Genomic DNA, 57,671 nt, shown 5'->3' on the forward strand with positions numbered 1-57,671 from the left:
GAGGACTATGCACAGACATATCTATTATCTGAGCTGAATGGAAAATATGATTTAATTTTACCAGAGGAAGATGGAGACTATTTATTAACGATCGCGGTCGTCTCCTCGAATACGCAATTCTCTGGCGCTTCACAATGGAACTTCTCAATCGGCATACTTCCATTTATTGATATTCAAACAAACGACCCTGCATACCTTGCGATTAAAAAGCTGTATGATCGCGGAGTAATGATTGGGACAAGTACAACAAGCTTTTCTCCTAATGAAAGTGTAACACGAGCGACAGCAATTACGACGCTTGGCAGATTATTAGATGTGGAAGAGGTAGAAGACTCTGTTTTTAATGATGTTATTGCTAATAGCTGGTATAGCGGTTATGTTGGCTGGGCAGCCAATAATGGTCTTGTTATTGGCGACGGCAAAGGAAACTTTATGCCGAATCAGGTGCTAACTGCTGCACAGATTAAGTTAATTCTGTCTCGTTACATGGAGTTAAATAATATAGATATTAACGTAGACGAATTGTTGCCGATTGCAGGCAGCGAAAGCGTTACGCGTGCTGAACTGGCTGTCTTGCTTAGTGAGCTGTTGTAATAATTATTAAATAGTGCACCATTTCATTTATATATACACCCCTATGTGATAGACATGTGGTTCAAGCTAATGAGCCGCATGTCTTTTTATGTGTTAATATTAATCAGTGCAGCAGATTACGATTCATTCTGTGCTAACACATGGACGTGAAGGAGCAATTCGTGCGCAAGGTTGGCTAGATGAAGCAAGTGGAAGCAAGCAAATGGAGCTTATGCTGTTTGCAAAATTTACATTAAGCAAAGCTTCGGAAATGAAGGAGATCCATATTTTATATACAATACTATAGTTAATAAAAATACTCTTATAGTCTAGGAGGAGCATGGGATGAAGAAAAATTACTTAGGGAAATCCGAGCTGCAGGTTAGCGAAATTGGCTTGGGCTGTATGTCTCTTGGAGTAGATGAGGCGAATGCAACACGGCTAATTCATGAAGCGCTTGATTCTGGCGTAAATTTTTTAGATACAGCAGATTTATATGATGCAGGTCGCAATGAAGAGATTGTTGGTAAAGCGATTAAAGGTAAACGTCATGAAGTGATTTTAGCAACAAAAGTAGGCAATCGACGAATTGAAGGCCAAGAAGGCTGGGTATGGGATGCCTCGAAGGAATATATTTTAAGTGCGGTAAGAGATAGTTTGCGCAGACTTTGCACGGATTATATTGACCTGTATCAACTGCATGGCGGTATGATCGAGGACAATATTGATGAAACGATAGAAGCATTTGAGCAATTAAAGCAGGAAGGGGTCATTCGTGAATACGGAATTTCTTCGATTCGACCTAATGTCATACGTGAGTATGCTGCGCGTTCTTCGATTGTTAGCGTTATGAATCAATACAGTATCGTTGATCGTCGGGCAGAGGAGGAAGTGCTTGATCTGTTGCACAATAAAGGGATAAGTGTGATTGCCCGTGGACCGCTTGCTAGCGGTGCTTTAGCAAGTGGACGTGAGCCGGAGAAAGCAGTGCTTGATTACGATGTTGCTGCCCTTAAACAATTAAGAGAACAACTGTTGTCAATCTCAAGCGATTTAACTACACTAGCGATTCGATTTTCTCTTAGTCATCCTGCAGTAGCTGTAGCTATTCCAGGAGCGAGAACGAGCGAGCAATTGCGACAAAATATTGCAGCTGCACAAATGCCTCCGTTAACTGAAGAGCAAATTGAAGCAATTCGCAAATTTAGTATTGCAAATCGTTACACACTGCATCGTTAAACAAAGGCGAATCGAACTTATAAAGTAACGATTTATCCAAGATAATAAGCCCCCTAAAAGGTAGAAATTACATAACGATCCGCCTTTCAGGGGGCTTTTTGTTCATACACGAATACACGTCAAACTAATTAATCAATCTTCTTCCTTGGTGCTCACATATTCATTAGGGATATCATCACCAAATGGATTATTATTTTTTATTTGACTAAGTCGACCGTTACGAAATTCCCCACCATGCGTTCTGTTTTTTCGCTGCCCGTTGTTATCTGTTCGTTCATGGATATTATGCACATTATCTTGATTGCTCATCGGCTATTTCACCTCATCTTCTTAGTACATTCACACGTTTATAACTTGTGTCATCTTAAAATCGATTATTCATTATAGAAAATAAAAAATAGCTGTTGATTCTAACGTAACGTCAGCATTTATAATGATTGATAAATAAAGAAGTGATTAGCTAATCAACTGAATTGAAATGTTCAAGGAGGAAGCCATGTATTCAATTGGACAATTTGCTAAAAAAACAGGTGTAACTGTGCGAGCACTGCGTTATTATGATGAGCTTGGTTTACTTAAACCGTCCCATCTTTCAGAATCAGGCAGAAGATATTATAGTGATCACGATTTAATTGTGCTGCAAAATATCGTTACGTTCAAGCTGCTTGGCTATTCACTCGAACATATTCAAGAGGTGATGGCGAGTTCACAAGGTAGCCTTCAAACGTCGCTAGAGCGGCAAAAACGAGAATTGCAGCAAAAAAAGGAGCAGATTGAAAGAACAATTGCCTCTTTGGAACATGCGTTAGCATTAATAGAGAAAAAACAAATGATTGATACAGATATTTTTCTTTCCCTTATTCATAGTGTTATCAAACAAGAAGAACAGAAAGAATTTCTAAAAACTATATTACCTGAGCCGCTTGTGAATGAAATTTATGATATATCATCCGAGGAGTTAATCGAGCAAAATGCGCATTTTATGGATTATATAAAAAAACTGCGTGATGCTTACGCACGTAAGCTAGACGACGATCAAGTCATTCCGATAATTAAGGAAATGTTTTCGATTGTTCCGAAAGACTTGCTGGAGCGAGCAGTCGAAAGCACTTCACAGCTCGGTGATAATGTAGAAATGGACGATGCACTATTTCCAACTCCTTTTACAAAGCAGGAAGAGGAATGGATAATTGCAATTATTGATAAAATGCAAATATTTGAAAGGAAGAATAAAGATGAATGCTAATTTTCAGTTAAATAAATTATTAAAACTGATTAAGGATGCCAATCCGCCGCGTTGGATGATGGTGCTTGCAATCATACTTGGTATCGTTGAAACAGTATTTGGATTAGCGGTACCGTTATTAACGATGAAGGTTATTAACTCCTTTACAGAGGGAGGAATGTCTTGGTTTTCACTTATTCTAGTAGGCTTAGCGCTGTTGCTTCAAGCAGTTATTTCTGGTATTGCATTTTATATGATGACTGCGATTGGTAGCAAAATCGTGGCGGCAATTCGTAAAAAATTATGGAACCACGTACTCTATTTACGTCTAACATATTTTGATAATCACGAGTCAGGCGAAACGATGAGTCGCATTACACAGGATACGAATGTCATTAAAGAGCTTATTACTCAGCATTTCATTTCCTTTTTTACAGGCTTATTGTCTGTAGTCGGATCAGTAGTAATTCTTTTATGGATGGATTGGAAAATGACGCTGATGATGTTAATTTCCGTTCCGTTGGCAATAGCTGTATTACTGCCGCTAGGGCAAAAAATTCATAATATTGCGCTGGCAAATCAAGATGAACTAGCTTCTTTTTCTGGTAATCTGGGAAGAGTGCTCACAAATATTCGTTTAGTTAAAGCTTATCAAGCAGAAAAGATCGAGCAGAAAAAAGGACAGGAACAAATAAATAACCTGTATCGCTATAGCTTGAAGGAAGCAAAAATAATGTCCATGCTTTCCCCAATTATGACGTTTATTATTATGATTGTGTTAACGGTGCTTTTTGGTTATGGTGGTGCGCAAGTAGCTAGAGGCGCATTATCTGCAGGAGAACTTATTGCGATTATGTTTTATTTAGTGCAAATTGTTGTACCGTTTACGCAAATGGCGACGTTCTTTACCTCCTTGCAAAAGGCGATCGGGGCAACGGAGAGATTGCATGAGCTGCTAGAAGAACCAACCGAGGCAGAAGGCCGTGAGGAACTAAAAAAGACAGAAGCAGATATTGTATTAGAGAAAGTTGCTTTCCAGTATGGTGAAAAACGCATTTTTGATGAGCTAAGTTTACGGATTCCTGCAGGGAAAACGACTGCTTTAGTTGGCGGCAGCGGTGGCGGTAAAACAACCATTTTCTCTATTTTAGAGCGTTATTATGATATTGCTGGCGGTGAACTCTACTATGGGGATCAGGATGTAAAAAATATTAAACTTGGCGAGTGGCGCGCGATGTTTGGTTATGTATCGCAGGAAAGCCCGCTAATCAATGGAACGATTCGTGATAATGTTACCTATGGTATGCAGCATGAGGTGGAGGATGAAGCGATTATCGAAGCATTAAAGAAAGCAAATGCTTGGCAGTTTGTAAGAGAGCTGGAATATGGCTTAGATTCCGAAGTGGGTGAAGGCGGCGTTAAGTTATCTGGAGGACAGCGTCAACGAATTGCGATTGCAAGAGCAATACTTAGAAATCCAAAAATATTGTTGCTTGATGAAGCCACCTCTAGTTTGGATACAGAATCAGAAAGCTTAGTGCAACAGGCACTTGAGCATGCGATGAGGGGACGTACGACAATTATTATTGCCCATCGATTATCGACAGTGACGCATGCGGATCAGCTCGTCGTGTTAGAGAACGGTGTTGTTACAGGAGTAGGCAGACATGAGGAGCTTATGCAATATCATGATTACTATCAAAAGCTTGTAGCACGTTCAACTGAGTCAGTATTGCAAGCGTAAGAAGCGATAAATTTCAAATCTTTACTATCTAAATAACCTTTGCTAAAATGAGGATGTTTAATTGTTAACCTATTATTGTTGTTTTAAGGTTAACAATATTCAAAAAAGGTGGGAAAAGATATGAGTACGATAAATGTATCGGTCAACTGGCAGCAGTTATCGCATAAGGCTTTAATGGGGATTGCTTTAAGCAATGAGGAAGCGTTAGCTGTGCTAACAGCGGAAGATGATGAGGTACTGCCAATCATACATGCTGCTTTTGAGGTTCGTAAACATTATTTTGGCAAAAAAGTGAAGTTAAATATGTTAATCAATGCAAAAAGCGGATTATGCCCAGAAGATTGTGGCTATTGCTCACAGTCGCGAATATCATCTGCTCCAGTAGAAAAGTATACATTGCTAGATAAGGAATCATTATTAGCAGGGGCGCGAGAAGCATTGGCACGTAAGGCAGGTACATATTGTATCGTAGCTGCTGGAAGAGGACCAACAGATAGAGAGTTGCAACAGGTTGTTGAAGCGGTTCAAGAAATTCGCAGAACTATGCCTTTAAAAATCTGTGCTTGTCTTGGCTTATTAAAAGAAGGTCAAGCAGAGCAGCTCGCTGCGGCAGGGGTACAGCGCTACAATCATAATATCAATACAAGTTCCCAGCACTATCCTTCAATTACAACGACACATACTTATGAACAGCGAATTGAGACATTGCAGCGGGTTAAAGCTGCAGGCATTTCTCCATGCTCTGGAGTTATTATTGGCATGGGGGAAACTGAACAGGATATTGTCGATATGGCGTTTGCTTTACGAGAGCTTGATGCAGACTCGATTCCGATTAATTTTCTTATGCCGATTCAAGGAACACCGCTTGGTCATCGCAACGTTATCTCTGCTTTACAAGCTCTCAAAGTTATTGCATTGTTTCGTTTTATTTGTCCGAGCAAAGAAATTCGCATATCCGGCGGAAGGGAAATTAGTCTTCGCTCCCTTCAGCCGTTAGCACTTTATGCAGCCAACTCAATATTTGTAGGTGATTATTTAACTACGAAAGGTCAAGCAGCTATAAGCGATCATCAAATGATTGAGGATTTAGGTTTTGAAATTGAACAATTTACTGAAGATTGAGGCAAGCACTTGCTGAAATAACATACCGAGTACGACAGGCATTGCTACTTTCGTTGGAAAGTAACTTGTTGCAATAACGACTCCTAAGGCGATATTGCGCATACCGCCTGTATATACAAATGATGCAGTTAGCCCTATATCTTTAATCGCAAATCGCCCAATCAAGTAGGCAAATAAATAGCCTGTTACAGCTATAATAAATACAAGCAGTAGTACAGTAGCAAGTTGCCAATCGATCGTTTTGAAGTACGGAGCAATAGCACTACTATTAATCGCAACTACAGAAAATAAGCAAAGTTTAGAGAAAGGAGCAAGCTTCTTGCCGATTTTTTGCGGAAGTGCTCCTTTTGTAAGCTCATTAAGTAAAACGCCTGCTAAGGTAGGTAAGACGATCATAAGCAGCAGGTCAAGCATGAGAGATGCTGTATCTAATTGAATATGCTGCCCTGATACAATAAAAAGCAGCAGCGGCATTACTATTGGAGCCAGTAGCGTGTCGATTAGTACAATCGCAATTCCTAAAGGCAAATTCCCTTTACAAATTTGAATCCAAATCATGCTTGTTACACCAGTTGGCACAGCGACAAACATAACAAATCCAACAGTTAGCAAATGATCATGGAAAGTGAAATGCGCTAATACATAAGCCCAAAGCGGCATCAGCAAATGAAGAAAGAGTAATACAAACACGATAATAGCAGGATGCTTCTTAAATACTTGAATATCTCTAAACCGCATATTTAAGCTGCCCGAAAAGGTCATAAAGGCAAACAACCAAACAACTAAAAAAAGCAGTTGATGGCCAAGCTGCTCAAATATTACACCGATAATCAAGCTTAGCGGGGTAAGAATAGGGATATATTTTTGCAGAAATTGATTAAGCCTTTCGAGCATAGTTAGTCCTTCTTTTAGATTTGGTACGTTAAAATAACGATATCATTGTAACACATTTTCACTCATGCAGAAGCAAAAAGTAAACCAGTTGACATTAATGTAGTCGATATGTTAAAGTTATCTCAACTTAAAGATATTTTAATTTAAGATATAATTCGAGTTGGATTAATGATTAGTTAGCTAAAATTTTTTTGTATAATATCTTAAAATTAAGATAAATATGGAGGAATGAATATGAACGAGCTAAAAGGTATTCACCATGTCACTGCAATAACAAGCAGTGCAGAAAAAATCTATCATTTTTTCACCTATGTATTAGGAATGCGACTTGTAAAGAAAACTGTTAATCAGGATGATATTCAAGCCTATCATTTATTTTTTGCTGATGATAAAGGTTCAGCAGGCACAGATATGACATTTTTTGATTTTCCAGGAATTCATAAAGGAAAACATGGAACAAATGAAATTTATAAAACAGCATTTCGTGTTCCCAATGATGAAGCATTAGCTTACTGGATCAAACGATTTAACAAATATGAGGTTAGGCATGAGGGGATTCAAGAGCTATTTGGCAAAAAAATCATTAATTTTGTTGATTTCGACGATCAGCATTACATGCTTATTTCTGATGAGCACAATGTCGGAGTCGGATCTGGAATGCCATGGCAAAATGGACCAGTTCCCTTAGAATATGCAATTACAGGCTTAGGTCCAATTCATATTCGTATTGCACAAATTGATTATTTTAAGGAGATGCTTGAACGGACGATGCTTATGCGTCAGGTCGAGAAGCAAGGTTCACTTTACTTATATGAGGTCGGTGAAGGCGGAAATGGTGCACAGATAATCGTTGAACATAATGAAGTGCTGCCTCCAGCTAGACAGGGCTACGGCACAGTTCATCATGCAGCCTTTCGTGTAGCTGATACGGACATGCTTTATGAGTGGATTGAGCGGATGAAATCTTTTGGCTACCCGACCTCAGGCTATGTCGATCGCTTTTTCTTTGAATCTTTATATGTTCGCGTAGCGCATGGAATTTTGTTTGAATGGGCAACTGATGGACCAGGCTTTATGGGTGATGAACCATACGAAACAGTCGGGGAGAAACTTTCACTTCCTCCATTTTTAGAGAGACAACGAGCGCAAATTGAAGCGTTAGTTAGACCAATTGATACAGTGCGTAGCACATTAAAGCTTGAAAAAGAGTATTTGTAAGGTTTTACTTTACCTTTTGCCTCAAAATAGCAGCAATGCGCTGCGCTATTCTCTTAGTTAACATAAGCTCTCTTAGTAATCCAGTCTTGTGGAATAACATGGACAATCGTAAAGTAGGTAAGCTCTCAAGCGTGCTAGGAGTAGAAATAGAAAAAATATTAGTGGGCGATTTACATCCAAATGAAAAGGATAATGGAAATATGAAACAGTTAAAATTTTATACATGTCAAACCTGCAACAATGTGATAACAGGCACAGGCAATGCTAGTCTATCGTGCTACAGAGAATAAAAAATCTGATTTTGCACAATAATAGTAATACACTTGGCATTTGGCTGCAGTGCTCGCTGCAATTCCCCACAGCGTTGGCACTGCAGCTTTTACATTTTATTTAACGACAGTAAAGCCTGCTATTAACTTCCTGTAAGTAGTCCCCAATACTTTTATTGTTAATAATTAGATCAGCATATGAATCCAGTGGAGTATGATCATAATTAACAATAACAAGTTTAGCTCCTTGTTGTTTTGCCAGCAACGGATAATAATTGGCAGGTGACACCGTTAAAGAGGAACCTAATACAATAAATAAGTCTGCTTTTTTTGCCTCACGTTCAGCCATAGCTAAATGCTGCTCCTGCAAATATTCCCCGAACAAAACTACTGTAGGACGTAGGAAGCCACCACATTGACAATACGGTTTATCCTCTAAGTAATAGTTGACAGAATAGGGAAGTTTGCATCGCTGACAATGCAGCTTGGTAATCGTTCCATGTAAAGGTATTATATTTTTATTCCCTGCTCGTTCATGTAAATCGTCTGTATTTTGCGTAATGATTGTTTTTAGCTGTAAGCTTGATTGCCATTTGTTAAGTACATCATATCCTTTATGCGGTATGACGCTTTCAAGCGCCTTAATTCTGCTTCGATAAAACGCAATAAATTGCTCTCTATTATGCTCCATTGCTTCAACACTAGCAAGCTGTTGTGGGTTATATGTACGCCATAATCCATTGGCAGAACGAAAGTCAGGCACACCGCTTTCAGTGCTCATGCCTGCCCCTGTAAATACAACAATATGTTTTGCTTCAGTAAGCCATTGAGCAAGCATACGATCACCTCGGATACGGAATATTTAGCATGAACAAGATGCAAGTTTTACTTGGACTCCGTCTTTTCGATTTCTTGCTCGGTATTTTCTGTTTCCTGCGGAGTTTCAATAAACACACTATTTTCCAGCTTAAATTGACCATTAACTAGGCGGTAGCTTGTATCGATCGTAGCAATAAAAATGCTAGGTGATACTTGCAATGATTGTGATACAATTAATCGATTATTTTCTATCCGATACTGCGTAATTTTACCTATTGTTGCTTCTTCAAACCACATTGCGGCTTCATCCATGTTGAAGGAGAAGGTATATTTTTTATTATTAAATTTGATCTTATAAATTTGCTTGTCATCGTGCTCGATGACTTCAGTTAACAACAGATTTTTTACATCTTTAGCCGGATTAGGTGCAGTAATTTCTGTAAAATCTGATTTCATAATATGAGCTTCAGAATTAAGAATACCTGTACCAAAGCCTTTTACAAGAAAAATAAATATTTCATTATCATTATCATAATCAAGATCAGTCACGATAACCTCTGGGTAGTAATCAGGGGCAGCAACATTTTCCCACGGATAACTTTTTGAAGTATCTCCAATATGAACGGTTAACGGTGTAACAAGTTCATTATTTTTTTGCTCAATCCCTGTTATAGAAATCATAGCATCAGCCTGTTCAGCCAATACAATTTCATTCTCCTCTTGCATAGCTATTTCGTTGGTATCTGCGACTTCAGATTTACTTGTAGAGTTGTTGCTGGCTTTCTGTGCGCACCCAAACAGCACTGCGCCAGAAACACAAAGGATTAGCGCCCAAAGTGCATATTTTTTCAAGGACAAAAGCCCCTTTCTCTCAATTCAAAAACTGGATTGACGATTGGTATAACGCAAATTGTCAGCATCTAATTGCGAGAATAGCAATAGTAACTCAGAAAACGGTGAAGCTTGCTTATTTATCATTGAGTTAGCATGTCAATTTCGTTAGTAGCATTGTTCTTTCTTTACAGTTTACACAGAATCGGCGCAGCTTGGCAAATCCTTTTGTTATTTTATAAGGAAACTCGTGATAAATAAAATAACAATTTGAATAAAATAGCAAAAGCCGCTCAATTCAAGTAATCGAAGGAGGAGTCTTCTATCTTGAACTGATCGGCTTATTTATTTAAATGAGAATCAACAACCGAGCAAAACCCATCTAGTATGGTTATGAGATAAGAGCAAATTAATTATTTAGAAGCTGCTTCAACTTCACTTAAAGAAATACCTAGAGCATCTGCTACGCCTTTACCATAGGCAGGATCTGCTTTGTAGCAGTTATTAATATGACGTAATTGAACTTCTTTTGTAGTTCCCTGCATATTTTCAGCAGTATTTTTGAACAATCTTTGTTTTTCTTCCGCAGAAAGAAGATTAAACAGTTTACCTGGTTGCTCGTAGTAATTATCGTCATCCTCACGGAAGTTCCAGTGATCCGCTGCACCAAATAAATCTAGAGCTGGTTCTTGATGCTCTTTATTGTCTTGGTTATGACCATAGCTATTTGGCGAGTAAGGAACGCTAGGATTATTTTGATAAACACGACCAGCACCATCACGATGGAATGGGCAGAAGTTAGCCACATTTTTCGGATAGTTAACTGGAATTTGCCAGTAGTTTACACCTAAGCGATAGCGTTGAGTATCCCCATAGGAGAACAAACGACCTTGCAACATTTTATCTGGTGAGAAACCAATACCAGGAACAATGCTTGCTGGAGAGAATGCAGCCTGTTCTACATCAATAAAGTAGTTTTCAGGGTTACGGTTTAATTCAAGCTCACCAACCTCGATAAGAGGGAAGTCCTTTTTGTACCATACTTTAGTTAAATCGAATGGATTATATGGCATATTTCTTGCTTGTTCCTCAGTCATAACTTGAATGCACATTTTCCATTTAGGGAAATTGCCCTGTTCAATGTTTGTGTAAAGGTCACGTTGATGTGATTCACGGTCTTGACCGATGACTTTCGCAGCTTCTTCACTTGTAAGGTTTTTAATACCTTGTTGGGAAATGAAGTGGAATTTCACCCATACACGTTCATTGTTTGCATTATACATACTGAACGTATGACTGCCAAACATATGCATATGACGGTACGAAGCAGGAATACCGCGATCACTCATAACGATGGTTACTTGGTGCAATGCTTCTGGCAAGCTAGTCCAGAAATCCCAGTTTGCTTGCGGATTATGCATATTCGTTTTTGGATCCCGTTTAACAACGTGGTTAAGGTCAGGGAAACGTTTAGGATCACGGAAGAAAAATACAGGCGTATTGTTACCTACAATATCCCAGTTGCCTTCTTCAGTATAAAATTTAATTGCTGTGCCGCGAATATCGCGCTCTGCGTCTGCAGCACCACGTTCACCTGCTACAGTAGAGAAGCGAATAAATACTTCTGTTTTTTTGCCGATTTCAGAGAACAATTTAGCTTTAGTATATTTTGTAATGTCGTTTGTAACAGTGAAAGTACCAAAAGCACCAGAGCCTTTTGCATGCATACGACGTTCAGGGATCACTTCACGATCAAAATGTGCAAGTTTTTCAAGTAACCATACGTCTTGTAAAAGAACAGGACCACGCGGACCTGCAGTTAGTGTATCATCATCATTCGCTACAGGAGCACCAAAAGCAGTTGTTAATTTTCTATTATCATTACTCATGTTGATTCCTCCCAAAAAAGATTTATAACTGAACTTATACTAAGTATTATATTATACTTAGTCTAAAAGTAAAGTGAAGGTTTGATGAAGCAACTAATTTATCATCATTTAAAATAAAAAATGCTTCTGTTTAAGCAAATCAACCGCATCAGGCAATATAAGCCAAAATAAAAGGAATGCTTCACATTAAGAGGCATTCCTTACTTAAGTTTTAGTCGTAAGTCTTGTATTTATTTTTGAAGGGTGATTGAGTTTTATTTTGAAGGTAGATTGCGCTCTGCTTGCGTACGCACAATATTGATAAGCCATTGCTTTAGAGCTACAATTCTTTCGTCTTGAAGCTTGTTGTCGGTTCCAACGGCAATTAACGGAGTAAGTGAATCCTCCTTATAAAGCGAGCCATGGGAGCCGCCTCCAACATGGTTATAGCTAATTCTATCTTGCAACTCGTAGGAAGGCATCAGGTCAACGATGAGAAATTTACCCTGTTGTGCTGTCAGTGCTCCTTGTATGCGAGCTAATGCATCAGGATAATGACTGTATTCCACTTGATTTTGGTCATTTAATCGGAGACCGAGAATTTGCAGTTCACCTTCTAGTGTCCATGATTGATGATAGCGATCGGTATATTTGCCTTGTGGAGCAAAGCGCAATGTGCCTGAATAGTGAGGACTAACGACATTTATCGTAGCTTGCTCCTTCCATGCAATAAAGCCAATCCGCTTATCCTGTTTAAATTTTGCGATAAGCTCATCTATAGATAAATTATGTTCAAGAATATGAATGTAGCCCATTCGTTCATTTAAGGCTAAAGCTAGCTGTCCTTCTGGATTTTTTGTACTCCATAGACTGTAGCCTGCTAATAATTCATTGATATTCAGTAAACTCAGCTGTTTATCGTTCCCTACCGCAGATTGTCCGCTGTCTCCAAGCACTATCCAAATCACTTCTTTTAACGCATTTTCCCAGGAGCCGAATAAATTTAATAGCTGCTGCAGGCTCTGATCTGCATGCTCAATTGCGTCTGTATCATGTGGACCATGTTTATGTAAACTGCCGTCAGCATCTGGGAAATAAGCTAGTGTAAACGCAGGTAGTAGATTTCGTGAAATTAGCAGGCTAAGCTCATTTATCGTGAATTGATTATTAAAGCCATATCTGTCCCAAGCATAATTATGTTGATCATTTGCTTTATTGTATTGTGACAGCACGCCTAATGAGAGAAAATTTGGTCCATATGCTGTAATGTTTTTCGGTAATAGATCAAGCTGGGAGAAAAGATTTGGTACATGCAGCTCATGCGAGGTGTTTCCACGATATACCAAGCCATTAATTGATGCTGCTTCAATTTGTAACTGGGCAAGCTCTTCATAAAGAGTCGACACCTCATGACTTAAATGCGATTGATTCAGATCGATTATGCTATGCTGCAATACGTTTTTTATATTATTTTCATATATTTCATGTGGTCCGCTGCCATAACTGATTATTTGATTATGTTGTTGATCAAACCATATTAGTCCGGGTACATGATGCTGATCAGCATAGCTTCCTGTTAACAGTGAACTGTCTATTGTCACTGACATAGTAGGATAAGAGCTTACAATGTTCGGATAATAATCACCGTGTTTCATTAAAAAGGAGAAAGCAGGGGCTTTCCCTTCCTCTATAGCAAGCTGCAATGTCTTGTCCATTAATGAATCAAAGAGCAGAACAATTACGGGTTTTCCCGCAGTCTGAGCTTTAGTAAACAGTTTGTCGCTAACAGTTTTACCTAGTTTTTGCTCATCAGTGATCGAGGAAGCTAATAGCAGCCATAGTAATACGGCAAGCGGTGCGATTATGCAAGGAATCCATAACAAGCGTTTATATCGTTGACGTTTATATTTTGTACTATTCATAACTACTCCTTCAAATCATTCATTAATTATTGCTATATCAGTATGGATTAATGTTAAGTTTTTCATGCAAATTTTTTACATGAAGTATTGACCTTGGAGTGTACTCCAATGATACGCTTATAACAAGTTAAGGTTGAGAGCAGTGCTAAGAGGAGGCTAGATTATGCGAATCAAACAGTTTACTGATAAGTATGGAATTTCTAATGATACGGCTAGATTTTATGAAGCAGAAGGGCTGCTCCATCCTGTTCGCTTGGAGAACGGTTATCGCAGCTATGATGAAGGTTGTGAACGAGCAATTAAATTTATCACTGTTTTGAAGCATGCTGGGTTTTCATTGCAGGAGATAAAGCTACTGCTGGAGTTGGAGCAAAGACCTGTCTCAGAGCAATGTAACGCAGCCTCCAACGCTATGTTTTTGAGCAAAATCAAAAATATTGAGCGTCAAATTACGTTTTACCAAGCAGCATTACGAGCGCTGCAATTAACGGTGGATATTATGCGTGACGGTAAATATGCACAAAATCAAGATGTTATATACCAGTTAGTCGATGATATGTACGCAAGTTTAAGAGAAGGAATCGGTCTAGATCAAGTTAGTTTAGAGGTTTTATCTAAGGAATCATAAAACGAGCGCAGAAACAAATGTCTGAATAACGAGTGTTCCGCCTTTAAAGTCTGTTGCCTCCATAATCATTATCTCCTGCAACAGGCTTTAAAAAGTGGAAGGAAGTCATTTTGTTCCGGAGCGACATAAAGCGTTTGGAAGAGCTTTAATATTTCAAAGCGACTAAGCCCATTAGGAGGAAAATATTATGAAAATTCAAAAAATTTCACCACACATTACGAAGCTTGAAGCATGGTGCTTTTTTAAAATTAGTGCATGGTTAGTTGAAACCGAACAAGGAGTTTATATTATCGATACTGGGATGTCATTTATGGGTCAAAAGATTTTGCGGATAGCAGAAAAACTAGGCGATGTAAAAGGTGTTCTGCTCACACATGGACATTCCGATCATGTTGCTGGCTTAAAGGAAATGATAAAGCGTAAAAAGCTTCCTGTTTATGCTCATTCACTTGATATTCCGTACATGGAAGGAATACAGCCATTTCCGGGCAGAAAAAAAGCAGAGCAGTTAGTCGAACCAGGTCTTGTTCAAGCTCTGCCGGTCGATGAGCAAGGAGGTCTGTCACCAATAGGAGATTTACTTCCTTATCACACTCCTGGTCACTCCCCAGGTCATGTTGTTTATTATCATCAAAAAGATAATGTACTTATTAGCGGCGATCTATTTACATCGAAGAATGGTAAGCTGCAAAGGCCAATGGCAATGTTCACTGCAAATATGAAGCAGGCGATCGCCAGTGGAAAGATCGTTGCCCAGCTCAAACCTAAGCTTGTTAGTATTGCACATAGTGCAGATGTGCAGAATCCACATACACAAATCGAGCAATATTTAAGCCAAGCGGAGCGATAAAGAAAAGATAAGATACGAATTATATAATGATAATATTGAAAATTTGACATTTATATGAATAAATTTATTTCGCATTTACTAGTTATTAAGAATTAGTAAATGCGTTTTTTGGCTTATATAGTATTTTTGATTTTTGTGAACATTTAATGAAAAATTCATAAAAAAGTAAATAATACATGATAATTAAACTATTATACATGTAAGTCTACTAATTTTTTGACGATATATAGTACATAGGACATACGTGGTTAATCCTGGAGGAGAATTGACATGTGGGAAAAAATGATGAAACCATTTATGGCGGTCATGAGTCGAGCAAAATATAAACAGAAGTTTGTGCTTATCAGTCTATTATTTATGTTACCAATCGTTTTTTTGGATCTTTCATGGAATACAACGAAGCAGAAAGAAATAAGTCAATTAGTTAGCGAGCAGCATGGTTTAGAACAATTAACCGAAATATGGCCGTTAGCGTTGCAAATACAGCAGCATCGTGGGATGGTTAATGGCTATTTGAATGGAAACACATCTTCTGAAGCTCAGCTAGAGACAAAAAAAGAAGAAATCAATCAAATGATTCTAAATATTGGACAATCGTTTGATGAAAGTAAACATCCTGAAGGTTATGCTGCTTGGAACGAAGCAGTTCAAAAATGGAAGGATTTAAGTGCTCAGTATACATCGATGGATGCACCTTCAAGCTTTACAGCTCACTCGGAGCTTGTTGAGGACATTCTTGGCATTGTGAGGATCGTATCCGATGAATCAACGTTAACATTAGATACTAACATAGAATCTTTTTATATGATTGATTTGCTAGTAAACGATCTTCCTCAATTAGTGGAATATACTGCAATTATTCGCGGTAAAGGCAATGGTGTACTTTCTTCAGGAACTTTGAACGCTACCGTAGAAAGTGAGCTTCGAATACTGGAGAAAGTAGCGGAGGAGAATATTAAAGAAATTAATAGTTCATTAGTACGTTTATCAGATTTAGACACAAACCAGCATAATCAGTTAATCGAGCAACTATTTCATATTGGGGAACTGGCGAAAAACTATTTAACCGTGTTAAATGAAGAAGTTTTAGAAGCAGAACAGTTAACGATGAATCCTGATGAATATTTTAATCAGGGTACAGATATGATTACAAAGATGAATGAGTTAATTACACAATTGAAATCAACTGTTGCAGATGATCTGCAAAAACGAGAGTCTTCGCTAAAACTGTATATGACGATTATTAACGGAATTCTAGTTTTAGCAGGAATTTTAATTGTATTAATGTATATTGCCTTTTATCGTAATGTTATTCATGCTGTTAAAGCTCTTAAGCAAAGCGCAGAGGCTATGGCTGCAGGTGATTTCTCACAGCCAGTTCATCTGCAAACTCGCGATGAGTTAAATGAGATTAGTACAGCCTTTAATAAAATGCATGCATCTGTAAGCAAAGTGTTAAATAGTAATCAACATATGGCACTTACAGTATTAGAAGCATCAGATGGGCTAGCTGCTGTTGCGCGAGATTCAGCAGAGGCGATGAAGCAGGTAGCAGAGTCTGTGCAGGTAGTAAGTGAAGGTACAACAAGTCAAAAACGTACAACAAGAGATAGCTCGATCGCAATGAATGAAATGGCACTAGGTGTTAATCGTATTGCCGAGGCTGCATCTGAGGTTGCTCACGTAGCCGTGCTTACTAATGAACAAGCAATGACTGGTAGTGAACAGCTAGAGCAAAGTGTTGAGCAAATGGATAACATTAAACGTTCACAAGAGCGCAGTGCGGACATCGTTTCACGTCTAGATCAGCACTCTGCACAAATTGGGCAAATTATTTCGTTTATTTTGGATTTATCTTCACAAACGAAGTTGTTATCGTTAAATGCTAGTATTGAAGCAGCACGTGCAGGTGAGCACGGTCGTGGCTTTGCTGTTGTCGCTAAAGAAGTTGGTTCTTTAGCAGAGCAATCCGCGCGTTCCTCTGCAGAAATTTCTAAGCTGTTAGAAGAAGTAAGTACGCTTGTAAAAGAAACAGTTGAGTCGATGAAAGCAATGTCGATTGAAACTGATGCAGGAATTCAGTCTATACATCGCTCTAAAGAAACGCTAGATGAAATTATAAATGGTATTCGTCTAGTAAGTGAGCAAATTCAAGAGGTATCGGCAACTTCAGAAGAGATGTCGGCAGAGATGGAAGAAGTTACAGCATCGATTGCTGAGATTGCAGTGATTTCTGAGCAAAGTGCAAATGAAGCTGAAACAATGGCTGCAGCAGCTGAGGAGCAGCTTGCGGCAACCGAGCAAATCCAAGGCTCTGCACAAACATTACAAGAACTATCCGTTAAATTACAATCGGATCTAAGCAAGTTTAAACTACTTTCTGCTAAGTAGGTTGTAAGAATAGCAGAATGGAATACAAGAGGTTAGTAGAAACATCAGTAATAGCTGATTGTTTGACTAACCTCTTTTTTTAGTTTTAATATTTATGCAGTTAATATAACAAGATATAATGATGCAAATAACAGAGGTGTGAACGGAGCTGAAATAGATGAGTGAAATATTATATATCGAGGATGATAGAGAAATTGGTACTTGGCTTAAACGGGAGCTAGAGCAAAGAGGATATGTCGTACATTGGTTAGTTTCTGGAGATGGAGCTGAAAACTTTGCCAAACAGGCAGATTTAGCAATTTTAGATGTAATGCTGCCAGGCTTAGATGGATTTTCAGTAGGAAAACGGTTAAAGAGGGTTAATGCAGAGCTTCCTATTTTAATGCTGTCTGCACGGACTGCAGTAGAAGATAAGCTAGAAGGATTAAGCTTTGCTGATGATTATGTGACAAAGCCGTTTCATCCCGATGAGCTTGTTGCGCGTGTAGAGGTACTGCTTCGCCGTTTCCAAAAGCAGGAGCAAATTTTGCAGCTTGGGCATTTACGAGTGTATACGAAGGAACTGCGTATTATTGATACAAGAACAGAGGAAGAAATTATTCTAACAGGTAAGCAGTATCATTTGTTTCATTGCTTTATTCGTCATCTTAATCAAATTTTGACGAAGGAGCAGCTATACGAGCTTGTATGGGGCGAGGGCTACATTGAGGGAGATAAGACATTAATGGTACATATTCGTTATTTACGTGAAAAAATTGAAATTGATCCGTCTCAGCCGACAATTATAGAAACGATTCGCGGCATCGGTTATCGGGTGAAGCTATGAAAAAAAGGTTATTTAAATCATTACAAGCAAAATATATGCTGCTTATTTGTATCGCTCTTATTTTATTTCAAGTTGTCTATCTAGGATCAGCAGTTATTTTTACGAGTATCGAAAGACAGATGACAGAGCAAACTCCTGATTATACAAAGGTAGAACAGGAGTGGCATAATGCAGTTCAGAAATTGGGCGATAATATTGATCATGCTGTAGAAGATTTATTTGAGTCGTGGTCTAAGCAATATCCCGAGGCAACGATGTTTTGGGTGAATGGTAATGGGGAGTTGACAAAAAGCTGGAATGTTACAGAAGATCTGCCTGCCAATTGGTCTGCAATCTATACAGCACAATATATAAAATCAAGATATGGAAACGATCCGTTTACGGTTATTGCCTTTGCTTCCGAGAACGGGCAAAATGGCTTTGTTTCGCTTGAACTGCCGCGAAATTTATTTAACTCACCAAATAAAAACCTTTATTTTAAGTACGGAAACTTGGTGTTTGCTGCGATCATTATTGTTCTTGCCTCATTTATCGTAATTTCCTATCTATTTTTCCGAAACATTCGCAAGCGTCTACTTACTTTGCAAGATGCAATGACTATTCGTGATGTGGATGCTTTGCCAATCCCGATTGAGGTTAAAAAGCAGGATGAGATTGGTCAGCTAGAGCAATCCTTTAATCAAATGGTTTATGAATTGAAGCTAAGCCGTGCAAGAGAGCAGGAGGAGGAACAGGTTAGACGTCAATTAATTGCTAACTTGTCTCATGACATTCGCACTCCGCTAACGAAGATTCGTGCCAATGCATATACGCTTAGCAAGTTTGAACTGCCAAGCGAGGCGGTAGCTACAGCACGGGCTTTAGAAGGCTCCATTCGACAGCTTGATGAACTTGTCGATAACTTGCTTGCTTATACTTTATTAATTGGCGATCGCTATCGGATGGAGCTGAAACAGGTGGCAATGCCGCGCTTTTTACGGGAGCAGGCTGCGGCTTGGTACGCAGTGTTTGAGCAAAATGGCTTTGAGTTTGAAGTAAAGCTGGATGAAATGAAGCAGCCAAACTGGAACATTGATCGGAGCTGGATGAAGCGGATTATTGATAATCTTTTGCAAAATGTGCTGCGTCATGCGGCGCATGGGAAATATGTCGCAATTGAAACAGCGAGCTGTGAAGGATACGATGTCATTCGCATTATCGATCGCGGCTTTGGTATAGCGGGTGCGGATACTATTGCGGCGCCAAATAAGGGACAAGCTGATCGGAGCGAGCCAAATAAGCATGTATCATCTGAGCTGGAAAGGAATGCTTGGGATGAAGACCGTAAGTCAATCCAAATGAATCATCAAGCAGCAAATCAATCGGCTGGCAGCGGAATTGGTTTATCAATTGTTGATATGATGATTAAAGGAATGGGGTTAACATGGACAAAGGAGTATAAGCATCCTTACTTTATTGTAGAAATTCGCAAGCCCATCAATAAATAGTTTAAGCAATGCTTTAATAGAATTTAACCAAAACTTAAACTTCACCTCGACCGGGGTTTAACCTTCACTCGTTATACTAGGTTTCGAGGTGAGAAAAACAATGAGTAATATAATTGTACAAACAGAGCAATTAACAAAAATCTTTCAGAAAAAACAAGCGGTTGATCATATTAACTTAAGTATTCGTGAAGGTGAAATTTATGGCTTCCTCGGTCCGAATGGATCGGGTAAAACGACAACAATTCGTATGCTGCTCGGATTAATGAGGCCAACTTCGGGGACAATTAAAATTTTTGGCAAATCATTAAATCAATCTCGGATCGAAATTTTGCGCCAGGTTGGTTCATTAGTAGAAAATCCATCCTATTATCCGCATCTAACAGCTTATGAAAATTTGAAAGTCATTGCGCAAATTGTTGGTGTACCATTTAGTAGAATATCTGAGGTGCTAGAAATTGTACGTCTAACTGAGGCGGCGCACCGTAAAGTAAAAGGTTTTTCACTTGGAATGAAGCAGCGACTTGGCATTGCTGCTGCGCTCCTGCATAATCCTAAACTATTAATTCTTGACGAGCCAACGAACGGCTTAGATCCATCAGGGATTATTGAAATTAGGGAGCTTATTAAGTCATTGCCGCAAAAATACGGTATGACCGTATTAATTTCCAGTCATTTATTATCGGAAATTGATCAAATTGCTACATCAGTTGGGGTCGTTTCTAAAGGAAAGCTAATTTATCAGGATAGCATTAGCAATATGCGTAAGCTTGCATCATCAGTTATTTACGTACAGTGCAGCGAACCGCAAGCAGCAGCAAAGGAGCTGCAGCAGCTTAATATGGATGTTCAGTATGAAGCTGGACAGCTTGTATTGCCGCATTGTCCAGAGCGTCTAGTAGCTGAAGCGGTAAGAAAGCTCGTTTATCAAGGGCATGATATTTATCGTGTACAAGAGCATAAGCAATCGCTGGAGAGCATTTTCCTTGAAATGACAGGCGGTGTAAGTCTATGATGCTGCGCATGCTATTACGCTCAGAATGGATAAAATTAAAAGGCAAAGGTTTATGGTTTCTGGCGATACTAGGTCCGCTTGGGGTAATTGGATTGCAGATGGTCAACTACGGTGTACGTAAAGATTATTTATTAGCGCAAAGTGATGATGATTGGACTTATTATCTTCATTGGATGTCACCGTTAACGGCACGTGTCGTTGTTCTTGGGATAGCCATTCTATGCTCACTACTTGCCAGTATTGAATCACAAACGAATGCTTGGAAGCTTTGGCTTGCCTTGCCTGTAAAGCGAAGTACGGTATATCTATCGAAATATATCGTTGCTTCAACCCTATTATTGGTGTCCTGTGTCATTTTAACGATCGGCACTGCAGTTTATGGAATGACATTAGGTTTAGGTGATGAAATTCCATGGCTGTCCATATTAAAATTCAGCTTTTTCCCTTGGCTGGCTTCGCAAGGAATTATCGCTTTGCACCTATGGTTTGCGGTTACTTTTAGCAATCAAGGCTTTACGATTAGTCTAAGTGTAATTGGAGTAGTAAGCTCAATTATGTCGCTATATGTGCCTGATTGGGTTGTATGGAGATGGCCTTCATTATTAACAGAAGCAACATCGCCTTTATCTTGGCTAAGCATTGGAATAGGTGCATGTATTAGTTTAGTACTTTTTATTATTGGAATGCTGCACTTTATGAGAAAGGATGTGGCTTAGATGAAGGCATTGCTTGCAACTGAATGGTTTAAGCTGCGTAAAACAAACATTTTGCCATTTTTAATCATTGGCCCTATTATCGTATTTCTAATTGGAATAGGTGCTGATATGAGTGATCCTGAATATACAGGAATGAAATATATTTATGTTTTTTTAATTGCAAATGCAGTTTACGGAGGCTTGCTCATGCCGTTAATGTTAGGAGTGCTGGCTGCCTTAATTTGTCGCTATGAGCACCAAGCAGGGGGCTGGAAACAACTGTTTTCTTTACCAACAACAAGAGGCAAAGTATATTGTGCAAAGTTTATAGTCGTAAGCTTGGTTGTACTGATTATGCAAATTTTTGTGTTTATCGCTTTATTTGCTGCAGGACTCATTAAGCAATATGGGGAATCGCTACCGTTCGAATTAATATCGCGAGGGCTTATCGGCGGTTGGCTAGCATCACTGCCATTAATTGCATTATTAATTTGGGTATCTATGCTGTTTCAATCTTTAGCTGCACCATTTGCTTTCAATGTCATTTTTACGATCCCGAATATGATGGTGCTAAATTCAAAATATGCTCCTTACTATCCGTGGAGCCAGCCATTTTTAATGATGAATTTATACGATGATCCTGAAAGTAGCGGTTTATTTTATGCATCGTTAAATCATTTAAGCCTAGTACTTGGTGCGAGCTTCTTACTATTTACGATCAGTGGTTATATCTATCTACAGCGCAAGGAAGTATAAAAAGGTTATATAATCTAGCAGTGTCTTTATCCCTTTAACTGTTCTGCTTAGTGGTTAAAGGGATTTTTTATTAGCGCTATTTATGCTCTTTTTTTCGTAAATTCAACCATCAGTTGATTTATTTAATCTAATATTACTTATAATACATAGGAAAATTAGAGGAAACACATTATGATTAAGCTAAGCAAACCGATATCGATTGCTATAGTCTAAGGGGGGAGTAAGATGCAGGGATTAAAATTCGCTCGACATTTTTCAGAGCGCCGTAAGCAGTTAGGGTTTACCCAGGGTGATGTCGCTGCATATGTCGGTGTGTCTAGTGCAGCAGTATCGAAGTGGGAGCAAGGATTAAGTTATCCTGATTTAACCTTGCTGCCCAAGCTGGCAACATTGCTTGATATGACGATTGATGCATTGCTTGGCTATGAGCCGCAGCTAACTAAAAATAAAATTAAAGAACTGTATCAGGAGTTTGCCTGTAGATTGGGAACGGAGAGCTTTGAAGCTGTACAAGCTGATATTGAGGCAAATCTTAAAGAGTATTATTCATGTTATCCATTTCTAAACCGCATGGCGCAACTTTACCTTAACTATCATTCAAAATCATCACAGCCAGAGCTTGTTTTTCAAAGAATTATTGAGCTATGTGAACGGACGATTGCTAATTGTGACGACTATGAGCTGCGACAAGAAGCGCATATGCTGTATGCTCATGTGTTGCTGGTGAATAATAAGCCGCAAGAGCTGTTAGAGCTGCTAGGTGAAGATATTAAGCTTCATTATGGTACCGAGCAAATGATTGCTAAAGCACATGCGATGCTGGGGAATAGGGATAAGGCTAAGACGATGCTGCAAGCAAGCATGTATCAATATTTATTAGGCTTAGTTAGCAGCACAATTGAAAGTATGATGTTTACAGTTGATGATGCGGACTATTTTGATAAATGTGTACAGCGCTTAGAGAAGCTTATTTCAACGTATAACATTTGTGAACTTAATCTTAATCAAGTTCTAGTATTCTACATTAATGCTGCGACTGGTTATGCTCAGCAACAGCGAACTCAAGAGACACTTGCTATGCTTAAGAAATATTACGAAACATGCTGCATGATGAAGATGCCGTATGAATTACGAGGAGATGATTACTTTCACCTCCTTGATGATTGGATGGATAATGAACTGCAAATTGGCATGCAAGTACCGCGAGATGAGCAATCAATAAAAAAAGATATGTTAAATTTAGTACTGCTAAATCCTAGCTTTAGTCTAATACAGGACGATCCTGCCTTTAAAGCTATCGTTACTAATCTTCGACATGTATTAAAGCTGTAGTTTCGACTAGAAGTTAGTTACGATAAGTAGAATTATAATTTTCCGCTGGTCACTTTACATACCCTAGAAGGGTATATTAAAATGATATGATAACGAGGTTGAAAAGGTAGTACGTTTGAGGTGATTAGATGAAGCATAATCATGGGCACGATCAGTCTGCACAGCCTGAGCTGTCATATTATAGTGATCAGCTTCTAAATGAGGCGCAAAGCGATAAGCAAAGCAATTTAGAGCAAGCTGGGCAGCTTAGTGAGGCTTGCCATCTTGAGCAAGATGAGCATTGCCGTAAAAGTCATCATCCTGAAAAGTTGAAAAAGGATATGATTACCCGTTTAAATCGTATCGAGGGGCAAATTCGCGGCATTAAAGGAATGATCGAGAAAGATGTGTATTGTGATGATGTCATTACCCAGCTTGCTGCAACACAATCTGCATTAAATGGCGTAGCTAAAATTTTGCTTGAAGGTCATTTAAAAGGCTGTGTCGTTGATCGGCTGAATGAAGGTGATGAAGCGGTACTAGATGAACTGCTCGTAACGATTCAAAAGCTAATGAAAAAATAGCCCTGGTTAATAATGACAAACAAATTTTAAAAAATTGCAACGAAAATGATGCTGTTACGTAGTACAATAGCATCAACTATTTTTTTATTCACATTTCACATGATGAGGAGGAAGAGCAATGGGAAGGATAAACTTCATTTCGGTAAGCTAGTGCTGGCGAACGTTATTCGCACAACAGGGACGAATAATCATATGCAGACGCTGGCTTACACGGAATAAATGAGGTCCCATAGTTTTTGTATCCACATCGTGGAGGTCAGCTCTGCAATATGATTCAATGACAAAGAACTTATTGAACATATTGTAGGAGGTGAAGTCTTACTTATTTATTTAAGTAAGACATCGATTTGACGATCGTTTATTTAACTATTTTTATTGTATTGCTTATTTTTACTGGTTTTTTCGTGGCAACCGAGTTTGCCATTGTTAAAGTTCGCAGCTCTCGAGTTGATCAGCTTGTCGCTGAAAATGTTAAGGGAGCTAAAGCTGCGAAGGAAGTCACCTCTCATCTGGATGAGTATCTATCTGCCTGTCAGTTAGGTATTACCGTAACATCACTTGGTATTGGTATGGTTGGGGAACGAACATTTGAGGTTATGCTTGATCCGTTGTTCGAATCACTTGGCATGCCACATGGTCTAATCACTGTACTTACATTTATTATTGCCTATTTATTGGCGACATTTTTACATGTTGTTATTGGTGAGCTTGCGCCTAAAACGGTAGCGATTCAAAGAGCAGAAAAAATTACACTGATGTTTTCTCGCCCGATTATGATATTCTATAAGGTGTTGTTTCCGTTTATTTGGTTTTTGAACGGTTCGGCTCGTGTAATTTCTGGGCTATTTGGCTTTAAACCAGTTAGTGAGAATGAAATGACACATACGCAGGAAGAAATTAAGCTTCTTATTGCGGAAAGTAATAAATCAGGGGAAATTAACAACAGTGAAATGAAGTTTGTAAATAATGTATTCGAGTTTGATGATCGTCTTGCACGAGAAATTATGATTCCTCGTACAGAAATGGTCGCATTTAATGTCGATACTAGCTATAAAGAAATTTTGACAAGAATTTCACAAGAGAAATATACACGTTATCCGATCTATGATGGAGATCGTGACAATATTATCGGATTTTTTAACATTAAAGATTTTCTAATTCAAGGCTTAGAAAATCCAGATAAAGCAAGAAGTTTTAATTTGAAGGACTTTATTAAGCCAATTATTAGTGTAATTGAAACGACTCCGATTAAAGAAATTTTACAGCGAATGCAGAAAGAACGTATTCATATGGCAATTCTAGTTGATGAATACGGCGGTACGTCTGGTCTAGTTACCGTTGAGGATATTATCGAGGAGCTTGTCGGTGAAATTCAAGACGAGTTTGACGGCGACGAGGTTGCCCATGTTCGTATGTTAAGTGAAGGTCATTATATTATTGATGCTAAATTATTGCTGCATGAAGTGGAAGAATTGTTGAATATTACATTAGAAAATGACAATGTTGATACGCTTGGCGGCTGGGTGTTTGCCCAAAATACAGATCTTGATGTGAATAAGTTGATTTATCACGAAGGCTATAGCTTTGCAATTAAGCAGAAAAAAGGTCTAGTATTGCAGTTTATTGAGGTTCGTAAGCAACAAGTTTCGCAAGCAGTCAGTTCAACAGAAACTGAAGCAGTTGAAGCATAAAAGAAACAGTCAAAAAAATTGAAAGAATTTAAGTTAAGTTGTTTTATAGCATGAATATCCATCCGTTGTCTGTCTCAGTTTTAACGTACAGATGACGGATTTTTATGTTTAAAACGGATAATTGATTAGTCTCGTTCCTTGCTAGGATAGGTTCATTTGTAGTAAAGTGACACTGTAATCATTAACGAATCAGGAGGGAAGCGGGAATGGCAATAGCAGAGGTAACTATTATTCCAATTGGAACAGGAAGCACCAGTCTAAGCGCATATGTGGCAGATTTACAGCGTGTGCTGCAGAAACAGCCTGGGATTAAATATACGTTAACATCAATGAGCACCATTATTGAAGGTGAGCTAGCAGATATATGGAGTGCGATTGCTGCTTTACATGAAACACCATTTCATTCTGGAGCACAACGTGTCTCCACCTCGATTAAAATCGATGATCGGCGCGATAAAGCAAGCTCCTCTGAACAAAAGCTGCGATCTGTGCAAGAAAAGCTTAATGGTAATAGCAATTAAAGCAAAGAAATCACAAGCTTCGTTGGAGAATCTTGTGATTTCTTTTTTATGAAGATGTTACTTAATAGATTAATCTAGCGGCTGAAGACGTTGCTCGATTGCCGCACGATTCACTTCTAGAAAAGGCGGCAGATCTAGTTTTTTGCCAAGCTCACTTAGCTCTGCATCTATTGTGAAGCCGGGGCCATCCGTGGCCAGTTCAAACAGTATGCCATTCGGATCATGAAAATAAATGCTAGTAAAATAATAGCGTTCTACAATACCTGTTGTTTTATATCCTAGCTTAACAAGACGCTCATTCCATTTTGCAAGTTCCTCTTTATTAGAAACGGTAAGCGCCAAATGATGGACACTGCCTCGCCCTGGACGTTGACGTGGTCCTTTATCCACTGTAACAATTATTTCTCCCCAATGCTCACCTGCTATTGCCTGCAGGACAGTGCTGTCGCTACTTTGCTCTATAATTGTGTAATGAAAGATATCGCTTAGCAGCTTCACTGTCGCCTGTCTATGTTCAACTTTAATGCCGATCGGCCCCATTCCTAAAATGCGATGCTCTAGCGGCACAGGAGAGTCTGTCCAAGGCTGCCAGCGCTGAGGTCTATCCATTCCTTCATTGCTTAATAAAACAAGTGAGAGCTGGTCAGGGTCTTGAAAAAACAGAGCGTCGTATTTTCCGTAAGCTGTAATCTTACTGTGCGTGACACCATAATCCGTTAAGCGTTGCGCCCAATAATACAGACTGCTTTTACTTGGAACAAGCAAGCTGATGAGATCGATAGCGTTTGTTCCTTTAACGGTATGACCTGCTTGTGGAATTTCAAAAAATGTAAGTTCAGTTCCAGGATTTCCGATCTCATCCCCGTAAAATAAATGATACATATTTGGCGAATCCTGATTAACTGTTTTTTTCACAAGGCGTAAACCGAGCACGTCACAGTAAAACTGTTTATTTTGCTTAGCATTTTTTGTAAGCATAGATGTATGATGATGCCCTTGAATTCGCAGCATGACACTTCTCCTCTCGCATTTGGATGATTTATATAATGGTGCTGTAGCATAGTTTACTACTCGGCTACTCTAATAACAAGTTTTCATCATCCGACATTTGCCACCGTTATTTCGCATATTTTGATAAAATGCGATAAAAAAAGTTAATTTTAGGACAACGGTCTCTATTATTTTCCATTCCAATATTTCATAATTATAGATAAATTACCATTTTATTAAGTAAATATAGGAGTGAACGCAGCTTATATGTACAAAGTAGTCGAAAATGAAGTTGAATTAGCTCAATTTAATGGTGTTTGGATGACTGTATGGCTTGAAAGAGGCTATGAGCTTGAGTTTAGCAGTCATGTGTTGGAGAGAAATGTGATTTACTCGGAGAAGGGAGAAGCGATTGGTACCTCTGAATTAAAGCAGTATTATCGGGATGAACGCAGCATTATTAATCAAATTGCACCATTTGCAGATCATCCGTGGGTGCTAAAAGCAAACGACAAAGTCGGAGAAACGGATAAGCTTGCCCTATTAAGCTCATTTCGAGGAAAGGGCAAGTATACCAATTATGTGCTTTCATCTATTTGTGCGAGCGCAGCCAAGTTTGGTATTACATGTATGGTATCGTTACTTGAGCCAGTTTTTTTGCGAGCGCTACGAATCCTTTATAAAGTACCGATGCAAAAACTAGGCGATAAAGTTTTTTACAAAGGTGATTATGTCATTCCTACAGTGATGGATGTAGGTTATATTAATGCATACTCCGAGCAATTCCCATGGTATATCCAGCTAAACAAGACGTTTTAATTGAATTAGAGGAGGCAAAACTAAAATGAAGAAGGAACTAACTGAGCTAGAGCAACGAAATCGCCTTCTGCTATGGATTGTTTGGGGGCTGCTTGCTTTAGGAGTAATAACCGATATTGGGATTGGACTGTCCTGGGATTTAATTCTCTTATTAGTTGCCGTCGGCGGATTGTTTACAGGAACAGCTACATTAATGGCTTATATTGCTAAATTAAAACCTTATGTTAAATATGTTGTACCATTTGGACTAACAAGTATTGTAACAGTTCTTATTGTTTCTGATCCTGAACCTCTTACAAGCACATACTTCTTATTCTATGTGAATTTGGCAATTATCGCTCTTTATTCAGATTATCGACCGATAGTTTTAACAGGTATTCTTGGAGCTGTCGTATCAACGTATATTTACAACGATACTGATATTCGACAACGAATTTTACCGTATGATTCAATTTTTTATTTATATCTTTACTTGCTGTTTGCGACAGTTGCTCTGTCGGTAGCGGCATATTTTACGGGGCGCTTGCAGCGAGAGCTTAAGGCTAGACAGCAGGAGGCTGAAAGGTCGAAAGCATTATCCGATGCATTAATAGATAAGCTTCAGCAGTCCATTCATATTGTTAGCGAATTTAGCAGTAAGCAAAAGGACAAAGTAACCTCGGCTGCAACCATTTCGCGCGAGGTAACGGCAACATTTAGTGAAATGACGGCAGCCGTTGAGCAACAGACGAATCATATTATTGTGATCAATGATTCTATGAAAACGATGAGTGAGCATACAAAGGAAATGGCAGAAAGTGTGCAACAACTTGAAGAAATTGCAGCAAGCAATACGAAGCTAAGTGAGCGCAATGTACAACAGTTGCAGCAAATGAATGATGAGATTGAGAAACTCCGACAATCAACAATGCTCGCTATGGAGGAAATGGAGCAATTAAAAATGAATAACGAGCACGTAAGTAATATCGTTACGACCATTAATGAAATTGCTTCACAAATTCATTTGCTTGCATTAAATGCAGCAATTGAAGCTGCAAGAGCTGGTGAGCATGGCAGAGGCTTTTCTATTGTTGCTAGTGAAATCGGTAAACTAGCAGAACATACGCGCAGCTCAGTAGGGGAAATTGGCGATTTATTAAGCACCATTCATCGCAGCATTAGACAGGCATATCAATTTGTGGAGCAAGGAAATCAATCTGTTGTAAGCAGCATTCCTGTGCTAAAGCAAACCGTTGACTCGATTGAAGCATCAGATAGCAATTTTAAACTTGCTGCTGAGCAAACCTTGCGAGCTACAGCTTCAACTGAAAGCATAAACCAGCAATTTACCCTTTTAGCAGATCAGATGAATGATATTTCTGCTATGACCCAGCAAAATTTGGCTGCTGTTGAGGAAGTTAATGCGAATATGGAGCAGCAGCATGAGCAGATTGAGGTCATGAGTTCGCAATTTGAGCAGTTAGATAAGCTAGTTTCCGAGCTGAACGAGCTAGTGGAAAAACGGTAATCATAGTATAGTTCATGACTACAGGCTAACGATTCATTTTAGTTTTATGAATGGATCGTTAGTTTTTTTGATGTCTAACTATTTTTTTGATTTTAACCCCTATTCTCTGAAAACATAATGCAAAATTTCAGAAATTGTTAAGTTGAATATGTTTTTATTTAAGTAATAAAGAAATTTTGGTTGAGAAAGGGGATATCGGATGCAGCAGTTAATTACTGAACGCTTACTATATAATGAAGATGTTAAGCAAAAATATTTGTCGCGTTATCAAAATCAAGATACAAAGGAGGTTTACGGACGGATTTTTAAAAAGTCTGCTCATTTAGAGAAACAATACAGAAAAGATATATATGATTTTACTGAAGATGAATTAAAGCATTTTGTAAGAGAGATACTTAAGCCTAAAACGAAAGAAAGCTCACGTTCTATCTACTCCACGATTTCCTCTTATATTGAATGGTCATTAGGTGAAGGTCTTTCTAACCATCCTGAAAATCCTTGGAAGAAACGCAATACGCAATATATTTATGAACTAGTCGTTCCTGTAAAAAATTATATGTCGTATGAAGAAAAGCAGTATGTCTTAGACAAGCTGGTAAATGCTCAAGATAAGTTTATTATTGAAGCGTTATGGAATGGGATTCAAGGAGAAAAGTTAAGTGAACTTGTTTCATTAAAAATGGAACATATCGATGCGAAAACAAAACATGTGCTGTTGAATGTTGGAGATATTCAGCATGAACGGAAATTAACAGCTTTTGATGATCAGTTGATTAAACTAGCTACACTTGCAAATGAACAGCGAATTTATATTAAACGAAATGGACAATGCAGCGAAAATACAATTTCTGAAAGTGCGGATTTAGTGGAGTCTGAGTTTATCGTCAAGCATTCGAATACACGTCATCGCGGCAGATTGACGCATACTACACATTATACGATCTACAATCGGATAGAGATGATTCGCAGCTTACCAGAGCTTGAAAAGTTCAATTCTGTGTTAGTTACAAAAAACATTGTGCGCAGTGGTATGATCTATTTTGCCCATCAGTTATATTTGCGCGACGGTGAATTAGGCAGAGCTCAGCTTGAAGAAATTTGCGAACGATTCAATATACGCTTTAAATGGTCCATTAAAGACTTTCTTAATCAAGAAGTCATCGACAGCTTGTACGGAGAAACGCTTGTTCAAGTTAATTAATAAAAGCAACAAGGATGCTAAGGTCGTCAGCAATTTCACTGACTTGCTTAGCATCCTTTTCTTTAAGGTTGCACAAATTTATTCTCCATATACCACATAATGCTCTTTGAGCTTACTCACAATTAAAAAACGTTGCTGCTTATACTCCCACATTTGTTCCATAATCCGATTTTTCTCTTCTTCGGAGTCTTCGATATTTCTTAATTGATCATAAAGCTCAATCATCTTACGGTTGATTCTGTCGAAGGAAATCCATAGCTCCATTCTTACGCGAAGTTCCTGCTCAGTTTGAATATGCTCATCTTTCGCCTTGAGTGTTTGCAGAATTTCTTGCTGCCAATCACTATCCCCAATCGAAATCGCATAATTATATAAATCTAAATGGTCATTAATCCATCTAGCAGCAAATTGTTTACGAGCATTTTTCATACAAACACCCTCCAAACATAGGACGTATTGTAAAAACTTTATATATATAATTGAGGGTTTTCCTTGATATATAAGTCTCGGAAAGCAAAAAACTTGCCACCCCCATAGTTTTAGGTTAAAAGTAAGGTTACCACACCGAACACTTAATCCCAAACAACTAGGAAGTGACAAGTTTGTATCCTCAATTATTAACCTATTTACTTGAATTTATCAAGTACCAAGATCAAATTATTAAAACTTTACTTACTCTTCTTATCGGTAAAAACATGTTTGATAAACCTAAAGAAGAGCCAATCAATAAACCATATCGTAAGCTTCAGGTGGATGATCTTCCGATCAACGAAACTCTTCAGAAGCTTGATTATCGAATCCTTCTAACAGAATACCTAGAGAAAAACGGTAAACATCTAAAGCCTGTTCAAAGGCGTTTGAATGCAAAGACGACTGTACCTAAATCTATGAACTGTCCGAAGTGTGGTGCTCCATCGGATTATCTTTATGCCAATAATGGGGGCAAAGGACAGTATCAATGTAAGGTATGTTCCTGTCTGTTTAATGATAAGAGCCGCTATTTGAAAGAGGCCATTTTAAAGTGTCCTCATTGTTCTAAGACTCTTGAAAAAATCAAAGAGCGAAAAGACTTTAACGTGTTCAAGTGTAAAAATAATGATTGTCCCTATTACCAAAAGAAACTAAATGGTATGTCTTCGAAAGAGAAGAGACAGTTTAAAAAAGATCCTCAATCCTTTAAGTTAAGATACATTTTCCGGCAGTTTCACATCGATTTTCAGCCATTGTCTAAGTCTTCCCCCAAAAAGCCCAAGGTTGATTTATCCAGGCTGTATGCGTCGCCACATACTTTGGGGCTCATTTTAACCTATCATGTCAACTATGGACTTTCGGCCCGTAAAACAGCTGCACTCATGAAAGATGTACATGGGGTAAGCATATCGCATCAAAGTATTTTAAATTATGAGAATGCAGTTGCCCTAATACTTAAGCCTTACGTAGATTATTATCCCTACGAACTTTCTGACCAGTTCTGTGGAGACGAAACCTACATCAAGGTGAATGGGCGTTGGCATTACTTGTTTTTCTTCTTTGATGCGGTAAAAAAGATTATTTTGTCTTACCCAGTATCGCCAAATCGGGATACAGTGTCAGCAATCCGTGCCATTGATGATGTCTTAATGAAACTGAAAGAGATTCCTAAAGATCTTACATTTGTGGTGGATGGCAATCCGATTTATCTCTTAGCTCAGCACTTTTTCGCTCAACACGATATTCAGTTCGACATCAAGCAGGTTATTGGACTTACCAATGAAGATCCTGTGTCAACGGAGTATAGGCATCTCAAACAAGTTATCGAAAGACTAAATCGCACATTTAAAGGCAATTATCGTTCAACACACGGGTTTGGATCCGAACAAGGATCTGTTTCTTTTGTGACCCTGTTTGTAGCTTACTTTAACTTTTTAAGGCCTCATTCTGCATTAGAAGGTAAGGTGCCAGTGCTTAATCCAGAGTTACTGCAGCTCCCGAATATGCCTGCGAGATGGACTAAACTGATCGCTTTAGCACAACAATGGATTAACGAACAACAACCAGCCTAACTTTTTGGTTTAGCAGAGCCCGAAGTAAAAACGAGCAATCGGCGGAGCGAACTCTTGACAAACCGAACTAGCCAATGGTTTAAAATGGAAAAACCAAGGGCTATTTAGCATGCCTTCTTTTTGTCCCCGTCGCCCTTGTTAAAGTAGAGTCAAACCATTGGCGTGTTTGTCAAGAGCGATTGCGTGGCCTTTCCACCCAACAAATGGGAGACGACCCGAACACCTATTGAGTTTTCATAGAACTTTTGACACTACCACATAGGACGTATTGTAAAAACTTTATATATATAATTGAGGGTTTTCCTTGATATATAAGTCTCGGAAAGCAAAAAACTTGCCACCCCCATAGTTTTAGGTTAAAAGTAAGGTTACCACACCGAACACTTAATCCCAAACAACTAGGAAGTGACAAGTTTGTATCCTCAATTATTAACCTATTTACTTGAATTTATCAAGTACCAAGATCAAATTATTAAAACTTTACTTACTCTTCTTATCGGTAAAAACATGTTTGATAAACCTAAAGAAGAGCCAATCAATAAACCATATCGTAAGCTTCAGGTGGATGATCTTCCGATCAACGAAACTCTTCAGAAGCTTGATTATCGAATCCTTCTAACAGAATACCTAGAGAAAAACGGTAAACATCTAAAGCCTGTTCAAAGGCGTTTGAATGCAAAGACGACTGTACCTAAATCTATGAACTGTCCGAAGTGTGGTGCTCCATCGGATTATCTTTATGCCAATAATGGGGGCAAAGGACAGTATCAATGTAAGGTATGTTCCTGTCTGTTTAATGATAAGAGCCGCTATTTGAAAGAGGCCATTTTAAAGTGTCCTCATTGTTCTAAGACTCTTGAAAAAATCAAAGAGCGAAAAGACTTTAACGTGTTCAAGTGTAAAAATAATGATTGTCCCTATTACCAAAAGAAACTAAATGGTATGTCTTCGAAAGAGAAGAGACAGTTTAAAAAAGATCCTCAATCCTTTAAGTTAAGATACATTTTCCGGCAGTTTCACATCGATTTTCAGCCATTGTCTAAGTCTTCCCCCAAAAAGCCCAAGGTTGATTTATCCAGGCTGTATGCGTCGCCACATACTTTGGGGCTCATTTTAACCTATCATGTCAACTATGGACTTTCGGCCCGTAAAACAGCTGCACTCATGAAAGATGTACATGGGGTAAGCATATCGCATCAAAGTATTTTAAATTATGAGAATGCAGTTGCCCTAATACTTAAGCCTTACGTAGATTATTATCCCTACGAACTTTCTGACCAGTTCTGTGGAGACGAAACCTACATCAAGGTGAATGGGCGTTGGCATTACTTGTTTTTCTTCTTTGATGCGGTAAAAAAGATTATTTTGTCTTACCCAGTATCGCCAAATCGGGATACAGTGTCAGCAATCCGTGCCATTGATGATGTCTTAATGAAACTGAAAGAGATTCCTAAAGATCTTACATTTGTGGTGGATGGCAATCCGATTTATCTCTTAGCTCAGCACTTTTTCGCTCAACACGATATTCAGTTCGACATCAAGCAGGTTATTGGACTTACCAATGAAGATCCTGTGTCAACGGAGTATAGGCATCTCAAACAAGTTATCGAAAGACTAAATCGCACATTTAAAGGCAATTATCGTTCAACACACGGGTTTGGATCCGAACAAGGATCTGTTTCTTTTGTGACCCTGTTTGTAGCTTACTTTAACTTTTTAAGGCCTCATTCTGCATTAGAAGGTAAGGTGCCAGTGCTTAATCCAGAGTTACTGCAGCTCCCGAATATGCCTGCGAGATGGACTAAACTGATCGCTTTAGCACAACAATGGATTAACGAACAACAACCAGCCTAACTTTTTGGTTTAGCAGAGCCCGAAGTAAAAACGAGCAATCGGCGGAGCGAACTCTTGACAAACCGAACTAGCCAATGGTTTAAAATGGAAAAACCAAGGGCTATTTAGCATGCCTTCTTTTTGTCCCCGTCGCCCTTGTTAAAGTAGAGTCAAACCATTGGCGTGTTTGTCAAGAGCGATTGCGTGGCCTTTCCACCCAACAAATGGGAGACGACCCGAACACCTATTGAGTTTTCATAGAACTTTTGACACTACCACATAGGAAAAATCTTATACCAAGTATTATACTAGGAATTGTTTGAATTGCAATATTATTTATTAATTAAAATTAAAGCGATATTTCAATTGAACTCGCAAACGAAGTTGGAGGGCGGGGAGCTAGATGTTCATTATCTGCAGTGTATTTAATATTTACACCAGCCTGCAAATTGTCTAAATCTATTTCTGAAGCCAAAGTATTATTACAACCAACCAGCGCAATTTATATTTGTCATTTTTAATTGTCTCTTCAATTGGTTGAGAGCTTATGGAATCTAAGCTTGCTGGTTTGAAAAGTAAAATAAAATCATGATTGATTTTACGACGAAAAACAATACATTTAAGATGATAAGGAGATTATTACACCTACATCCATGAGAAAAATAACTCTTTTTAGTAGCATTTTGGTTCTAACTAAACATATGCATGTATGATAGTTTCAATATTGAGTCGTAGTACCTCGTCTTTGATTTAAGCCTGTTCATAGTGGACGCACAAGCGTTTTACTAGGGATGGGCTATTTTTTATCAGAGAAATAAAGCATTAAGGAAAATAACTAATAACGGAGGGGTTACAAGAGAAACTGTACTGTCTGTTAAGGAATTATGCAAAACATATGATGCAGGGAATCATCAAGTAGAAGCATTACTGATATTTATTCCGTTTGCTTATCGTTTAGGTAGCAATAAGCTGCTACTTGAGTTAAATAATGATAATAAATAAAAAGCTTAACTGACGAAAATTTAAAAAGTTGGATAGATGCTTATTATCCCATAGAAATGATGGGTTAGGCACTCTATCCAACTTTTATTATGTTAGAGCCTATTTAGTTACTATAAATCATTACTCCGCATTCGCAACCGCAGTATTATTTTCATTTTGCTTCTGCATAAGACGCTGCAATTCCTGATCTACATAGTTGCTGCGTACTGCTGCTTGTTCAGCTTCATGGTTGCTGTTCATCGGACTAAATGGTCGACGAGCAATTTCTTGCTGTGCTTCCCATTCTAACACTTTTTGCTCAATACGATTGAAGCCTTGTGCTGCTGTACTTCCTTGGATATGAGGTCCCCAAGAAACTCCTTTGCTAATATTTGCTTTTTGAATGCGAGCCGCAAGCTCTGTACGTTTTTGTTGCAATTGAACACGTTCTTCTTTCATAGCCGCAACACGCTGTTCAAGCTCTATAACTGCTTGTTCTGTCATTTGCAATATTTTAGTAATTTCTGCTGCTTGTTCTTGGTAAATAAATTTAGCTTCAATAGCTGCACGCGCGTCAACTTCACGACCTTCTGCAGCAGCCTGCTCTGCTTTTCCAGCATAAAATGCGACTTGTCCATTTAAATCATTAAGCTTGTTTTGCAGAATACGTTGCTGGGCTTGCTTTTCAAGCACTACACCTTCAGCTTGAGTGATTTGCTCATCCAAATCTCTCAAGTATTGATTCATCATTACCGTCGGATTTTCAATTTTATCTAAAACCTCATTTGATACTGCCTTAGTCATCATTACAATACGACTTAAAATTCCCATAGCTTAATCCCTCTTTCTTTTTAATATGCTTTTTAATTGCTTGTTAATTTGCTTGTTAATTATGCTCTTCATTAATAATGATAATGGTTGCTAAAGAACGTATCGCTATAAGGTGCTTTTGGTACAAACAGCGATAAAAGGAAATACAGCAGAACCATCGTGCCGAAGCTACCAAATGCTAAGACCACGAAAAGCACACGAATAATTGTTGGATCAACACCTAACCATTCTCCAATACCACCACATAAACCAGTAATTTTACTGTCTGTCACCGAACGAAATAATTTTTTCATAATTAAGTTTCCTCCTAGATTAATTTGATTTATAACTTAAGCTTTTAGTTTCTAGCTTTTTGATTATCTTCAACAACTCATTGTTTCTGTTCTTTATGGCTTTATTGTATATGAGTTGGAGGGTGGTTCGTAACGGTCCGTGGACGGTAAATTAAACTGGTCTTTAGGTGAGGATAAACTAGACTTAAGGCGAGGTTGGGTAAAAGTGTGAGCAGCAGATATGGAAAAAATCCAAGATTCATCCACATAGATGTGCACATTATGTGGATAAATTAGCGCTTACATGTGTATAAAATAGTGGATATTGTGAATAAATCCTGAATTATGTGTATAACCAAAAGAAATACTGTGGATAATTTCGAGGAAAATTACCATTTAAAAGAAGTTAAATCCACATGTGTATTTTTGTATCTTAGCGGCAAAGGTTTAGTGTATATTTAGTAGAAAAGAATAGAACGTGATTAGTTAAAGGAATGAGGGGAAATATGCGATTATATTGCTTACGAGTGGAGTCAGAGCTTATTGAGGAATATTTGCGAGAATGCTACATTAGCATTCATTTGCCCTGGCTTAATGAAGATGCAGAGCACTTGTCTTGGCAAGAGCTTTGTGGAACACATGAACACGCGAAAAATTCAGAGCCGGCACGTTTATTTATAGATGTGATGGAGGATGGCGATTTTATTATAATGACGGATGGGACATCAGCGTATTTAGGGGATATGGGAGATTACTTTTTTGTTCAAGATTGTTCTAGTGAAGTTGAAGTTCAAAATGCACAGTCACAGTTGCCACCCCGCCTGCATCGCCGCGGAGTTACATGGTTACGCTCGCTTAGTGAGCAAATGAACCTAATGGCGCCAGATCTAAAGCAGTTTATTGTCGGTACTGAATACTTGGCGTTGTATAACAAGGAGGTTTCCCTTGATGAGCTAGAGCTGCTATTTAATTATGAGATGCAACAAGCGGCTATAGATCAGCAACTGCATAAAGGGACAGCAAGCGGCGCAGACGATATTGCAGATTATATTGACGATGCACTTATTCGTGAGGCGATTGAAGTGTTAAAGTTAGCATTGCGCAGTGATGATGCAGAAAGAAGAGAACGTGCGGCAATTGCCCTGCTTAATTTTGCGAAAAAGTAGGCGAAGAATTACTGAAGACAGCATAACAGGAGGAGAAGCAATGAGAATTGTAATTGCTCCAGATTCATTCAAAGGTTCACTCACAGCAAATGAGGTTTGCAGCGCAATACGCCGCGGGATTAATGCAGTCGATAAGCAAATAACCGTTATCGAGGCACCAGTAGCAGATGGAGGAGAAGGAACAGTCCATGCGCTTGTTTATGCTACAAAAGGTAAGCTAATTGATGTGAATGCAAGTGATCCGCTAGGAAGACCGATCTTAGCGCAATATGGGGTGCTTGGCGATGGCGAAACGGTTGTCATCGAAATGGCAATGGCAAGCGGACTGCCGCTGCTTAAGCCGCACGAACGGAATCCTATGCTTACGACTAGCTATGGTACAGGTGAATTAATTATGCATGCGGTTCGTGCCGGTTATCGGAAATTTATTATTGGTCTTGGCGGAAGTGCAACGAATGATGGCGGTGCAGGGATGCTGTCGGCACTAGGTGTAAGACTATTAGATAAGCAAGGAAAGCCATTGCCTGCTGGCGGAGGAGCGTTAATCGATTTAGCAGAAATTGATTTAAACTCGCTTTATCCAGAGCTAAGACAATGTCATTTTGAACTTGCAACAGATGTAAAAAATCCGCTATGTGGAATAAATGGTGCATCTGCTGTATACGGACCGCAAAAGGGAGCGACCAGCGAAATGATTAGTCAGCTTGATGCTGCCCTTGCTCATTATGGTAAACAATTAGAGCAAACGACATGTCGAGCAGTGTGCAATATGCCGGGAAGCGGTGCTGCAGGCGGGATGGGAGCAGCGTTTATGGCTGTGTTTGGCGCACAAAGCAAGGCTGGAATTGATGTTGTGCTAAAAGCGATAAATTTTGAGCGATTACTGCTAGACGCCGATCTTGTTATAACAGGAGAGGGAAGTTTAGACGCACAAACGTTGTCTGGCAAAGTTATTGCTGGAGTATGCGCCTGCGCTGCAGCTCATAATGTGCCTGTCATTGCCTTATGCGGAAGCCTGAAATTATCAAGTGAAGAAATAAGTAAGCTTGGCCTTCAAGCTGCATTTTCAATGCTTCCTGAGCCATGCAGTCTCGAGGAGGCAATTGAAAATGCCGATCGATGGCTTCAGCAGCAAACCGAACAAATGATTCAGCTGCTTCGACTTACAAAGTGTTGTGAATAAATTAGGAAAGAACGATGTTGAGTTATGAATTAGGCAGCTCTTTGAGCGTTGTGAATACAGAAACTAGCTCCTCATGCAATACGATGTCAAACAAATGATCCATTTTCGTTGGCTGCAAATTAACGATCGCGGTTGCAGCTTGTTTTGCTTGAGCAGCATAGTAAGGAAGCTCCTTTACCGGATACACTTCAAGCGAAGAGCCAAGAGTGAGAAACAGATCACAATAAGCAGAAGCTTGATAAGCTTCCTCCAAATAACGAACTCTGCCGCCGAATAAAACAACATCAGGCTTTAATATAAATTGATCATGCGGGCAGCGTGGAACGGGCTGCTCCATAATATAGGATAATGGGTATGTGCGTTTGCACTTTGGACAGTGAGCATGGTCAATTGAACCATGCGCCTCTAAAATGTTACTGCTGCCAGCCTTGCGGTGCAGACCGTCTACATTTTGCGTAATGATAGTAACTTGTTTACCTTGCTGTTCTAGCTCAGCAAGGTATAAATGGGCAGGATTAGGCTCATATTGATGCATTTGCTCTAATTGAAAGATTTGCTTGAAATTAATCCAAAATTGTTTAGGTTCTTTGCTGTAATAGCTCTCAGATAGCAAATATTCGACATTTTCATGCTTTGTATATATTCCGTTAGCTGAGCGAAAATCGGGTATCCCGCTTGCTGTGCTTATTCCTGCCCCAGACAGGACGGTGATGGAGTTGGCAGCGCTCACTGCTGCCGCAAGCTGTTCAATTGCAGAACTAGAACTATGATTACTTATGTTCAAATTATTCTTCAACTGATTGGCTCCTTTCTTTAACAACAGAAACTGCTGTAATTGGATACTCCTTTAACAGTTTAGCAGTTAATGCCCCGACGATTAGTGACCATAATGCCGCCGATATGCCGAGCATTGTAATGCCAGATACTGAAATAACAAAAGCAAATAAAACAGAATAACGAAATTGCTTATCACTAAAGGCTGCTTGCATACTATTCATGAAAATACCTAATAATGAAAAACCGATAATGATGGAAATAAAGTAGCTTGGCAAGATTGTAATATAAGGCAGAACTAACCAGGCAAAAATTCCAAACATTATACATAGTACGCTGGATAAAATCCCTGCACGATAGCGTTGCTCTCTAGCGCCTGCATCATCACTGCTGCACATTGTAGTCATCATACCGCCGATATTAACGGCGTGCCCGTTAAATAACCCCCCGATAATCGAAGCTAGCCCAGAATAAGTAATAATTCGATTCATAGGCGCTTGATAGCCTTGTTTATCTAATGAGGCAAGCCCGACAGCTAAATCATTACTTAACACAAGCACGCTAATTGGCAAGGCAAGTGTAATAAATCCCTGCCAGCTAAATTCCGGCAGTGTAAGCTGAGGCAGTTGAAAGCTAAGATGCTTTACATCAGGAAATGAATATGTGATTAATAAGCCAATAATTCCTAACAAAATGACACCGACAATAGAAGGCAAAGCTTTGAATAGCTTAGGTATGATGAAAAAGCCGCATAACGATAAAATTCCGACAAGCGGATTACTTTTAAATGCTGGAACGAGCTCTATAATGTAATGTGCGATAATGCCGGCCAGCATTGCATCAATAACAGGTCTAGGGATATGTTTAAATACAAATTGAAATAAGCCGCTTATGCCTAATACAGCAACAATTACCCCAGCCATAATAAAGCTGCCGATAATTTGTGGTAACGTCATATGAACGGAAACCGTACTTAAAAAGGCAATCGCTGTAACGGAGTGTGCCCCCGCAATAGGCAACTTATACTTCCATGCTAGCAACAGATTAAATAGCCCTGCTAAGGTGTAACCAGTAAACATCCAAGATAATAAACCATGACTGTTAATCCCTAACTGATTTGCACTATGCACAACGAGAATCGCACCGCCAGTACAAGCTAGTAAAGCAGACATTAAGCCTGTTGACCATAATTTAGCATTCATGTTGTAAGACTCCTAAAGCAAGCAGCCATTCTGTCCAATGACAAAATGGCTGCAAGATAAAAATTTATTCTAAAGTTTAGTATGAAGTACAGTACGCATAGACTTGATGTGGGAAAGGTAACGAATGTTACTTGCTTCTTTCATCAAAGTAGCAGGCAATCCTGTAAGCGCTGTGTTACTTGCACCTACAGTTGCTACTGCGTCTTTACGACCAAGTGATGCTAGTGTACCAGAGTTAACTGGTTGGAATTTTTCCATTGGTTTGTTGTTGAAGAATGCATATAGGTTGTAGCCAGCTAGCTCACCCATTTGCCAAGCGTTTTGTGCAGTTGGTGCGTAAGGACGACCGCCTTCTTCTGGGAATGCAAGAGCAGCATCACCAACAACAAATACATCATTGTGAGATTTAGATTGCAAATATTCGTTAACTGCAGCTTTACCGCGATCGCATTCAAGACCGGATTCAGCAACAATTGGAAGTGCAGCTACGCCGCCAGTCCATACAAGAGTGTTAGCTTCAATTGTTTCGCCTGTTTTAAGCTCAATTTTGTTGCCAACAACACCAGTAACAGGAACTCCAGTAATAAATTCAACACCGCGTTTGGATAGACTTTCTGTAGCGCGTTGAATAAGTGGGTCAGGAAGAACTGGTAGAATTTTAGGACCAGCTTCAACTAGCTTAATTTTAAGCTCGGAGAAAGGCACTCCATATTTTTTAGCGATTTGAGGGAAGTTGTCGATAATTTCGCCAACAAGCTCAACACCTGTTAAGCCGCCTCCGCCGATAACGATTGTAGCATCAGCTGCATTTTTAGTTTTTGCATAAGATTTGATGCGTTCTTCGATATGGTTGTAAATTCTTTTAGCATCGTCAACAGATTTTAGAACCATGCTGTTTTCCTCTAGGCCTGGAATTCCGAAGAAACCAGTTTGACTTCCTAGTGCAACAACAAGTGCATCATAAGAAAGTGTATATCCATCAGAAAGCTTAACTTCTTTTTTATCTACAGAGAAAGAAGTAACTTTTCCGATACGAACAGTTACATCAAAGTTTTTAAATAATGTTTTTAAAGGAATTGCAACCGCTTCTTCATTAATTGTACCACCAGCTAAGCGGTGTAGTTCAGTAATGATTTGATGTGTAGGGTATTGGTTAACGACAGTAATTTTTGCTTCGTTTTTGTCCAGATATTTGCGAACAGTTTGCGCAGCAAGTACGCCGCCATAACCTGCACCCAAAATGACAATATGTTTAGACATAGTTAGTCCTCCGTCCATACGTTAAATTACGTGAAATGATTTCGATAATTATTTTTTCGAACGCTCGTTCGCAACTTCAAGATATGCATTAATAAAGCGGAAAAGTTTTTGTGCTTGAGGATCTTTTAGCATTTTCATTAGGCCAAAGACACCGATAACTTCATCTCTTTGCTCAGCACGGTCTTTTGCTTCAACTGCATTAAGTGCGATTTGTCTTGCTCCTTCAATAACTGGTCCAACGATTTCGCTAGTTGCATGTACGATATCGTTTTTGAACACTTCGTCAGTAGCAAGCTGTTTTGTAAACGAGTAAGCTTTAGTTAACGTACTTACCATTTCAGTAAGCTGTGGAAGCTGATCCACTAACGTGTTTAGCGATGCTTGCACTTGTGGGTTAGCCAGCTTTTCCAACAATTGTTGATCTGCAGTCACAGCAGATTGCGTTTGTGTGTTTGTTTCTGACATATCCAGGTCTCCTTTAAATAAACTACTTTAGCCGATTTTCATCGTCCATGCCAAGGCTGCGCACATAACAAGACCTCACCGTACTCAATTTCAGTAGGTGTATTGTGATAAATTTCACCTGTTAGATTAGATGGAGGTCAAGTTCGATTGACATCTTGGCGTAAGCCGTTATTTTCATTATAGCGTAAGTTGACAAAAACGTCTCTATGTGTGAAGCAAATTTCTCGAAAATGTGACAAATAAAAAAAGAAATTTTCAAAAAATCATCATAATTTGCTCGTTGCATATATGCTTTACTTATAGCTTATGCATTTTTGCTCAAATTTATTTATCTTTACACATGTACAATTGCCCACGAATTATCAGGAAGGCTGAAATAAGTGGCAAAAATCACTTTCAGACGATCGAAAGCAGGTTATGATTAATTTGTGGAAATCTCACAAGTAAGATCTGTTGACCTATTTACTATTAGCTAACTGATCATGCATTATTGCATAATAAGCAAGTTCTTACTTGTATTCCATGGTAGTGTCAAAAGTTCTATGAAAACTCAATAGGTGTTCGGGTCGTCTCCCATTTGTTGGGTGGAAAGGCCACGCAATCGCTCTTGACAAACACGCCAATGGTTTGACTCTACTTTAACAAGGGCGACGGGGACAAAAAGAAGGCATGCTAAATAGCCCTTGGTTTTTCCATTTTAAACCATTGGCTAGTTCGGTTTGTCAAGAGTTCGCTCCGCCGATTGCTCGTTTTTACTTCGGGCTCTGCTAAACCAAAAAGTTAGGCTGGTTGTTGTTCGTTAATCCATTGTTGTGCTAAAGCGATCAGTTTAGTCCATCTCGCAGGCATATTCGGGAGCTGCAGTAACTCTGGATTAAGCACTGGCACCTTACCTTCTAATGCAGAATGAGGCCTTAAAAAGTTAAAGTAAGCTACAAACAGGGTCACAAAAGAAACAGATCCTTGTTCGGATCCAAACCCGTGTGTTGAACGATAATTGCCTTTAAATGTGCGATTTAGTCTTTCGATAACTTGTTTGAGATGCCTATACTCCGTTGACACAGGATCTTCATTGGTAAGTCCAATAACCTGCTTGATGTCGAACTGAATATCGTGTTGAGCGAAAAAGTGCTGAGCTAAGAGATAAATCGGATTGCCATCCACCACAAATGTAAGATCTTTAGGAATCTCTTTCAGTTTCATTAAGACATCATCAATGGCACGGATTGCTGACACTGTATCCCGATTTGGCGATACTGGGTAAGACAAAATAATCTTTTTTACCGCATCAAAGAAGAAAAACAAGTAATGCCAACGCCCATTCACCTTGATGTAGGTTTCGTCTCCACAGAACTGGTCAGAAAGTTCGTAGGGATAATAATCTACGTAAGGCTTAAGTATTAGGGCAACTGCATTCTCATAATTTAAAATACTTTGATGCGATATGCTTACCCCATGTACATCTTTCATGAGTGCAGCTGTTTTACGGGCCGAAAGTCCATAGTTGACATGATAGGTTAAAATGAGCCCCAAAGTATGTGGCGACGCATACAGCCTGGATAAATCAACCTTGGGCTTTTTGGGGGAAGACTTAGACAATGGCTGAAAATCGATGTGAAACTGCCGGAAAATGTATCTTAACTTAAAGGATTGAGGATCTTTTTTAAACTGTCTCTTCTCTTTCGAAGACATACCATTTAGTTTCTTTTGGTAATAGGGACAATCATTATTTTTACACTTGAACACGTTAAAGTCTTTTCGCTCTTTGATTTTTTCAAGAGTCTTAGAACAATGAGGACACTTTAAAATGGCCTCTTTCAAATAGCGGCTCTTATCATTAAACAGACAGGAACATACCTTACATTGATACTGTCCTTTGCCCCCATTATTGGCATAAAGATAATCCGATGGAGCACCACACTTCGGACAGTTCATAGATTTAGGTACAGTCGTCTTTGCATTCAAACGCCTTTGAACAGGCTTTAGATGTTTACCGTTTTTCTCTAGGTATTCTGTTAGAAGGATTCGATAATCAAGCTTCTGAAGAGTTTCGTTGATCGGAAGATCATCCACCTGAAGCTTACGATATGGTTTATTGATTGGCTCTTCTTTAGGTTTATCAAACATGTTTTTACCGATAAGAAGAGTAAGTAAAGTTTTAATAATTTGATCTTGGTACTTGATAAATTCAAGTAAATAGGTTAATAATTGAGGATACAAACTTGTCACTTCCTAGTTGTTTGGGATTAAGTGTTCGGTGTGGTAACCTTACTTTTAACCTAAAACTATGGGGGTGGCAAGTTTTTTGCTTTCCGAGACTTATATATCAAGGAAAACCCTCAATTATATATATAAAGTTTTTACAATACGTATTCCATAAAGGGAGAGGAATTTATGAAGTTAATCGCATCAGATATGGATGGAACGCTGCTTAACGAGTATTGGCGAATAAGTGAAGAAAATCGCGCAGCAATACTTGAAGCACAGGCAGCAGGGATAGAAGTCGTTATTGCTACAGGCAGACCCTATAGCAATGTCAATGTTATTTTGGAAGAGGCAGGCTTAACCTGTCCCGTAATTAGTTTAAATGGTGCCGAAACACGTGATGCAAGCGGGAAATTAATCGCTGCTCAGCCACTTAGTAAACAGCAAGCACATGAGGTGCATCGCATATTATCAGAAGAAGGAATGTACTTTGAGCTAATGACAGAAATTGGTGCAATCAGCATTAGCTATGAACGTTATATGGAAATTTCACATTTTTACGGGGCAATCACACTTCCACATCTATCTGAGCAAGAGCGATATGAAACAGTATTAAGAATGAGCCAGGAGCGTATAACCAATGAACGCTGTCAGTTTGTTGATAGCTTTACACCATATTTAATAGATGATCAGTTATCCATTCTTAAGATTTTTGCTTTAACGGACGACGAGGAATGTCGTAAGCGAAGTGAAGAGAGATTGCGTAAGCTGGAAGGTTTAGCAATTTCCTCCTCAGGACATGGCAATCTTGAAGTTAATGCAGAGCTGGCTACGAAAGGCTATGCAGTAGAGCAATACGCGGCTAAGCTTGGCATTAATTCCTCAGAAATTATGGCAATTGGAGATAGCTTTAATGATTTATCAATGCTGCAAATGGCTGGAAAAGGGATTGTTATGGGCAATGCGCCGCAATCCTTAAAAGATTTAATTCCGTATCAAACGAAGCGTAATACGGAGCATGGCGTTGCTCATGCAATTCGCGAGCTGCTCGCAGAAATGGGCGCACGTTAAGGTATGACTTGTAAAAAAAGCTGATATAGGCTTGTCTTGTCTGCATAGGCATCACTCTTAAAAGATATGAGGTTAGCATTAAAAAAGTAAGCAGTTTGGAATTATCGTTGACTCCTAGGTATTGCAAAATTTAACTTGAAGGTGATTAGACATGAAGAACATCAGACTTACCCTGACCAACAAGGTCTTGCTATTAACTATGCTTATTATTGCGATTGTGCTAACTTCGACAACATCTGTCATCTATTTGCAAAATGTCAAAGCATTAGATCGACAAGGAATGGCGTTAACAGAGGCTGTACGAATCGGGATGGAAAACGCAGTAACAGCAAGAGTGACTGCTGAAGAGATATTAGATAAAGAAATGCTTGGACAAGCCTATATGCTATCGCTAATAAATGCGAAAGGAACAAGCTATGAGGAATTAGTTCAGCTATCCGAAGTATCTGGCATCGATGAGTTTTGGATAACTGATGATAAAGGAAATACGGTTTTGACAAATATGGCTGAATCCGTTGATTTTAACTTTGGTGAAGATCCTGAAGGACAAGCCAGCGAGTTTATGAATATTTTATCTGGTGAAGTAAAAGAAATAACTCAAGAAGCGATGATTAGGGATGTAGATGGCAAGTTATATAAATTCGTAGGTGTATCTGGCTGGAATGAGAAGGCTATAATGCAGATCGCTCGCGATGGAGCAATGCTCACCCAATTAGAAAATGAGGTAGGGATAAAACCATTAATTGAGCAAATGCAAGGCCATCTTGGACAAGAAATATTATTAACGATATTAGTAGATGAAGCGGGAAATGTTAAAACCAGCTCAGATGCCAGCTATGAACAAGTGCCACAAAACATTCTGGATAAAGTAAATGAAGCAAAAAGTAAACAAGCTATTACTTCTCTTAAAGGAAAATATAATCAAAAGCAGGTTACATATTATGCAACTTCCTTATCTAATGGGCAGGCGATGATTTTAGCAATTTCCAGCGATTTATTAACTAGTACTAAAATGATTAATGTTGTCGCCAATTTAATAGGATTAATATTCAGCTTTATCATTATTTATTTTGTTATTGGCCGTGCGGTGAAGCCAGTAAAACAAATTCGCAATTCACTCCTAGATATTTCTCAAGGAGAGGGCGATTTAACGAAACGGATTGAGATTACATCGAAGGACGAAGTTGGTCAATCTGCAGAGGCATTTAATTTAATGATTTCACGTATTCAAGATCTTGTTAAACGAATTAAACTGCAAAGTGATGCAGTATTAGATTCTTCTGAGTCACTGCATATGGTATCTGATCAAAACAAACACGCAAGTGAACAAATTGCTCAGTCGATGCAAACGATCGCTGACGGATCTTATCAGCAATTGACAACTGTAGAGCAAAATTCACAAGTGCTTGCTCAAATGATTCATCAATCAGAGGAAATTACGTCGGACATGCAAAACATAAATGTTGCGGCGAATGAAACGGTTGCTAAAGCAGATCAAGGAAATATAGCTATTCAATCAGCGATTGAGCAAGTCCAATCGATCCGAAATATCGTACTGCGTTTATCTCAAGCGATGAATTCTTTAGGAGAGCGTTCAAATAAAATTGGGGAGATTACGCAGCTTATTAACAACATCTCACAGCAAACGAACTTATTAGCATTAAATGCGGGAATTGAAGCGGCAAGAGCAGGAGAACATGGACGAGGCTTTGCTGTTGTAGCTGGTGAGGTTCGTCATTTGGCAGATCAATCAAGAGAGGCGACAGAGCAAATTACCGCTCTAATTCAAGGAATGCAGGTAGAGACAGCAGAGGCGATTTCCTCGATGCGTGCCGTAAGCAAAGAAGTCGATGAAGGTATCCATGTGATGGGAACAGCAGGCAGCTCATTCCATACGATTCACCAGGCACTAGGGAATGTTACGCAGCAAATTTCTCATTCCACAACCGCGATTCATGAGCTTGTTACAGGTATTCACGAGCTTGAATCCTCAATGAAGGGAATTGTGAAAGTAGCCGAGGAAGCAGCCTTTGGCACGGAAAATGCATCCGCAGCATCTCAGGAGCAGTTAGCTTCAATCCAAGAAGTCGCAGCATCCGCTGAACGGTTAATGAAAATTGCGGAGGAATTAAAGCAGTTAACAGACCAATTTAAGGCATAAATTATTATGGATAAATAAAGGCAGCGCTGTCGTATGCAAAGCTTGATTTAGCTTAACTTCGCTTAAATTAGCCTAGTTTAGCTAAATGAGTTTGACTTTGCATAAACAGCGCTGCTTTTCTAACTTAAATGTTTACTTTAAGTTATTCTATTTTAGCAGGGGCATTTCCTTATTTGTCATGTTTAGTTGTTTTGTTTTTGCTGATTTCCCCAATAGCTCATTGCCTCGCACATATATTGCGCCAAGCCTTCCCCATATTGATCGATGTTTTTAGTGAATCGTTCATCTTGCACGTACAACTGACCTAAACCAATAAAGGCATCATAGCTATAGTTACCTATGTTATTCAATAGCTGATACCAGCGTGCAATTAACTCTTGGGTTTCCTCACTCTCTACAGGGGTGCCAATTCTTTCAGCAAGCTCAGAATAGATTTCATTCCACTGATCAGCCAGCTCTTCCTTTTGCAATAGATTTAGCTTGCCTAAGCGCTCCTTGCTTTTATCAACTGCTTGATCTCCCCATTTTTCACGAGCTTCTTGCTCGTATTGGTTAAAGTCCCACTGCAAACCTTTAAATTTTTCTTTTGGACTCATGTTAATTTCTCCTTTCATATGGGCAATTGTTCGGTCAATCGTTGCGATCATTGACTCGATTTGCCTTTGTTTTGCAAGAAGCGAGCGTCGTTGAAGCTGGAGTGCTTCAAACGTGTTGAAATTAGGACTTTGTAAAATATTACGAATGTCCTTCAAACTAAAGCCAAGCTCCTTAAAGAACAAAATAAGCTGCAGCGTCTGCAAGTTCTCTTCAGAGTACAAACGATAACCTGACTCTGTCGTACGATCGGGAACAAGCAGACCTATTTCGTCATAATGATGCAAGGTACGAATACTTACCCCTGCTATTTGTGAAACTTGTTTTACATTCATTGTGCTCACCTCTGTAACTAAAGGTTAAAGGATCACGTAACGTTAGAGTCAATACATACTTATTAAAAACTTAACAAAATATTAATTAAACATTAATTCTAAGTAAAATCAGTTGGTTAAGCTTAAACGACATGGTATGCTGAATAATGATACAGGCTTGGAAAACTATACCTAATCCTGTGGATTAATATGATTGCATATATGTTCGTTTGGTGTAGAAACAAAGGAGTAATTAGACAATGAAAGTGTTAATTGTTGAGGATGATCGAACGATAGCAACAGGACTGGAATACTCGTTGCAGCAGGAGCAATATGAGGTTGTGCTTGCCTATACTGCAAAGCAAGCAGAAGATCTTATAAGGAAACAATACGAGCAATTTACGATCTATATTTTTGATCTCAATTTACCTGATGGCTCCGGCTATGAGCTGTGTAAGCTTGTAAAGTCGCTGCATGAGGCTCCAGTTCTTTTCTTGTCAGCTGTTGATGAGGAGGTCAATATTGTCATGGGTCTTGATATCGGGGCTGATGATTATATTACAAAGCCGTTCCGCATAAGAGAATTGCTCTCACGGATGAAATCTGTGCTGCGCCGCTATCAGTTGTCTGCTCCTAATAAAAATATCATTACAATCGGTGATCTTAGTATAAACACTGCGGAAGCAAAGGTATACAAAGGGAATCAGGAAATTATATTAACTGCACTAGAATATCGACTATTGCTAATTTTTGCGAGTCATCCTGGACAAGTTTTGACACGTCATCAGCTTTTGGAACGTATATGGGATATAGCAGGAGATTTTGTAAATGATAATACGCTAACAGTATATATTAAACGACTGCGAGAAAAGCTTGAGGATGATCCTGCTCGGCCTAAATTACTCCATACAGTGAGGGGTCTAGGCTACAAGATGGGGGAATTAAGTTGATGCTGCGCAACGTTGAATTTCGTATTTATTTGTGGATTACGCTAGGTATTACATTACTTTGCTCAATTTGTGCATGGTGGCTGTTTAGCTGGAAGGCAATGCTGCTAGTCCTTGTCAGTGTGTCACTTATCTTTCTAAATTTTTATATTTACACGCGCTGGAGATACCGCCAGCTTAATGACTTGTCCGATTATTTACGTAAAATAGCTGCAGGCAACTACAGCTTTGATTTACGCGATAATCGAGAAGGCGAACTAAGCATTTTAAAAAATGAAATTTTTAAAGTGACCATGCGTTTAGTTGAGCAGGGCGAGTATTTGCTGCGGGATAAGGAACGAATGAGCGAGGCGTTATCCGATATTTCTCACCAGTTAAAAACTCCGCTTACTTCAATGGGCGTAATGCTTGATTTGCTGCAGCAGCCTAATTTGCCGCAAGATAAAGAGCGACAGTTTCTCCATCATTTAAAGCAGCAGCTTGATCGAATGGAATGGCTAATAACCGCATTGTTGAAAATCTCTAAGCTAGAGGCAGGAACCGTCATTTTTCAGCCAGAGCCAGTTAAGCTAAATGAATTGGTTAAGGAAGCACTTCAACCATTAGAAATTCCGCTTGAGCTGAAGGAGATTAACATAAAACTTCAGGGAGATGGAGAGCAAAGCATACATGTTGATAAAAAATGGACGGTTGAAGCGATACTAAATGTATTAAAAAATGCAGTTGAGCATACCCCGCACGGCGGAAATATTAGCATCAATATGTCACATAACGGATTATATAGCGAAATTACGATTCAAGATAATGGCAAAGGCATAGATAAAAGTGATTTGCCGCACTTATTTAAACGATTTTATCGCGGGAAAAATGCAAGTGAAGGCAGCGTTGGGATTGGACTTGCTATGTCATATAGTATTTTGCAGGCGCAAAACGGAAAGCTGGAAGCTAGCAATGCCTCGACAGGAGGCGCACTTTTTACGTTGAAATGGTATGCTAAGTGACAATTTAGTCACTTTACAGTCACGTGTCCGTCATTTGCCTTCAATATACTACAGTTAAATCATTGTAAATGGAGGAAATGTAATGGATATATTGAAGGTTGAAGGACTAACCAAGATCTACGGAAAAGGTGAAAATGAAGTCAAAGCATTAGATAATATTTCGTTTACTGTGAAGAAGGGCGAATTTGTTGCGATTATTGGTCCGTCTGGATCAGGCAAATCGACATTACTTCATCTGCTGGGCGGTGTCGATAAGCCTAGCTCAGGTAAGGTTTATGTTGATGGTACTGATATGTATTCGCTCGGAGAAACGCAGCTTGCAGTGTTTCGTCGGCGGCAGATCGGCCTAATTTATCAATTTTATAATCTTATTCCTGTACTTACAGTTGAAGAAAATATTACACTGCCGTTGCTGCTTGATGGTCATAAGGTGAATAAGGAAGAGCTCGATACATTAGTGAGAACGTTGAATTTGCAAAATCGCTTAAAGCATTTGCCGAACCAGCTTTCAGGCGGGCAACAGCAGCGTGTTTCGATTGGACGCGCGGTCATTAATCATCCTGCGATTATTTTAGCGGATGAGCCGACAGGTAATCTCGATAGTCAGAACAGTAAAGAAATTATGGATATGCTAGTGATGTTCAATAAGCGCTTTAACCAAACATTAATCGTCATTACCCATGATGAGCGGATCGCCTTGCAGGCTGATCGGATATTGTCAATTTCTGATGGACGCCTTGAAAAAGTTGAGGTGATCAGACCGTGAATATCGTTAATAAATTAACCTTGCGTCACATGTTGCTAAATAAACGGCGCACGCTGGTAACGATTATTGGGGTTATCATCTCAGTGGCAATGATTTCTGCAGTTTCAATGATTGGTTTATCGTTTCTTGACTTATTGAAGCGGGAAACGATTGCTAATCATGGACAGTGGCATTTGAACTATAATGATGTGCCAGCCTCTCAGCTTGATGTGCTAAAAAACAGTCCTTATCAAGATGAGCTGCTGCTTGAGCATAAATTAGGCTATGCGCCAATTGAGGAACAAGGGTTAGAGTCATCAACGTATAAGCCTTATATTTATGTTACTGAATATAATGAAGCAGCATTTCAAAAGTTGCCGATTACGTTAGTTGAAGGAAGACTCCCTCAGCAGGCTAATGAAATTGTTGTTCCTAAGCATTATATGCAATTATTGGGCGCAGGAAATGAACCAATGGGCTCGACAATTACAATAACTGTACATGATCGCATGTATTATGCGGAAGATAGCGAAGGAGCAGAGAAGGTTCCGCGTAAGTTAGGGCAAATCGATTCCATTAAGCGAGATGAGCAGGGAAAATATCTAGAAACACTGAGCAATCCAAGACAGGTCACTTATACGATAGTCGGGATTATTGAACGACTAAAAAATGAGTATGTTATTGCACCAGGATACAGCTTTGTTGCCTATTTGGATGAGCAGTCGCTTTCTGCAGATGAAAAAGTAGATGCCTATATTTATAGCGCGAAACCAGATGATCAGATTTTTACTGAAGCCTCTAGAATCGGGCAAGAGCTTGGACTAGATGAATACAATATAAACACCGATTTGCTGCGTTATCAATTTATTAGCTCAAATGACAATATTATTATTACGCTCTATTCATTAATCGGCATTATTATGGTTGTGATTATGGTCGGTTCCATATCTCTTATCTATAATGCTTTTGGCATATCGGTTGCTGATCGTTCCCGTTATCTGGGCATGCTGGCAAGTGTGGGAGCTACTAAGCGGCAAAAGCGGAATTCGGTATTGTTTGAAGGGTTAATTATTAGTGTCATTAGTATTCCACTAGGTATATTATCTGCGGTCTTAGGTTTATATGTGACCTTTACATTAATTAATCCGTTGTTTATCGACTCCTTGTCACTTGATGTTGGATTAGTATTACGCGTGAATGGCTGGGTTATCCTTATTTCGATTGCAATCAGCTTATTAACGATTATGTTATCCGTTTGGTGGCCAGCAAAACGTGCAGCACGAGTTTCGGCAATTGATGCAATTCGCCAAACGCAGGATGTGAAGCTGACGCGCAAGCAAGTAAAAACGTCAAAGTTCATTCGTAAACTGTTTGGCATTGAAGCAGAAATTGCGATGAAAAACATTAAGCGCAACAAGCGCAGATATCAAATTACAATATTTTCACTGGTCATTAGTATTGTATTGTTTTTATCTGTTTCTGCTTTAACCGATGCCTTAAAAAGAGGGCAATTTGCTGCCAGTGCAGGGGTGAATTATGATATTTCGCTTAATTTTGAAGAGCAAGATGTGAAAAAGGTTGAGCAGCTTATTCAAAATGAGCTGATCCAGGAATATAACATCATTTACAGCTTTGGAAGCGAAAGCAAAGTTCCGCTTAAGCTACTGCCTGAATCCGCGGTACGAGAAATATATCCAGAAGAGATTCCGCCAGTGGATACGATGCATATATCGGTTATTCTATATGCTCTTGAGGATGAACAGTTGAAGAGGATTGCAGCAAATTCTAATGTTGATGCTGATTTGCTATTCGATACCGAATATCCGCAAGGAATTCTCTATAATGTTAATAACTATTTTAGCTCGAAGAAAAAAAAGTATATAAGTGAAAAAGCGTTGCTGCAAACGAGCGATGTCATTTTGTCATTAAGAGAGTGGGTTGCTGTTGAATCAGAATCAGATGATGAAACGCAATATGAAGAGAAAGAGCTCGGCAGCATTGAGATTGTTGGCAGCAGCGAGGAAGCGTCTTTAGGGGTCGTTCGCGGAAAATATGGACCATCGGGAATAGTTATCTATGTCAGTCATGCAACGTTGCAAAAAATTGCGAGTCAAAGTGACGGTTATATCCGCAAAAATATATATATGAACAGCGATGACCCTATGGAACTAGAGAAAGAAATTCGCGAAAATCATGATTTTGCTGATTATGCTATCCATAATGCCTATCAAAATAGGCAGGAGGAGTATGGAATAACAATTATTCTAAATGTGTTCTCCTATGGCTTTATCATCTTAATCACTCTAATTTCTATCGCTAACATATTAAATACAATTTCGACAGGCATTCAATTAAGAAAACGAGAGTTTGCAATGCTGCGATCGATAGGTATGAGTGAAAAAGGGTTTTATAGGATGATTAACTACGAAAGTATTTTATATGGTATAAAATCTCTAATGTACGGACTTCCGATAAGTGCCTTTATTATGTATCTGATTTATCGTGCGATGGCGAGAACAGCCTCTTATTCCTTCCAAATTCCGTGGTTAAGTGTAGGGATTATGTTGGTAGCGCTATTTATCGTTATCGGGTTTTCAATGATCTATTCTGGTTCGAAAGTGAAAAAAGGAAGTATCGTTGAAGCGATAAAGCAGGACAACCTGTAGGATTTATTTATGAACAACAATACTAGGGGGGATTGCAGATGGCAACTGCACGGTGTAGGGAACAGCTAGAGCAATATGAGCTAATTATCTATCAGATGGCGATGCTTCTGCATCACCGCGAAGTATTAGCAACTGAAATCACTAAGCATGTTCTGCGTCAAATTTGGTGTGATCAGGAGTTTTTCGAATTAGATCCTAATAAGCAACGCAATCGACTGATTTGGCTTGTTAGCAAGCATAGCGCACAGCTTGTTCCTGTATTATAAGCAGCAAGCTATTCAGCTGCATAACATTAAGTAAATATTGAGGCAGATTAATTTCGTAAACATCGATTAAGGGCATAGTCAAGCAAGGTGAGGAGCTTCATGATCTCATTTTGATTGAAGCTATGCCCTTTTTGCTTTGTGTCTGTTACGGATCGTTTTTGCGAAATAATGGAGTTTTTAATACTTATACTTATTATGTAAGGTTTGAGGAGGCTTATAAACAAGCTTTACGCCAATTTACTCGATCAAAGAGACCGGTTTGCTTGCTTAGCTGAGCCCAGAGCTGCTGCTTAAACTGAGGGTGGATATACTCTGGAGTTAAGAAACGCCATGACGGTCCTAATAAGGATAAGGCATCTGTGAAGTTATGGACGATAGCAGGTTGTTCCTGTTTATCTGAAAAACTGCTTCTAAACCGACAATATTCCCACTGTTCATCATCTCGCTGTCGTGCCAGCAGGCCGATCGTACCTGCAGAGCCTCTTACTCGCAAAATGGTTTGCCATTCATTGATCATTAGCGAATCCTCCTTAACCTAGTCTTCTGCTTTGATATTTTCTCCATTATAAGGCATGTCTTGGAAAAAGGTTGTCGAAAGTAAAAATAAAGATCTGTCAAGTTAAAGCTATTTCTGTCAAATGAAAGTGTTTTATTAACACTTTAGTATGATCCGGCAATAAATATGGTAGGATAAAGAAAAGTACGCAATACGAACATGTCATGCTTACATATGTAGTTTACAAATTTTCAAAGAGGTGAAGTTGAATGATGAAGGAAAGGGAGCAAATTGAACAATACTTTACCGAGCATAAGGATCAATTTATTGAACATATTCGCCGTCTAGTTGCAATTCGCAGCGTTAAAGGTGCACCCGAAGAAGGGATGCCATATGGCAAAGGACCAGCTGAAGCATTAAAGGAAACGCTTGTTATAGCAAAGGAACTAGGCTTGGCGACTAACAACCTAGATAATATTGTCGGTACGATTCAGCTTAATGAGCATGAGACAAAGCTCGGTATTTTGGGACATGTGGATGTTGTACCAGAGGGGAAAAATTGGAGCATGCCGCCATTTGAAGGAATTGTTCGTGACGGCAAAATGTACGGTCGCGGAACAAGTGACGATAAAGGACCTGTTATTGCAGCATTGTATGCCCTAGCCGCGGTGAAAGATTTAGGCTTTCCGCTAAAATATAACGCGAAGCTGATCGTCGGTACAGACGAGGAATCAGGTATGAGTGATCTCGATTACTATTTGACCAAGGAAACACCGCCGCCTTATGTATTTACACCGGATGCTGAGTTTCCTGTAATCAATATTGAAAAAGGGGCAATTCGTACATCATTTCATGCAAGCTTCACCCCTGCCAATGCCTTGCCGCGCGTAATTATGGTCAAAGGCGGCGATACGATTAACGTCGTACCGCCAGAGGCTGAAGCGATTGTTGCAGGCTTAGAGCTGGCAGCAATTAGTGAACTAGCGTTTAACGTTACAACGGAAACAGGCGTCAATTTTGAGTTAAAGGATTTAGGGGAAAGAAAAGTGCATATTCATGCGCAAGGTGTTGGCGGTCACGCATCTACTCCAGAATTAGCGATCAATGCGTTAACGGGCTTGCTTACACTTATTAAAGAGCTGCCGTTAGCAGAAGCAGAAGGTCATCATAAGCTGCGCGGTATTCAGCAAATTTTCCCGCATAATGATTACTACGGTGAAGCGGCAGGTGTAGCAATGGAGGATGAGTTGTCCGGCAAGCTGACGATGAACTTCTCGATATTGCGCTACAATGATGAAGAAGGAAAATTGGAAGGGAAATTCGACAGCCGCTTCCCATTATGCGGAAACGAAGCAAATACATTTGACGTATTAGAGCCTAAACTTGCTCAATTTGGCTTAAAGCTTGTTCGTGGCGGCTATGAAGACCCGCATCATACTCCTGCTGAAACTCCATTTGTGCAGACATTGCTGCGTGTATATGAGCAGTATACTGGAGAAAAAGGCGAATGTATTGCAATTGGCGGCGGTACCTATGTGCATGATATTGAAGGCGGCGTAGCTTTCGGACCAGCAATGCCTGGGGTAGATACGCGGATGCATAGCAATGACGAGTTTATTATTATTGATGATATGTTAAAGGCAGCACAAATCTATGCTCAAGTTATTGTTGAGCTATGCGGAGAAAATAGTCCATTGTAATTTGCAGCATTGGATGGTAGAGAGTTGTTTAGAGGAATAGTGGTACACTGATCGTCAAATGACGCTGACGCTTGGTGTACCTTTTTTTGTGTTTTTATTTCCAACTAACTTGTGCAAAATTATTTTACAGGTATATAATTGTCATGACAACTAATTTGAGGTGAGCGGATTGAAGGATTATCAGAGGAAGCTTTCGGCAGGCTTTTTGCTTGGAGTAGCGCATCGCAGAGTAACCGCTATGTTCCAGCAGCATTTACGTAGCTATGAAATTACGCCAGAGCAATGGTCTGTCTTATTTCATATTGTGCATGAGGAAGGAGTTATTCAAAAGCAGCTCGCAACACTAACCTATAAGGATAAGCCGACCATAACACGGATTTTGCATCAGCTCCAGCAAAAAGGATATATTGTGCGGCAGGAGGATGAGCAGGATCGTCGCTCTATGCGCATTTATAGTACTGAGCAGGGCAGGAAGCTGGTTGAAAAGACGTTGAGCTTAGAGC

At 39.2% G+C, this 57,671-nt stretch carries 52 protein-coding genes (2 of these 52 only partly in view); 35 read left to right on the plus strand and 17 right to left on the minus strand.

Features of this window, described 5'->3' with window-relative positions:
• From AC2TDL_RS11955 to AC2TDL_RS11965, 3 genes are all read left to right on the plus strand, one after another.
• Positions 1-594 carry the end of a carbohydrate-binding domain-containing protein gene (locus AC2TDL_RS11955; protein WP_484696333.1) on the plus strand. Its footprint begins 1,533 nt before the window's first position, so 594 of the gene's 2,127 nt are visible here — the last part of the coding sequence; the start codon falls outside the window, past its left edge; the stop codon is at positions 592-594.
• Positions 595-700: 106 nt separating this feature from the next.
• Positions 701-880 carry a hypothetical protein gene (locus AC2TDL_RS11960; RefSeq protein ID WP_484696334.1) on the plus strand — a complete coding sequence of 60 codons (180 nt, stop codon included), beginning with the start codon at positions 701-703 and terminating at the stop codon, positions 878-880.
• 38 nt (positions 881-918) lie between these two features.
• Positions 919-1,812: an aldo/keto reductase gene (locus tag AC2TDL_RS11965; protein ID WP_484696335.1), complete on the plus strand. Its 894-nt coding sequence runs from the start codon at positions 919-921 to the stop codon at positions 1,810-1,812.
• Positions 1,813-1,944: 132 nt separating this feature from the next.
• Here AC2TDL_RS11965 and AC2TDL_RS11970 read toward each other — a convergent pair whose 3' ends face one another.
• Positions 1,945-2,121: a hypothetical protein gene (locus AC2TDL_RS11970; protein ID WP_484696336.1), complete on the minus strand. Its 177-nt coding sequence runs from the start codon at positions 2,119-2,121 to the stop codon at positions 1,945-1,947.
• Between the two features lie 187 nt (positions 2,122-2,308).
• Between AC2TDL_RS11970 and AC2TDL_RS11975 the strand changes: the two genes are divergently transcribed.
• The 3 genes from AC2TDL_RS11975 to bioB all read left to right on the plus strand — a co-directional run bounded on the left by AC2TDL_RS11975 (position 2,309) and on the right by bioB (position 5,903).
• Positions 2,309-3,058, plus strand: a complete 750-nt coding sequence (locus AC2TDL_RS11975) for a MerR family transcriptional regulator (RefSeq protein WP_484696337.1) — start codon at positions 2,309-2,311, stop codon at positions 3,056-3,058.
• Positions 3,048-4,781: an ABC transporter ATP-binding protein gene (locus tag AC2TDL_RS11980; protein WP_484696338.1), complete on the plus strand. Its 1,734-nt coding sequence runs from the start codon at positions 3,048-3,050 to the stop codon at positions 4,779-4,781. The genes AC2TDL_RS11975 and AC2TDL_RS11980 overlap by 11 nt, the downstream gene beginning before the upstream one ends.
• Positions 4,782-4,901: 120 nt before the next feature.
• Positions 4,902-5,903: a biotin synthase BioB gene (bioB, locus tag AC2TDL_RS11985; protein ID WP_484696339.1), complete on the plus strand. Its 1,002-nt coding sequence runs from the start codon at positions 4,902-4,904 to the stop codon at positions 5,901-5,903.
• On the opposite strand, the gene AC2TDL_RS11990 is transcribed toward bioB, so the two are convergent.
• Positions 5,868-6,797, minus strand: coding sequence for a bile acid:sodium symporter family protein (locus AC2TDL_RS11990; protein ID WP_484696340.1), 930 nt, complete (start codon positions 6,795-6,797; stop codon positions 5,868-5,870). The two genes, bioB and AC2TDL_RS11990, sit on opposite strands and share 36 nt — an antisense overlap.
• A gap of 234 nt (positions 6,798-7,031) precedes the next feature.
• Here AC2TDL_RS11990 and AC2TDL_RS11995 point away from each other — a divergent pair, with 234 nt between their 5' ends.
• Entirely contained in the window at positions 7,032-8,015 is a 984-nt protein-coding gene (locus AC2TDL_RS11995) for a ring-cleaving dioxygenase (protein WP_484696341.1), read from the plus strand.
• 390 nt (positions 8,016-8,405) lie between these two features.
• Here the strand turns inward: AC2TDL_RS11995 and AC2TDL_RS12000 are convergent, their stop codons facing one another.
• The 4 genes from AC2TDL_RS12000 to AC2TDL_RS12015 all read right to left on the minus strand — a co-directional run bounded on the left by AC2TDL_RS12000 (position 8,406) and on the right by AC2TDL_RS12015 (position 13,724).
• Positions 8,406-9,122 (minus strand): NAD-dependent deacylase, encoded by a 717-nt coding sequence (locus tag AC2TDL_RS12000; protein WP_484696342.1) that lies wholly within the window; start codon positions 9,120-9,122, stop codon positions 8,406-8,408.
• 47 nt (positions 9,123-9,169) lie between these two features.
• Positions 9,170-9,955 carry a hypothetical protein gene (locus tag AC2TDL_RS12005; protein ID WP_484696343.1) on the minus strand — a complete coding sequence of 262 codons (786 nt, stop codon included), beginning with the start codon at positions 9,953-9,955 and terminating at the stop codon, positions 9,170-9,172.
• Between the two features lie 392 nt (positions 9,956-10,347).
• Positions 10,348-11,823: a catalase gene (locus AC2TDL_RS12010; RefSeq protein WP_484696344.1), complete on the minus strand. Its 1,476-nt coding sequence runs from the start codon at positions 11,821-11,823 to the stop codon at positions 10,348-10,350.
• A gap of 254 nt (positions 11,824-12,077) precedes the next feature.
• On the minus strand, positions 12,078-13,724 hold the full coding sequence (locus AC2TDL_RS12015; RefSeq protein ID WP_484696345.1) for an alkaline phosphatase family protein: 1,647 nt from the start codon (positions 13,722-13,724) through the stop codon (positions 12,078-12,080).
• A gap of 163 nt (positions 13,725-13,887) precedes the next feature.
• Here AC2TDL_RS12015 and AC2TDL_RS12020 point away from each other — a divergent pair, with 163 nt between their 5' ends.
• The 12 genes from AC2TDL_RS12020 (at position 13,888) to AC2TDL_RS12075 (ending at position 26,476) form a co-directional block, all read left to right on the plus strand.
• A complete protein-coding gene (locus AC2TDL_RS12020) occupies positions 13,888-14,352 on the plus strand; it encodes a MerR family transcriptional regulator (protein ID WP_484696346.1) in 465 nt (154 codons plus the stop codon).
• A 187-nt stretch (positions 14,353-14,539) separates the two neighbouring features.
• The gene (locus AC2TDL_RS12025) at positions 14,540-15,202 is read left to right on the plus strand and encodes an MBL fold metallo-hydrolase (protein WP_484696347.1); all 663 of its coding nucleotides are present in this window, start codon (positions 14,540-14,542) and stop codon (positions 15,200-15,202) included.
• Positions 15,203-15,472: 270 nt separating this feature from the next.
• A complete protein-coding gene (locus AC2TDL_RS12030; protein WP_484696348.1) occupies positions 15,473-17,593 on the plus strand; it encodes a methyl-accepting chemotaxis protein in 2,121 nt (706 codons plus the stop codon).
• 157 nt (positions 17,594-17,750) lie between these two features.
• The gene (locus AC2TDL_RS12035) at positions 17,751-18,419 is read left to right on the plus strand and encodes a response regulator transcription factor (RefSeq protein WP_484696349.1); all 669 of its coding nucleotides are present in this window, start codon (positions 17,751-17,753) and stop codon (positions 18,417-18,419) included.
• Positions 18,416-19,906 carry a HAMP domain-containing sensor histidine kinase gene (locus AC2TDL_RS12040; RefSeq protein WP_484696350.1) on the plus strand — a complete coding sequence of 497 codons (1,491 nt, stop codon included), beginning with the start codon at positions 18,416-18,418 and terminating at the stop codon, positions 19,904-19,906. Before AC2TDL_RS12035 ends, AC2TDL_RS12040 begins: the two co-directional genes overlap by 4 nt.
• Before the next feature lie 100 nt (positions 19,907-20,006).
• The gene (locus AC2TDL_RS12045; protein ID WP_484696351.1) at positions 20,007-20,918 is read left to right on the plus strand and encodes an ABC transporter ATP-binding protein; all 912 of its coding nucleotides are present in this window, start codon (positions 20,007-20,009) and stop codon (positions 20,916-20,918) included.
• Positions 20,915-21,634, plus strand: a complete 720-nt coding sequence (locus AC2TDL_RS12050; protein ID WP_484696352.1) for an ABC transporter permease — start codon at positions 20,915-20,917, stop codon at positions 21,632-21,634. Before AC2TDL_RS12045 ends, AC2TDL_RS12050 begins: the two co-directional genes overlap by 4 nt.
• The gene (locus tag AC2TDL_RS12055; protein ID WP_484696353.1) at positions 21,635-22,369 is read left to right on the plus strand and encodes an ABC transporter permease; all 735 of its coding nucleotides are present in this window, start codon (positions 21,635-21,637) and stop codon (positions 22,367-22,369) included.
• Positions 22,370-22,594: 225 nt separating this feature from the next.
• Complete coding sequence (locus AC2TDL_RS12060) at positions 22,595-23,701, plus strand: helix-turn-helix domain-containing protein (protein WP_484696354.1); 1,107 nt, start codon at positions 22,595-22,597, stop codon at positions 23,699-23,701.
• Positions 23,702-24,009: 308 nt separating this feature from the next.
• Entirely contained in the window at positions 24,010-24,264 is a 255-nt protein-coding gene (locus tag AC2TDL_RS12065) for a metal-sensitive transcriptional regulator (RefSeq protein ID WP_484701155.1), read from the plus strand.
• A gap of 347 nt (positions 24,265-24,611) precedes the next feature.
• The gene (locus AC2TDL_RS12070) at positions 24,612-25,955 is read left to right on the plus strand and encodes a hemolysin family protein (RefSeq protein ID WP_484696355.1); all 1,344 of its coding nucleotides are present in this window, start codon (positions 24,612-24,614) and stop codon (positions 25,953-25,955) included.
• A 206-nt stretch (positions 25,956-26,161) separates the two neighbouring features.
• Positions 26,162-26,476: an MTH1187 family thiamine-binding protein gene (locus AC2TDL_RS12075; protein WP_484696356.1), complete on the plus strand. Its 315-nt coding sequence runs from the start codon at positions 26,162-26,164 to the stop codon at positions 26,474-26,476.
• A 69-nt stretch (positions 26,477-26,545) separates the two neighbouring features.
• Here the strand turns inward: AC2TDL_RS12075 and AC2TDL_RS12080 are convergent, their stop codons facing one another.
• Positions 26,546-27,487: a ring-cleaving dioxygenase gene (locus tag AC2TDL_RS12080; RefSeq protein ID WP_484696357.1), complete on the minus strand. Its 942-nt coding sequence runs from the start codon at positions 27,485-27,487 to the stop codon at positions 26,546-26,548.
• Positions 27,488-27,733: 246 nt separating this feature from the next.
• On the opposite strand from AC2TDL_RS12080, the gene AC2TDL_RS12085 reads away from it, so the two are divergent.
• The 3 genes from AC2TDL_RS12085 to AC2TDL_RS12095 all read left to right on the plus strand — a co-directional run bounded on the left by AC2TDL_RS12085 (position 27,734) and on the right by AC2TDL_RS12095 (position 30,993).
• Positions 27,734-28,285, plus strand: coding sequence for a GNAT family N-acetyltransferase (locus AC2TDL_RS12085; protein ID WP_484696358.1), 552 nt, complete (start codon positions 27,734-27,736; stop codon positions 28,283-28,285).
• 25 nt (positions 28,286-28,310) lie between these two features.
• Positions 28,311-29,792, plus strand: coding sequence for a methyl-accepting chemotaxis protein (locus tag AC2TDL_RS12090; RefSeq protein ID WP_484696359.1), 1,482 nt, complete (start codon positions 28,311-28,313; stop codon positions 29,790-29,792).
• 199 nt (positions 29,793-29,991) lie between these two features.
• Positions 29,992-30,993 (plus strand): phage lytic cycle repressor MrpR family protein, encoded by a 1,002-nt coding sequence (locus tag AC2TDL_RS12095; RefSeq protein WP_484696360.1) that lies wholly within the window; start codon positions 29,992-29,994, stop codon positions 30,991-30,993.
• A 78-nt stretch (positions 30,994-31,071) separates the two neighbouring features.
• Here AC2TDL_RS12095 and AC2TDL_RS12100 read toward each other — a convergent pair whose 3' ends face one another.
• The gene (locus tag AC2TDL_RS12100; RefSeq protein WP_484696361.1) at positions 31,072-31,422 is read right to left on the minus strand and encodes a hypothetical protein; all 351 of its coding nucleotides are present in this window, start codon (positions 31,420-31,422) and stop codon (positions 31,072-31,074) included.
• 173 nt (positions 31,423-31,595) lie between these two features.
• Here AC2TDL_RS12100 and AC2TDL_RS12105 point away from each other — a divergent pair, with 173 nt between their 5' ends.
• Together AC2TDL_RS12105 and AC2TDL_RS12110 are read left to right on the plus strand one after the other, a co-directional pair.
• Entirely contained in the window at positions 31,596-33,035 is a 1,440-nt protein-coding gene (locus AC2TDL_RS12105; RefSeq protein WP_484696056.1) for an IS6 family transposase, read from the plus strand.
• Between the two features lie 414 nt (positions 33,036-33,449).
• The gene (locus AC2TDL_RS12110) at positions 33,450-34,889 is read left to right on the plus strand and encodes an IS6 family transposase (RefSeq protein WP_484696056.1); all 1,440 of its coding nucleotides are present in this window, start codon (positions 33,450-33,452) and stop codon (positions 34,887-34,889) included.
• 1,101 nt (positions 34,890-35,990) lie between these two features.
• Here AC2TDL_RS12110 and AC2TDL_RS12115 read toward each other — a convergent pair.
• Entirely contained in the window at positions 35,991-36,680 is a 690-nt protein-coding gene (locus AC2TDL_RS12115) for a PspA/IM30 family protein (RefSeq protein ID WP_484696362.1), read from the minus strand.
• A 71-nt stretch (positions 36,681-36,751) separates the two neighbouring features.
• Entirely contained in the window at positions 36,752-36,973 is a 222-nt protein-coding gene (locus tag AC2TDL_RS12120; RefSeq protein ID WP_484696363.1) for a PspC domain-containing protein, read from the minus strand.
• Positions 36,974-37,479: 506 nt separating this feature from the next.
• Here AC2TDL_RS12120 and AC2TDL_RS12125 point away from each other — a divergent pair.
• A complete protein-coding gene (locus tag AC2TDL_RS12125; protein WP_484696364.1) occupies positions 37,480-38,118 on the plus strand; it encodes a hypothetical protein in 639 nt (212 codons plus the stop codon).
• A 40-nt stretch (positions 38,119-38,158) separates the two neighbouring features.
• Positions 38,159-39,301: a glycerate kinase gene (locus AC2TDL_RS12130; protein ID WP_484696365.1), complete on the plus strand. Its 1,143-nt coding sequence runs from the start codon at positions 38,159-38,161 to the stop codon at positions 39,299-39,301.
• A gap of 22 nt (positions 39,302-39,323) precedes the next feature.
• On the opposite strand, the gene AC2TDL_RS12135 is transcribed toward AC2TDL_RS12130, so the two are convergent.
• The 5 genes from AC2TDL_RS12135 to AC2TDL_RS12155 all read right to left on the minus strand — a co-directional run bounded on the left by AC2TDL_RS12135 (position 39,324) and on the right by AC2TDL_RS12155 (position 45,222).
• Complete coding sequence (locus AC2TDL_RS12135; RefSeq protein WP_484696366.1) at positions 39,324-40,097, minus strand: NAD-dependent protein deacylase; 774 nt, start codon at positions 40,095-40,097, stop codon at positions 39,324-39,326.
• Positions 40,087-41,277: a benzoate/H(+) symporter BenE family transporter gene (locus AC2TDL_RS12140; protein WP_484696367.1), complete on the minus strand. Its 1,191-nt coding sequence runs from the start codon at positions 41,275-41,277 to the stop codon at positions 40,087-40,089. Before AC2TDL_RS12140 ends, AC2TDL_RS12135 begins: the two co-directional genes overlap by 11 nt.
• Before the next feature lie 69 nt (positions 41,278-41,346).
• Positions 41,347-42,537, minus strand: coding sequence for an NAD(P)/FAD-dependent oxidoreductase (locus AC2TDL_RS12145; protein WP_484696368.1), 1,191 nt, complete (start codon positions 42,535-42,537; stop codon positions 41,347-41,349).
• A gap of 48 nt (positions 42,538-42,585) precedes the next feature.
• Positions 42,586-43,002, minus strand: coding sequence for a helical membrane plugin domain-containing protein (locus AC2TDL_RS12150; protein WP_484696369.1), 417 nt, complete (start codon positions 43,000-43,002; stop codon positions 42,586-42,588).
• A gap of 780 nt (positions 43,003-43,782) precedes the next feature.
• Complete coding sequence (locus tag AC2TDL_RS12155; protein WP_484696056.1) at positions 43,783-45,222, minus strand: IS6 family transposase; 1,440 nt, start codon at positions 45,220-45,222, stop codon at positions 43,783-43,785.
• A gap of 174 nt (positions 45,223-45,396) precedes the next feature.
• Here AC2TDL_RS12155 and AC2TDL_RS12160 point away from each other — a divergent pair, with 174 nt between their 5' ends.
• A complete protein-coding gene (locus AC2TDL_RS12160) occupies positions 45,397-46,278 on the plus strand; it encodes a Cof-type HAD-IIB family hydrolase (RefSeq protein ID WP_484696370.1) in 882 nt (293 codons plus the stop codon).
• A gap of 151 nt (positions 46,279-46,429) precedes the next feature.
• Entirely contained in the window at positions 46,430-48,439 is a 2,010-nt protein-coding gene (locus AC2TDL_RS12165) for a methyl-accepting chemotaxis protein (RefSeq protein ID WP_484696371.1), read from the plus strand.
• Positions 48,440-48,621: 182 nt separating this feature from the next.
• Here AC2TDL_RS12165 and AC2TDL_RS12170 read toward each other — a convergent pair whose 3' ends face one another.
• Positions 48,622-49,368, minus strand: a complete 747-nt coding sequence (locus AC2TDL_RS12170; protein WP_484701157.1) for a MerR family transcriptional regulator — start codon at positions 49,366-49,368, stop codon at positions 48,622-48,624.
• 239 nt (positions 49,369-49,607) lie between these two features.
• Here AC2TDL_RS12170 and AC2TDL_RS12175 point away from each other — a divergent pair, with 239 nt between their 5' ends.
• The 5 genes from AC2TDL_RS12175 (at position 49,608) to AC2TDL_RS12195 (ending at position 54,972) form a co-directional block, all read left to right on the plus strand.
• Complete coding sequence (locus AC2TDL_RS12175; RefSeq protein WP_484696372.1) at positions 49,608-50,297, plus strand: response regulator transcription factor; 690 nt, start codon at positions 49,608-49,610, stop codon at positions 50,295-50,297.
• Positions 50,297-51,295, plus strand: a complete 999-nt coding sequence (locus AC2TDL_RS12180) for a sensor histidine kinase (protein ID WP_484696373.1) — start codon at positions 50,297-50,299, stop codon at positions 51,293-51,295. The genes AC2TDL_RS12175 and AC2TDL_RS12180 overlap by 1 nt, the downstream gene beginning before the upstream one ends.
• Positions 51,296-51,377: 82 nt before the next feature.
• A complete protein-coding gene (locus AC2TDL_RS12185; RefSeq protein ID WP_484696374.1) occupies positions 51,378-52,061 on the plus strand; it encodes an ABC transporter ATP-binding protein in 684 nt (227 codons plus the stop codon).
• The gene (locus AC2TDL_RS12190; protein WP_484696375.1) at positions 52,058-54,706 is read left to right on the plus strand and encodes an ABC transporter permease; all 2,649 of its coding nucleotides are present in this window, start codon (positions 52,058-52,060) and stop codon (positions 54,704-54,706) included. Before AC2TDL_RS12185 ends, AC2TDL_RS12190 begins: the two co-directional genes overlap by 4 nt.
• 38 nt (positions 54,707-54,744) lie before the next feature.
• Positions 54,745-54,972, plus strand: coding sequence for a hypothetical protein (locus AC2TDL_RS12195; protein WP_484696376.1), 228 nt, complete (start codon positions 54,745-54,747; stop codon positions 54,970-54,972).
• Between the two features lie 214 nt (positions 54,973-55,186).
• Here AC2TDL_RS12195 and AC2TDL_RS12200 read toward each other — a convergent pair whose 3' ends face one another.
• A complete protein-coding gene (locus AC2TDL_RS12200; protein ID WP_484696377.1) occupies positions 55,187-55,489 on the minus strand; it encodes a hypothetical protein in 303 nt (100 codons plus the stop codon).
• Between the two features lie 248 nt (positions 55,490-55,737).
• Between AC2TDL_RS12200 and pepV the strand changes: the two genes are divergently transcribed.
• Together pepV and AC2TDL_RS12210 are read left to right on the plus strand one after the other, a co-directional pair.
• The gene (gene pepV, locus AC2TDL_RS12205) at positions 55,738-57,168 is read left to right on the plus strand and encodes a dipeptidase PepV (protein WP_484696378.1); all 1,431 of its coding nucleotides are present in this window, start codon (positions 55,738-55,740) and stop codon (positions 57,166-57,168) included.
• Between the two features lie 169 nt (positions 57,169-57,337).
• Positions 57,338-57,671, plus strand: partial view of a MarR family winged helix-turn-helix transcriptional regulator gene (locus AC2TDL_RS12210; RefSeq protein ID WP_484696379.1) — the 5' portion only. The gene runs 128 nt beyond the window's last position; only the first 334 of its 462 coding nucleotides appear in the window; it begins with the start codon at positions 57,338-57,340; its stop codon lies beyond the right edge, outside the window.

The sequence above is a fragment of the Paenibacillus sp. plas6 genome (genome assembly GCF_057221655.1).

Coding starts and splice junctions, on each gene's coding strand:
- AC2TDL_RS12085 (WP_484696358.1), top strand. CDS start 27,734: ATGTACAAAGTAGTCGAAAATGAAGTTGAATTAGCTCAATTTAATGGT.
- AC2TDL_RS11975 (WP_484696337.1), top strand. CDS start 2,309: ATGTATTCAATTGGACAATTTGCTAAAAAAACAGGTGTAACTGTGCGA.
- AC2TDL_RS11970 (WP_484696336.1), bottom strand. CDS start 2,121: ATGAGCAATCAAGATAATGTGCATAATATCCATGAACGAACAGATAAC.
- AC2TDL_RS12185 (WP_484696374.1), top strand. CDS start 51,378: ATGGATATATTGAAGGTTGAAGGACTAACCAAGATCTACGGAAAAGGT.
- AC2TDL_RS12180 (WP_484696373.1), top strand. CDS start 50,297: ATGCTGCGCAACGTTGAATTTCGTATTTATTTGTGGATTACGCTAGGT.
- AC2TDL_RS12025 (WP_484696347.1), top strand. CDS start 14,540: ATGAAAATTCAAAAAATTTCACCACACATTACGAAGCTTGAAGCATGG.
- AC2TDL_RS12000 (WP_484696342.1), bottom strand. CDS start 9,122: ATGCTTGCTCAATGGCTTACTGAAGCAAAACATATTGTTGTATTTACA.
- AC2TDL_RS11965 (WP_484696335.1), top strand. CDS start 919: ATGAAGAAAAATTACTTAGGGAAATCCGAGCTGCAGGTTAGCGAAATT.
- AC2TDL_RS12100 (WP_484696361.1), bottom strand. CDS start 31,422: ATGAAAAATGCTCGTAAACAATTTGCTGCTAGATGGATTAATGACCAT.
- AC2TDL_RS12150 (WP_484696369.1), bottom strand. CDS start 43,002: ATGTCAGAAACAAACACACAAACGCAATCTGCTGTGACTGCAGATCAA.
- AC2TDL_RS11990 (WP_484696340.1), bottom strand. CDS start 6,797: ATGCTCGAAAGGCTTAATCAATTTCTGCAAAAATATATCCCTATTCTT.
- AC2TDL_RS12095 (WP_484696360.1), top strand. CDS start 29,992: ATGCAGCAGTTAATTACTGAACGCTTACTATATAATGAAGATGTTAAG.
- AC2TDL_RS12055 (WP_484696353.1), top strand. CDS start 21,635: ATGAAGGCATTGCTTGCAACTGAATGGTTTAAGCTGCGTAAAACAAAC.
- AC2TDL_RS12090 (WP_484696359.1), top strand. CDS start 28,311: ATGAAGAAGGAACTAACTGAGCTAGAGCAACGAAATCGCCTTCTGCTA.
- AC2TDL_RS12175 (WP_484696372.1), top strand. CDS start 49,608: ATGAAAGTGTTAATTGTTGAGGATGATCGAACGATAGCAACAGGACTG.
- AC2TDL_RS12050 (WP_484696352.1), top strand. CDS start 20,915: ATGATGCTGCGCATGCTATTACGCTCAGAATGGATAAAATTAAAAGGC.
- pepV (WP_484696378.1), top strand. CDS start 55,738: ATGATGAAGGAAAGGGAGCAAATTGAACAATACTTTACCGAGCATAAG.
- AC2TDL_RS12045 (WP_484696351.1), top strand. CDS start 20,007: ATGAGTAATATAATTGTACAAACAGAGCAATTAACAAAAATCTTTCAG.
- AC2TDL_RS11995 (WP_484696341.1), top strand. CDS start 7,032: ATGAACGAGCTAAAAGGTATTCACCATGTCACTGCAATAACAAGCAGT.
- AC2TDL_RS12010 (WP_484696344.1), bottom strand. CDS start 11,823: ATGAGTAATGATAATAGAAAATTAACAACTGCTTTTGGTGCTCCTGTA.
- AC2TDL_RS12115 (WP_484696362.1), bottom strand. CDS start 36,680: ATGGGAATTTTAAGTCGTATTGTAATGATGACTAAGGCAGTATCAAAT.
- AC2TDL_RS12015 (WP_484696345.1), bottom strand. CDS start 13,724: ATGAATAGTACAAAATATAAACGTCAACGATATAAACGCTTGTTATGG.
- AC2TDL_RS12060 (WP_484696354.1), top strand. CDS start 22,595: ATGCAGGGATTAAAATTCGCTCGACATTTTTCAGAGCGCCGTAAGCAG.
- AC2TDL_RS12080 (WP_484696357.1), bottom strand. CDS start 27,487: ATGCTGCGAATTCAAGGGCATCATCATACATCTATGCTTACAAAAAAT.
- AC2TDL_RS12040 (WP_484696350.1), top strand. CDS start 18,416: ATGAAAAAAAGGTTATTTAAATCATTACAAGCAAAATATATGCTGCTT.
- bioB (WP_484696339.1), top strand. CDS start 4,902: ATGAGTACGATAAATGTATCGGTCAACTGGCAGCAGTTATCGCATAAG.
- AC2TDL_RS12030 (WP_484696348.1), top strand. CDS start 15,473: ATGTGGGAAAAAATGATGAAACCATTTATGGCGGTCATGAGTCGAGCA.
- AC2TDL_RS12200 (WP_484696377.1), bottom strand. CDS start 55,489: ATGATCAATGAATGGCAAACCATTTTGCGAGTAAGAGGCTCTGCAGGT.
- AC2TDL_RS11980 (WP_484696338.1), top strand. CDS start 3,048: ATGAATGCTAATTTTCAGTTAAATAAATTATTAAAACTGATTAAGGAT.
- AC2TDL_RS12075 (WP_484696356.1), top strand. CDS start 26,162: ATGGCAATAGCAGAGGTAACTATTATTCCAATTGGAACAGGAAGCACC.
- AC2TDL_RS12020 (WP_484696346.1), top strand. CDS start 13,888: ATGCGAATCAAACAGTTTACTGATAAGTATGGAATTTCTAATGATACG.
- AC2TDL_RS12170 (WP_484701157.1), bottom strand. CDS start 49,368: ATGAATGTAAAACAAGTTTCACAAATAGCAGGGGTAAGTATTCGTACC.
- AC2TDL_RS12130 (WP_484696365.1), top strand. CDS start 38,159: ATGAGAATTGTAATTGCTCCAGATTCATTCAAAGGTTCACTCACAGCA.
- AC2TDL_RS12195 (WP_484696376.1), top strand. CDS start 54,745: ATGGCAACTGCACGGTGTAGGGAACAGCTAGAGCAATATGAGCTAATT.
- AC2TDL_RS12120 (WP_484696363.1), bottom strand. CDS start 36,973: ATGAAAAAATTATTTCGTTCGGTGACAGACAGTAAAATTACTGGTTTA.
- AC2TDL_RS12035 (WP_484696349.1), top strand. CDS start 17,751: ATGAGTGAAATATTATATATCGAGGATGATAGAGAAATTGGTACTTGG.
- AC2TDL_RS12160 (WP_484696370.1), top strand. CDS start 45,397: ATGAAGTTAATCGCATCAGATATGGATGGAACGCTGCTTAACGAGTAT.
- AC2TDL_RS12165 (WP_484696371.1), top strand. CDS start 46,430: ATGAAGAACATCAGACTTACCCTGACCAACAAGGTCTTGCTATTAACT.
- AC2TDL_RS12145 (WP_484696368.1), bottom strand. CDS start 42,537: ATGTCTAAACATATTGTCATTTTGGGTGCAGGTTATGGCGGCGTACTT.
- AC2TDL_RS12140 (WP_484696367.1), bottom strand. CDS start 41,277: ATGAATGCTAAATTATGGTCAACAGGCTTAATGTCTGCTTTACTAGCT.